Below are 53,347 nucleotides of genomic sequence, written 5' to 3' on the forward strand. Positions count from 1 at the left end.
GTTCATTTCTCTTGAATTGACAGGGTCTCTGGTCTCATTAGAATCCGTCAGGCTGCCGCCCCGTACCGGGCGGCGCTTTCTTTTTCTGGCCCAAGTGCGCCCCTCCAGGTGCGACCTTGGGTCTTCAAGCGGAGAATGATCCCGTGACGTCGCCATTGCTGCCGACCTATGCACGTGCCGATATATCCTTTGAAAAAGGGGAGGGGGCCTGGCTCTTCGGCCGAGATGGCGAGCGATATCTCGATTTCGGGGCGGGAATTGCCGTGAATGCCCTCGGTCATGCCCACCCGCATCTGGTGAAGGCGCTGACCGAGCAGGCGGCCAAGCTCTGGCATACCTCGAACCTCTATCAGATCCCCGAAGGCGAGCGCTTGGCCCAGCGACTGGTGGAAAATACCTTCGCGGATGTGGTGTTTTTCTCGAATTCCGGTGCCGAGGCCAACGAGGCGGCCATCAAGATGGCCCGCAAGTACCATTCGGCGAAGGGACATCCCGAACGTTTCCGTATCGTCACTTTCGAGGGTGCCTTCCATGGCCGGACCCTTGCCACCATCGCGGCAGGCGGTCAGGCCAAGTATCTGGAGGGCTTCGGCCCCAAGGTCGAGGGCTTCGACCAGGTGCCCTTCGGCGACCTCGACGCCCTCAAGGCCGTCATCGGGCCCGAGACGGCGGCGCTGATGATCGAACCGATCCAGGGCGAGGGCGGCATCCGCCCGGTGCCGAATGCCTTCATGCGGGCCTTGCGCGACCTTGCGGACGAGCACGGCCTTCTGCTGATTTTCGATGAAATCCAGACCGGCGTCGGCCGCACGGGCAAGCTCTTTGCCTATGAATGGACCGGCATCACGCCCGACATCATGTCGGTCGCCAAGGGTATCGGCGGCGGCTTCCCGCTCGGGGCCTGCCTTGCCACTGCCGAGGCTGCGAAGGGTATGACTTTGGGCACCCATGGCACCACCTTCGGCGGCAATCCGCTCGCCATGGCCGTCGGCAATGCGGTGCTCGACGTCATTCTGCAGCCCAGCTTCCTGCAGCACGTGGAGCGCGTGGGCCTGCTTCTGAAGCAGCGCCTGGCCGAGTTGATGGACCGCCATCCCGGCGTTATCGCCGAGGTGCGGGGGCAGGGACTCATGATGGGTCTGCGCACCCATGTGCCAAATACCGAATTCATCGCCGCCGCCCGCAAGCAGAAAATCATTCTGATCGGCGCCGGCGACAACGTCACCCGCCTGTTGCCGCCCCTGATCATCACGGATCAGGACGTCGCGGAGGCCATGAACCGCCTGGATGCCGCCTGCGCGGCCATTGAAGCCGAGCTGAAAACCGTTGCCCAGCGGGGAGCCGCCGAATGAAGACCCGTCACTTTCTCGATCTCAGCGACCTGTCCGGGGCCGAGATCCGCCATGTCCTGAATGTTGGTTCGACGATCAAGGCGAACCGCCGCCGTGGCGAGCGCGCGAAGGACCGGCCCCTCGAGGGCAAGGTCCTGGCCATGGTGTTCGACAAACCCTCCACCCGCACCCGCGTCTCCTTCGATGTCGGCATGCGCGAGCTTGGCGGCGAGACCCTGATGCTGACCGGCAAGGAGATGCAGCTTGGCCGCGGCGAAACCATTGCCGATACCGCCCGCGTGCTGTCCCGCTATGTCGACGCCATCATGATCCGCACCCTCGACCATGCGATGGTGACGGAGCTGGCCCAGAATGCGTCGATTCCTGTCATCAACGGTCTCACCAAGATGACCCATCCCTGCCAGATCATGGCCGACGTGATGACTTTCGAGGAGCATCGCGGGCCCATCCAGGGCCGGACGATCACCTGGACAGGCGACGCCAATAACGTGCTCGCCTCCTGGGTCCATGCCGCCGCGCGCCTCGATTTCAAGCTCAAGATCGCATCTCCGCCGGAACTTGCACCCCGTCCCGAGCTTTTGACATGGGCGAAGAAAGAAGGAGCGGAGATCGTCGTGACGACCGATGCTTTCGAGGCCGCCGAAGGGGCCGACGCCATTGTCACCGATTGCTGGGTATCCATGGGCGACGAGGACGAGTTCCGCCGCCATAACCTGCTCAAGTCCTATCAGGTGAACAGGAAGCTCATGGGTGTAGCCAACAAGGACGCCGTCTTCATGCATTGCCTGCCCGCCCATCGGGGCGAGGAGGTGACGGACGAGATCATGGACGGGCCGCAATCGGTCGTCTTCGACGAGGCCGAGAACCGCCTCCATGCGCAGAAAGGCATCCTGGCATGGTGCCTGGGAGCCGCCAGCGCATGACATCCGCACCTTTCGAAGGCGTCGATGACGTCGTCCTGCCATTCGCGGTCGAGCCGCTGGATGTGCGCGGACGCATCGTCCGTCTGGGCTCATCCATCGATACGATCCTGACGCGCCACGGCTATCCCGATGTCGTCGCCCGTGTCATCGGAGAGGCTGCGGCGCTCACTGTGATGCTCGGCTCTTCCCTCAAGTTCGAAGGGCGCTTCCAGCTTCAGACCAAGACTGATGGTCCCATCGAAATGGTGGTCGTCGATTTCGATGCGCCGGATCGCTTGCGGGCGACGGCGCGTTTCGACAAGGACAAGCTCGACGCCCTCGGTTCCGGGGCTGTCAGGACAGGCGATCTTCTCGGGTCCGGCCATCTCGCCATGACCATCGATCAGGGCTCCGACCGCAACCGCTATCAGGGCGTGGTTGCGTTGGAGGGACAGGGTTTCGAGGAGGCGGCGCACCAGTATTTCCGCCAATCCGAGCAGATCCCGACCCGGGTGCGTCTGGCTGTGGCGGAGCAGTTCGAGAACGGGCGGCACACCTACCGGGCCGGCGGAATGATGATCCAGTTCCTGCCTAATTCCCCCGAGAGGATGCGCCAGGGCGATTTCTCGCCGGGCGATATCCCGGAGGGTCATCCCTCCAACGATCTCGCCGTTCCGAACGAGGATGACGCCTGGGTCGAGGCCAAGGCCCTGATCGAAACGGTGGAGGATCACGAGCTGGTCGATCCCGCCGTCTCCAGCGAGCGGCTGCTCTACCGCCTCTTCCATGAACGCGGCGTGCGCGTTTTCGAGGGGCAGAGCGTGCATGAGGAATGCCGCTGCTCTGAGACCCGCGTCATGTCCATGATGCGTCGCTTCTCGCCCGAGGATCGCCGCGACATGGTGGGCGACAACGGGCGTATCGGCATCACCTGCGAGTTCTGCTCACGTTTCTACGACCTCGACCCTGCCGATGTGGAGGCCGAGATCGCCAAGGCCGAGTCGCAATCGGCTTAAGAGCTTGCGCAATGGGCGGCGAGGCGGCGCATGAAGGTGGCGCCCGCCTCGAGTTCCTCCAGGGTGATGTATTCGTCCGGCTGATGAGCCCGGTCGATCGAGCCCGGCCCACAGACTACGGTCGGAATTCCGGCGGCCTGGAAATGTCCGGCTTCCGTCCCGAACGGCACGGTCTGGGTCCTGTTCTTCCCCACAAGGCGCAAGGCCAGAGTTTCCGCCGCGGAGCCCGTGTCCGGCGCCAAGCCCGGCACCGCGACCTCGAGCTGCGTCTCGATGCGTCCGAAATCGCCGAAACGGTTCAGGCGCTTGAGGGCGATCTCTGTGGCGAAGCGGTCGAGACGGGTCGGGATTTCCTGCGGGTCGAGGCTCGGCAGGCCGCGGAACTCCCAATGGAAAGTGCAGGATTTCGCCATGATGTTGCGGGCGGTGCCGCCCACGATCGTGCCGACGTGAACGGTGGTATAAGGCGGATCGAAACGTCCGCTCGGATCGCCGCGCTCCATCATCTCGTCGGAGATGCGGTTGAGCTCGCAGACCAGTTCGGCGGCCGTCATCACGGCGCTCGCGCCGAGATAGGGCTTTGAGGAATGGGCCTCGAAGCCATGCACGGTGGTTGCGAACGTCACCACGCTCTTGTGCGCATCGGCCACTTCGAGGTTCGTCGGCTCACCGACGATGGCAGCCTTCGGCAGGGGCAATTCGTGCCCGAGGCGGCGGATGGTGTCGATAACGCCGAGACAGGTGGTCTCCTCGTCATAGGATAGCATGATGTTGATCGGGGTCTTGAGATCCGCTGCCTGGAATTCGGGGATGAGAGCAAGGGCCAGCGCATCGAAGGCCTTCATGTCCACCGCGCCGCGGCCATAGGCGCGACCGTTCTCGACCCGCAAGGTGAAAGGATCCGACGTCCAGGTCTGGCCCTTTACCGGAACCACGTCCGTATGCCCGGAGAGAACGACGCCGCCTCTGTCCTGCGGCCCGACCGTCGCGTAGATCGCCGCCTTGTCCCCGGCCTCGTTCGGCACGCGGATATAGGGAACGTCCCAGCTTTTCAGGTAGGTTTCGACGAAATCGATCAGCGCAAGGTTCGATTTCGAGCTCTCCGTATCGAACGAGACGAGCTTCGCGAGCATTTCAAGCGGCGTCAGCCGCTGGCCTTTGGAAGACATTAAAACCTCAATGAACCACGCGCTTGGTGTAGGGGCTGTCGAGAGAGAAGGCTGGGATTTCTGCGTTGAAGGTCTCGCCGCTGCCCGTTTCCATGACGTAGCAGCCCTGCATGGTGCCGCTCGGCGTCGTCAGGGGGCAGCCGCTGGTATAGCTGTAGCTCTCGCCGGGGCCGAGAACGGGTTGCTCGCCGACGACACCCGGGCCGCGCACTTCCTGCATCTGGCCGCGCTCGTCGATGATCTTCCAATAGCGTGCGCGAAGCTGAACCCGCTCCAGGCCCGTATTGATGATCTCCACCGTATAGGCAAAGAAATACCGGCCTTCGGGAGGCGAGGATTCCTCCGGCATGTAGCGGGGCGTCACGGTGACGCTGATGCCGCGGGTTACGGCCTTGTACATCGGTCTCTCTCAAAGGCGTTGCGAAGAACTCCGGAGGAACTCCGGTGGAATGCGGCACCAACGCCGTGGTAAGCCCGCCCTCGATCCCCGTCAATTGAGAGGAACAGGAGAGGATCCCATGCTCGACGGATGGATACGCCGGATCGTCGACCCGCCCCTGGACCGGATCGGGCAACGGCTTGCCCGCAGGGGTGTCTCCGCCGATCTGGTTGCTGGCCTTGGCTTCGCAGCCGGCCTTGCCGCCGCCTTCATGATTGTTCTGCAGGTCGATGGCCTGGCGCTGTTCCTGTTCGCGCTCAACCGGATCCTCAATGGTCTGGACGGGGCGATCGCCCGCGCCTCCCGCCGCACGGATCGGGGAGGCTTCATCGACATCGTCTGCGATTTCGCCATCTATGGCGCCGTTCCGCTCGCCTTTGCCCTGCGCGAGCCGGAAACCTTTGCCGTTCCGGCGGCGGTCCTGCTCCTCTCGTTCTATATCAACGGCACGAGCTTCCTGGCTTTCTCCGCTGTGGCGGCCAAGCGCGGGCTGGAAAGCTCCCTGCGCGGGGTCAAGTCCATCTATTTCACGGTCGGGCTGATGGAGGGGACGGAGACGATTCTGTTCTTCGTCCTCATGATCCTGAAGCCGCAATGGTTTCCCGTTCTCGCATATGCCTTTGCCAGCCTCACTTTCATGAGCGCTCTCGCCCGGATCGTGCTCGCCTGGCGGGCCTTTAGCGACGAGGAGGATGGAATTTCTTGAGAATTCCGGAACATCCCTTAGAGATATTGACGGGTTTCAGCAGGGGAGTGGGCACAAGGCCCGTCGGAAGAACATATGGTTGCGTTGCAGGACGGGATTCAATCGGCCGATGCTATCGAGCGCCTTGCGAAAGCGGGCATCATCAAGCCGGAGACACCTTTCGCCTCCGATCAGGTGCAGCCGGCGAGTCTCGATCTGAGGCTGGGGAAGCGCGTCTGGCGTGTTCGCGCCAGTTTCCTGCCGGGCCGCAATCACACGGTTCGCGACCGGCTGGCCCAGTTGAGTTTCCACGAAATCGACCTGAGTGCCGGGGCCATCCTCGAAACCGGCTGCGTCTATATCGCCGAACTGCAGGAGGGCCTCGCCCTCCCGCCTGATCTTTCCGCCGCCGCCAATCCGAAGAGTTCCACCGGCCGCATCGACGTATTCACCCGCGTCATCACGGACCGAAGCCAGGAATTCGACACGATCGGCGCAGGCTATCAGGGCCCGCTTTATGCGGAGATCTCCCCCCGCACCTTCCCGGTCCTGGTGAGAACCGGCACGCGCCTGTCGCAGTTGCGTCTGCGCAAGGGCGAAGTGCGCCTGAGCGATGCCGATCTTCACGAACTTCACAAGCGCGAGCGGATCGTGACCTCCGCCGAACCGTCGATCCAGGACGGCGTCGCGGTAAGCGTCGATCTCGCGGGCTTCGGTCCGGACAATCTCATCGGCTACCGCGCCAAGCGGCATACGGGCCTCGTCGATGTGGACAAGCCCGGCTCGTGCCGGGTCGCGGATTTCTGGGAGCCGCTTTATGCGGATGCCAGCCGGACCCTCATCCTCGATCCCGGCCAGTTCTATATCCTGGCCTCGAAAGAGGCCGTACATGTGCCGCCCGACTATGCCGCCGAGATGGTGCCCTTCGACCCGTTGGTCGGCGAATTCCGTGTTCACTATGCCGGCTTCTTCGATCCCGGTTTCGGCCATGCGGCGGCTGGCGGGGAGGGGGCCCGCGCGGTGCTCGAAGTGCGCTCCCGCGACGTGCCCTTCATCCTGGAGGACGGCCAGATCGTCGGTCGCCTCGTCTATGAGCGCATGGCGGAGCGGCCGCAGGTTCTCTACGGCTCCGGCGCGGGCTCCAACTATCAGGCGCAGAGCCTGAAGCTCTCCAAGCATTTCCGATAAGAGTTCGGGGTGAGGAATTCGGCAAAGCGTTAATTCCTCGTCCACGGAGACCGCACAAGCCAAGTTACTGAGAGAAAGGCGCCGATCCAGGAGCCGAGCGCCGCGAAGACCACGTAGATGGCATGCTCCGTGTAGCTGATGACGGCGAAGGCCGAGAGCAGATACCAGATCCCGCTCCAGTTCGCCGCCCGAACGCGATGCTTTGCAACGACCGCGGCGTTGAAGAACACGTAAGCCGCATCGGTGGTCGCCGTGGCGAGCACGACGCCGATAGCAATCCACGGATCGATATCGAAGCTCATCCATGCGCTCCTGCGATATGCGGTGCATCGCCGGCGCCGCAGAGAAGGCGGAGAGGTGGATATGCGCCGGTATGGATAGAAGTCGATGGACAGGGGCCTGGGGGCTTTGTTAAGTTCCTGCGGACGATGACCGGCCTGAGGAACCTCGGAGCACGGCTCATGCGGGCGTAGTTCAGAGGTAGAACGTCAGCTTCCCAAGCTGAATGTCGTGGGTTCGATTCCCATCGCCCGCTCCAATTTTTTCTCTCGGAAGAACAAACCCTTAAAGGGCATTCGTTGTATTAGGGCTGAGCATTTGCTGCGGCGGATACAACATTCATACAACGCAGGGCTTCCATACCCTTCCAAATCGCGAACTCCTGATGCCCCACGAATCTTGTTAGACCTATTGCTCAGGGGCAAATGAGTGACACATCCAAGCCTTGCAGGCGATGCCATATTCCCGGGAAAACAAGCACTCCTCTAGGGAATCCTGCCGCAAGGACATGGCTAGGACCCCGATAAGTTGGAATGAGCGGACCCAAATTGGGCGACTGAAGGGCAGAATTGCCCGTACGTTTTCAGGTAGGCAGGTTGCAGCGGGTCATCTGCCATCTTGAATGGGTATGAAGTACTCCTGTCCGCACATCTCTCCCGAGCGGCCGCGGTGCTCCCGGGTGGAGTGTGTAAAGCCTGCCAAGCTTCTATACCGGATTCCGAAATCATTGTCTTCGGTTGCCGGCGAAGGGCTATGCGGTACACCGTGCCTGTGAGATTCAAGGTCCTATTTCGTCATAGGCTGCCTGTCAGAGGCACGACGCCTTAGCCCATCGGCAGCCTGCTGATCTGCCCCTTCGCCCAGTTTCGGAGCATGAGGGCAATTTCAAGCTGATTGCCCGCTCCCTTGCGATCATCGAAGTTTTGGGAAGGCGAAAGGATTCGATCCTATTCATTCCTGTCCCCGGGAATGCCCGCCCCACCCGGGAATACGTGCCCGGGCACAACTCCCAAAATCCTCCCGAGTCCTTCCCAAAGGCCCGGACTACGAGCCACGCCCGGGCTAAGGATCTGGACCATCACTGAGCGTGGGATCGGGCTCTTCCGGATCCTTTGCCAATCCAGGAGGACATCATGGAGCTGATCGTATTTTCAAGCAGGAAGGGAGGGGCTGCTCGCACAACTTGCAGCGTCCAGCTCGCGGCCGGAGCCCACAAGCTAGGATGGCGACCACTTCACATTCAGGTGCTCCCTTCAGGGCGCTTCCCCGTGTTGAACCGCGTCAAACAGATCCCCTTCGAAACCGCTCTAGTGATGGGAGACGACATCAACGCCGTAGCAGCCCAGATCCGCTTTCATGCGTCGATAAGGCCAAAGTGCCGCCCCATTATTGTTGACACGCCCGTTCAGACGTTCCGCGAAACCATGACCATGCTCGGCGGCATGGAGGCGCGGATCCTTCTGCCAATGCGGAGCAGCGAGCTCGAGGTTGACGCGGCAATCATGGATTATCAGGAATACGAGGACACACTGGCGCGGCAAGCTGCGGATCAGCAGCGTCCAACCGGTTGGCGCGCCCCGGTGTCGGTCCTGCCTGTCGGCTGGCCGTCAAGTTTCGAGAAAGAGGATTTCGCAGCCTTCCTGGCCCGCCGCGGATTGGTGCTGGACGATGCACGACGGCTCTCCGTCGTGGTGCCGGGAACCCCTTACCTCGACCATCTCGATCTGTGGTCGAGCAGGATCGGCTCCGGTTCCTGCTTCCATATGGAAGTGGGAGAACTGGACGCGGCCACAATGGTCGCGGGGGCGGTCCTCGGCGGGAGCGGCACCTTAACAGGGATTGCGGAAGAGGACTGGTGAGGCATCACCTCTGGACCGTGTGACTTCGTTTTCAAGTTGGGCCACGGCTGTTGTTCATCCAGTCACCCCAGCGAACTCTCTTAAGGCCTCGCCATTCGGGCGAGAGCCAGTTCCACAAAACACCGCTTGTCCATAACCAGTGGGTCGCCCGCGCGGCCTGCGTGCACGTTCGCTCGACCAGATGGCACGACCGGGACATGCACAGCCGAGCTTATGAGGATTGCAATGTTCGTGATGACAAAGGAGCGGGGTTTGGACCGCACCACCGTTTCCCAGGAGATCGACCGGCTCAAGCGGCTGGCCGAAGACATAAGGGCGATCGCGGAAGGGGAGAGCCCAACGGGCGACGATCTCAAGAACGCTCCCATTCTCAATCATTGGGTACGGGCGGTCAGGCCCGTTCCGTGCCTCGTCGGGTATGTCCCCGATCATCCGCGGCCGCCGGGCACTGGCCGCCCCGTCATGACCTCCGATCTCTGGGTCCTCGCCGAGCATCAGGGATGGGCCAGGACGCTCTCACGCTGGTACCTGCTTGGCCGGCCGCAGTCCACGGCCGGTTCGGCCTCCTGACGAGGACCGGCCATGGAATCGGGCGAGTCGTTCCAGGACGCGCAGCGCCATGCAGAGCGGGCGCGCAGGCACTTCCAACGCCGCAGGAAGGCGGCCTTGGCTGGGCTCCATCTCCCCACCGAACACGAACTGCTCGCCGGGATGCCGTTTCTCGGAGACGCTATCCAACAGGATATGCAGGCGTTCGCCGAGAGATTGTTGCCGCGGCTTCGCCGGAAGGCTGATCACGCCCACTTCGCTGCGGTCATTCATCACCTCGAGCAACTTACCGTCAGCGCCGGTGCGGACGAGGTCAAGGCACTCATGGCCATCCTCGGTGAGGCCGCGAGCACCTTGCCATCCTGTGCCTGGTCCTGGCGGCTGCGGTGCCGGATCTATCTCGCGCACCTGGGTGATCAGCGTGCTGCCCTCGATCTGGCCCGTGACGCGGTCGGGGTGGCGATCAGCCTCGACCGCGACATGGATCAGTGGGACACGGCCGTCGGGATGATCCAGGCCGCACTCGGTTGGATCTCGTTTGCGATATCCGATCCCGAGTTCTCCTTCCTGGGCACCGAGGCTTACCCGCCGCGTTCCGGAAGGCCGGGAGCAATGGCCGCTAGCTTAGGGCTCCGATTGATCGGAATAGTCGAGCATCAGGCGTCACTTGCTCGATCCGACAGTCCGCAGGTCGCAAACGCAAAGGTGCAGCAACCGGCAACGGCAAGGCCCGCGGGCGCGGCGATCCCGCAGGATGTCGATGGAGCTTCCTTGCCGTCGGCCGTGGTGTTCCGTCAGGTCGGGAACGCCAATACGGGGGAAGGAAAGAAAGTCGCCAAGGAGCTCGAGGAGCTCACGGGAAAGGCACTTCCACTGGTGCTCATGCCTGACCTTGGAGCCGCCCGGGCAGCCTTGAGGGCGGAGTTCCCCTACGCGGGCGACATCATTGATCGCATTCTCCTGGACATTCCCGTCCGGCCGCATGTCCAGCTCCGCCCGACCATCCTGGTGGGATCTCCTGGCTGTGGGAAGTCTCGCTTTGCGCGCCGCCTCCTGACAGTCCTCGCCATCCCGCATGACGTCATCCCGTGTGGGGGACTTTCCGATGGGGCCTTCGCGGGCACGGGCCGTCGCTGGTCCACCGGCGAGCCATCGCTCCCGGCTGCTCTTATCACCCGGCACAGGATCGCAGGACCCGGCGCGGTTCTGGACGAGATCGAGAAGGTCGGAACGTCCCGGCACAACGGCCAAGTGCATGACGCGCTTCTCGCGTTCCTGGAGAGGGAGACGGCGAGCCGCTTCCATGATCCGTACGTGCAGGCGCCATGCGATCTCTCGCACGTGACGTGGCTCATGACTGCCAACTCCCTCGAGGGACTGCCGAGCCCGCTGCGGGACCGGTGCCGTATCATTCCGTTTCCCGAGCCTGGACACGAGCATCTCCCGGCCCTCAGCCGCCAGATCATTGCGGATCTCCTGGCCGAACAGGGGCTCGATCACCGCTGGGCGAGTCCGCTCGACGCGATCGAAATGGAAGCCATCGCCAGAGCGTGGCCGGGAGGATCCTTGCGCAAGTTGCGAAGGATGATCGAGGTCGCTGTCGCAGCAAGGTGCGTGAAGCACTGATGGCGCCCAGAATGCAGTTTAAGAAGGTCGGGATGCACGACGTATTGTGTGGTGAAGAGCCGCTGCACGAACTCCTGCGGCTGGAAGCGCAACCGCGGGCCGCATGCCTTGCAAAGGGGCTCGGTGTCGCCGACGCCAATGTCGGTTCTCACGGAGCCAATCATCTTTTCATGTTGGATCTTCGGGAGATGTCGAAATGGCGCACAGGCTAGTCGCCCAGAGTTTCCTACGGTATCCCGTGTCGACCATCCTGGGAAATGAGGGTCAGATCCGTGTCCTGCGCGAACTGAGCCGACATGAGCGTGGGCTCTCCATCAGGACACTCTCGAACCAGACAGCGCTGACACGTCAGGAAGTGAAAGATATCCTCGCCACGCTGGTGGCGAACGGGGCCGTTTCCATGGTCAGGGGCGGGAGAGTAATGCTGTTCCGCATGGGCGATCATCCGATCATGCGAGCCGTTCGGGAGCTTTTTGCAACTGAGGAGCGGATTTACACCGAGGTCATGGATTGCTTGCGGGCCTGCATGAGCGCGCACCAAGGGGTGCTGGCGGCCTGGGTCTACGGCAGCGCTGCCAGAGGTCAGGGTAGATCGGGTAACGACATCAATGTCATAATCGTCGTGGCTGATGCCGACGTGGAGGCGATCGCTGGGGATGTGAGACATATCCTGGCGGAAAGTTCTCACCGGCTGCCCTGCGCCCCTTCACTTGTCGCGCTCGGGGCAAGCGACGTGATCAGGCTCTCCGCTGGCGACCCTTGGTGGTCCGACCTCGTGAAGGATGCTGTTCCCCTCAAGGGAGATCGCCCTGAGATCTACGCGAGAAGGCTACGACAAGCTCAACCAAGCCCGAAGGCCAAGACGTTCGGGGAGGCACTCAATGAGATCGGCTTCGTTCCACTGACCCCGCCCAGGCGGATCACCCTCCGACGAATGGGACGCGCCAGGCGACTCACGCGCTGGCGAAAGCCTGAGGAGCAGAACTAAGCTGTCACCGCGCCCAAGTCGCGGGTTCCTGATTTGAGGAGAATGACCTTGGCAGAGAAGCCGAAGTCCCAGCCCGGTGACGAACCCCGTCCGGCCACGAAGATTAAGACCTTTGGGGAGGCGCTGGACGAGATAGGCTTTGTTCCGCTTCACCCGCCCAGGCAGACCATCATCCGGGAAGACCATGCGCAAGAGCCACTCACGTGCTGGAAAAAGCCCGGGAAGCAGGCCCTAAAGCGGGATTGGCTTGGAGGCGGGGGCTATGCCTTATGCCCGCGTCGATAGCATCTGTGAACCGATGAGGAGCCCGACCCTCTTTCCCTTGCGAGCATGCCTTAGGCGAGGATCCAAAATGCGATGGAAACACGGCGGCTTGGGCAATCAAGATTTAGTTCAGCCCTCTAAGCCGGGTTAGGGTCAGGTGCCACGCCGATGCACAGTCCGTCGAAGCCACATGCTCACGAGACTTTGCGGGACGAACGTTGCGATCCCGTTCAGGGGCAGGTGCAGGTGCGGGTCCGCGAGGCCGCCGATCCTCAGATTGTAGGCTTCTCTATCAAATGCGCGGGATACGCGGTCGGGACGGTCGAATAGACGGTTCGGTTCAATGCCGCGGCGACTCCCTCCGCGGCTCGGATAGGCGAACCAGATAGCCCGACAGCCCTCCCTGAGGGACCGGCGGAATTGGGAGACACGGGTTGGGTCTGAAATATTGGCCGGTGCGTAGAGCTTAACGCCATGCCAAGATCGTCCGCCCCCTTCCAGCCTGTACTACAGCATCGGCCGTGAAGTCGAACTCACATCCGATGCAGTCAGTCTATGGTCTTGAGCATCTTTCCACGCAAAGCCGGTTCCCACTTTTGCGTTCGATGCTCTATGCGGCGACATCGCTCATCTGACACTCTCAGGGCCATATGTTTGGTCTTAGCCCGCTAAGGTCATAGAAGGGCACAAAGAACGATTAGGCATCTGCGCAAGCCTAAGTCGTTTCACGTCGGCAGTACCCCTTTCGGATCATTATCCGGCAGAAGGGTCCGGCTTAGGCTGTAACCAAGCGCGAATCGCCGCGCTGTTCTGGGCGTGCGTCGAGAACGAGGGGCAACACCATGAGCAGTGATGAGGGCTTCATTAAGGCGTATGAGCCTTCCTCATCCTGTCGAGCATATCCATGACAGGGCCAGCACTGAGGCCATAAACGACGACCGACAGCAGTACGATGACGCCCACGATCCGCCATAGACGTTCGGGATCACCCGCATGGCCTTCATTGATGGCATAGGCTGTGTAGTAGAGCGAGCCGAGGCCCCTGATGCCGAAGAAGCCGACGGCGAGCCGCACGGGCATCGGATGTCGTGAGCGAGCAAAGCCAAGGAGCACGGAGGCCGGGCGGAGGACGAAAAGGACGATCAGGGCGAAGACCACCTCGCGAAAATCAAGGGAAGCAATAAGGCCTTCGGCAAGCGCGCCACCGAACAGAGCGAGGATCAGGATCGAGACCAGTTGCTCGACCTGCTCGGCCGAACTGTGAATATCGCGGGTGTAATTGAGGTTCTTCGTTGTGTTGCGGATGGTCGACGCTGCCGTGAAGACGGCGACGAGGCCGTAAGCGTGGATGAGCTCTGCGGCGCCATAAACGAGCAGCGCAACTCCGGCAGATGCCAAGCCATTCTCGGACTGTGAGAGCCGAAACTGCTTAGGGATGCGCTGGTTGATCGCCGTAATCCCACGGCCGACCACCAGACCGACAGCGACCGCAGCGCCGATCTTCCAAAGCAGGTCGACCAGACCCCAGTTCTCGATCAATTCCGCTTGCAATGGATGGCCCATGAGGAGGAGGCCAAGGATCACGAAGGGATAGGCGAGCCCATCGTTCAGCCCTGCTTCGGACGTCAGCGCGAAGCGAACCTCCCCCTCTTCACCCACGCCGGGTGGGCCGACCTGCACATTCGAGGCCAGGACCGGATCGGTCGGGGCCAGGATTCCTGCAAGCAAGACCGCCTCGGTGGCAGGGAGATCGAGGATCCACACCCCGCACGCGGCAATCCCTGCGATCGCCAGCGGCATGCCAAGGCCGAGCAGACGCCAAGTGCTCGACCAGCGGTTCAGGCCGAAACGCCTGTCGACCTTCAACCCTGCGCCCATGACGGCGATCACGAGGACGAACTCGAGCAGTACCTCCGTGGCCATGCTGTAGGTTGCAAAGAACCGGTCCGAGGGCATGGGGAGGAAGAACACATAGCCGAAAGCAACGGCGAGGATCGGCAGGCTCAAGGGGGATCTCTGAAGGAGAACAGGCAGCCAGACGACGGCCAGGACGATGAAGCCGAGGGAGAGAAAGCCAAAGAGCTGAATCTGCTGCATCGTGCGAGGCGTCGATCTGTTCGGAGCGCGGGATCAGTCCCAAACCTGGAAACCACTTAACGCGTCCGATGTTCTCAAAGCAGGAGCAGACTCCTTGAGAGAATTTGAATGGATGCCCCCAACACGGACGACTTTCGGATCGAACACCAAGGCGACCAGATCGCGGTGATTTTCACGCCGGACGGCCGATCCTACACGTTCCGCATCGAAGGCGATCGATTGTCCGACCCGGTGGTTTCGCCCGCTCAGGTCAAGGTGGCGGATTATGCGAAGGACGAGGTCCGCAAGGCAGCAACTGAGCTGGCGCGGCTCGCGCTTAAGGGAGCCCCGTCCGGCGAGGCGTCCCCGTCCCAGCCGCGATAAACGGTTCGCAGAAACTGAAGGAGCCTCCGATGCGAACCTACAAGGTGACGGGCATGACCTGCGCCGGCTGCGAGAAGGCGGTCACCCGGGCCATCCAGAAGCAGCTCGGCGACGACACCGCCGTCGAGGCCGATGCAGAAAGAGGCGAGGTGCGGGTCAGCGAATCCACCGACCCGCAGATCGTGAGCTTCGCCATCGAGGGGGCCGGCTACTCGGTTGAGAAGGTCGAGTAAGGACCGGCGCCGAGGAAGCTGCTCCGGTGGCGTCTCAGAGGCTCGACTTGGCCCCCGCTTGCCACTCCTTCTCCACTTGCTCGCGCGATTTCGCGAGATGAACCACCTGGCCAATGTCGATGATCCAGATCATTGGAACCGAGGTCCTGTCGGGCTCGGGAGACGATGTCACTCCGTCCAGGAACAGCATGTGCCCCATGATCTCGCGAACGGCACCGAGCCGTTGACCGTCGGATGTCAGGACATCCATGCCTTCGTGAATTTTGTCGAGGTTGAGCATCGCGGATCTCCGGCAGTTTATTGGACGGCATGCCTGCTCAACCACCGAAGGATGGGACGGGTTCAATCATCACGGTCCTCATGTGAGGCCGCATGGCGCTCGCTGTGCCATGTCGAGGGGCGGCTAAAGGGTCAACAGGAGTGCAGCATAGGCCGCCAGGCCCGCCGCGAACGCCCAGAAGCGGCTTTGCCGCTCGCTCGGCACCTCCTCCTTAAGCACGTTCAGAATGACGCCTCCAGCCAGGAAGGCCGTGAGAACGGCGATGGCCGCCTCCGAGATCTCCGTGGCATAGCCAATGCCCAAGCCCAGTAGCACGGCTGCCGCAAGCACCCACCGGCCGGTGTGGCGATAAGGGGCCTTGTGGTCCTCGTTGAGCCCATAATCGGTCACCAGGAAGTGCAGGGCCATCGCGACGACGAAGAACAGCAGCGCCGGGAGCGTCATGACCTCCCGGTGAAGCAGCAGATAGCCGATCAGCGCATTGTAGATCGCGAAGGATCCCATATGGATCCAGAACACTTCGCGACTGGTGCTAGCCTGCGCCGCCTCGCTGTCCCGGCCGGACTGCACCATCTTGCCTTCCCGCCTGGAGCGCGATGACTTGGCCAAGCGGTCAAGGCCGTAGAATACGGCAAGGCCTGCAAGGGCAATGAGATAGACGTGCCGCTCGGCGAAGGTCTCGCTCTTCGCCACTGCACGGCTGACCTGTTCCTGGCCCTCAGCGAGCTCGGGCAGAAGGTGGACAAAGACATAGGCCACCGACACGCCGCCGGCGAGGGACAGCCAGATGCTGCGCGGGGTGCCTTCGAGGAAGCGCAGTGACGGCGTGATCACATGAACGAGGGCCAGAAGGGCTGCTGCCATGAGAGCAACGAGCGCAAGAGAACCCATGGGAGAATTGCTCCTTTCCCTAGCTCCCAAGCCTGTTCGCGCATGGGAGGGTATGACGGGGTCCCAGGATGCTACTTCGGCTCCAAGGCCGATGGCTTGGTATCCGTTGCAAGCACCATGTATGGTTTGCCGAGAAGAAGAGGCGCCGCCGGCAAGGCCATCGTCTTGGCTCCGATCCCGAAGCCAAGACCGCCCACCTCGAGGCGGATGGGCGGCACTCCCGATGAGGAGCGGGTCTCGAAGCCTCTGAACTGACCCAGGGTTTCGCCATGGGTATTAAGAAGGGGGCTCCCTTCCGCGTCCCCAATGGCCGACCCGCCGGGCAGGGGCGGAATAGATCGATCCAGTCGAGCTTTCTCCAGAGCTTCTGCTCCGTCTGCGAGGATCTGACGCGTCTCCGCCGGTCGGCCGTTCTGAAGCGCCGCGCGGCCGGCGCGGATTGCCTCAAGGGCCGCCGTGAAGGCGTGTCTAGCCTGAGGGTCAACGCCGACGGCGGAGGTCATTGCCTTTGCCAGATGCCGAGCTTGGTCGAGCGCCCGGGTCGCTGCATAGCGGTCTCCGCTCCCGAGCTTGCCGGCACTGGTGCGCATCTCGGAAGCGAGCCCATCCTGAAAGACGGCGATGCCTATGTCACGAGGAGCGCTCGATGCTTGGCCGAGGGGCGGAGGCGTCTGCGCCAAGACCGGAAAGGTACTCTCCACGAATATTAGGGCAACGCCAACAAACCTCCTCAGCAAGCTCATCCTCCTGATCCGTGCGGAACGGGCTGTTGCCCGGGCCGGCCCTGCGGCTGTGTCCCGTCTACCTTCTGCTGGTCCATTTTCTCGAGCATGTGCTCGTGGCCCTGGCCGTGCTTCCAGCCGATGGTGACCAGAACCCAGTTCATCGGATAGGTGACGATGAAGCCGACCAGCAAGCCCAAGGCTCCGAAAGTCCAGAAGGCATAGGTGTCAGGCAGGGGTTGCTCGCCAACCACGGCGGGCGTGACGAAACGCATCACCAGCCCCATGCCGACCATGACGGTGATCATTGAGAAGAACTCGGCCCGCCCGCCCTTCCAGAGCGACATCAGCCAGCCGTTATTGTGCATCCGCATGGCCCAGGTTTGGAAGATGAACCAGCCAAAGGCGAAGCCTACCGCATACTCGAACCAGAACTCCTGCCAGAAAGTGAAGCCCCACAGCCGCGCCCCCACCATCGCGGTCATGATGCCGAGGCCATCTCCGCCGACACAGTGAGCCGCCGACGCGACGACCTTGCGCCAGCGCGGTTTCGAGTACTCCGTGAAGCGGCGCATCTTGTCCTCCCGGCCGTTGTACCGAGCGATATCGGAGGGGCGCGATGTGACGAGGTAGAGCCCTATCCCGATGATCGAGAAGAAGAGGATGAGAATCGGCCAGCACACCTTCAGCGGTGGATTCAAGGCACTATTGGCCGTCAGGCTGTCGTAGACCACCCAAATGGCGCCGAGCACGCCGACCACGTACCAAGGAATCGCGAACCAGGGCTCGGCCATCCAGGTGAGGGCATTGGCGAGAAAGGACATCATGAGGCTCCAGATCGGGGCGTGACGTGATCCCATCCTGGGTCAAATCTCTTCGATACGACCCGTCTCAAGGACATTTTCTAGGGCCTCCCGCTCGGTCGACGGGCGAATGCTCCGCTCGCGCGGACTGCTGCGGATGGTATCCTTTACCTTCGGCGTGGCTACCGGAACGAGCAGGGCAACGTGCCCATTCTCGTCGACGGGACCAAGGCCGCCCTCGGCGAAGTGGCCCTGCGAACGTCTCGCCAGATCGGACGTTAATCTCAGCACAGCGGAGTTGTTCCGAGTTGTCTCAGTAGTGTCATGCCTTGGTACGCTGCCGCACCCGAAGAGGACCATCTCGGGAGTGGGCGCCATCCACAACGACACGATCAGTGGCCGGAACGCTATGATTCCGACCACCTCATCGGCCAAGCGGCCAGTAAATCCGACGAGGATCCTGCCTATACGCTGACCATGACTGTCGCTCTCCCGATTTCGCCGTCTATAGCCAAGGTGGACCTGGTCAGATCATCGTTGGCCCTCCAGCGTGGTCCAACCATCGTCACAAGGGGAGAGAACTTGACGCTATGCATGTCCGGCACAAGCCCGGACGAGTATACCCTTGGCTGAAACCCGTTAGGCTCAGTTGGAGCCGTACTCTATGTCCTGAGGTCATCGTGGCGATCCTTCCTCCTCACCACGTCCGCGTTTGGCGCTCCCTGCCGCACTGGCGGAGCCGGCTAGTGTTCTGGAGCGGCGGCGCGACTGTTGGGGTGATTGCGGCCCTGTTCGCGATGCTGGCGGATGAGGCACAGGCCGGGTTCCGGTTGCTGGTTGCGGCATCTCCCTATGGGCCGCTTCTGCTCACTCCCGCCGGCTTCGCCCTGTCAGTCGCTGTCGCCCGGCGCTTCTTTCCCGGCTCGCAGGGCAGCGGTATCCCGCAAACCATCGCGGCCCGGCACCTCACGGACGATGCGGCCCGCCAGCGCCTCGTTTCCGTCCGCATCGCCCTCGGCAAGGTGCTGCTCACGCTATTCGGCCTGCTCTGCGGCGCGTCGGTCGGGCGCGAAGGGCCGACCGTGCAGGTCGGAGCCTCCATTCTCCATGCTGCCGGACGAGCGTCGGGCCGGCACTACCAGGGCGTCATCCTGGCCGGCAGCGCCGCCGGCGTGGCGGCTGCCTTCAACACCCCGCTGGCCGGGATCGTGTTCGCCATTGAAGAAATGAGCCGCTCGTTCGAGCAGAAGACCAGCGGTCTCGTCCTGACCACTGTGATCATCGCCGGTATGGCGTCGCTGGCTCTGCTCGGGAACTATACCTATTTCGGCTACAGTGGCGCGACTATCGTCTCGCTCAAGGATTGGCTCGCGGTTCCACTTTGCGGCCTCGGCGGCGGACTGCTGGGCGGCGTGTTCAGCCGTATCGTGGTTGCAGCCGCCCGGAGCAAGGGACGCGTACAGTCCCTCTCCAGGGGCTATCCCGTCGCCTTCGCCGCGTGCTGCGGGTTTCTCATCGCGCTTCTCGGCCTCGCCTCCGGGAACACCATCTACGGCACCGGCTATCATGAGGCGCGGCAATTGCTGGCGGGGGCATCTGACGTGCCAGCCAGCTTCGGGCTTCTGAAGATGGGCGCCACAATCCTGTCCTCGATCAGCGGCATTCCCGGTGGGATCTTTGCACCCTCGCTCGCGGTCGGGGCCGGCATCGGGGCAAACCTCTCGGACCTGCTTCCTGGGGTGCCGGTCGGCACCTTGGTGCTTCTCGGCATGGTCGGTTATTTCGCCGGCGTGGTGCAGGCGCCAATCACATCCTTCGTGATCGTGATGGAGATGACCGACAATCACGCCATGGCGATTCCGCTCATGGCGACCGCGCTCCTCGGCTACGGCGCGTCACGCTTCATTGGCACGGAGCCGATCTATCACGCCCTTTCCCAGAGCTTCTTGCCTAACCCTTCGGGGGCCTCGTCACGTGGAACCAAACCAGACGATCATTGACAAACGTCACGGTTTTCAAAACAGGTCGTGAGTTCGCCGATGGCCTTGTGCCAAGCATCGATCCCCGCCTGTCGCTTCTCCGAGCCTGCGGTATGCATAAGCGCATAGGAATCCTTGATGGCCGTAAGGAGCTTTCGAAGCCCGCCGATCGTGTGTCCTGCCTCACCATAGGCAGTGATAGCACTCGGCGGCATGTGGGCGACTTCAAGGAAGCACATGTCGCGCGGCATGCAGACCACATTGGCGGTCTCGGCGACACCAAGCCCGTCATCGAGCTTCTGGAAGATGTCGTAATGTCCATCGCCGTTCGTCACGACGAGGAAGAACCCGTTGAAGTCCTGCTCGATCACGCCGACAACTGCGGGGCGATCCGCTGAGGCCGCGAGTGGCTGGGTAGGCACGGTCAGGAACAGCGAAGTGGCGATGTAAACGCCCGCTGTCATCCCATACACCCAGTGTCTCATGATGCGTACCCTCCTAGGGTCTCGATGGATGGCATGCCGCGCTAGCGCACGAGCCGACGGTACTCGCTGCTGATCAGGCTGTAGCAGCGGCAGGATAGAGCCTGTAGCTGGTTGGGGGCGTCGATCCGGACAAGCCCCCGGTCGTGCTGGAGCACGGTCTCCTTCTCGAGAACTTGCAGGCACTCTGTCACACTGGCCCGCCGTACGCCCAGCAAGCGTCCGAGCGTCTGGTGGGTCAGAGGGAGCTCGTCCCGCTCAAGCCCGTCCCGTGCGAGAAGTAACCAGCGCCCAAGCCGTTGTCTCAGCGAATGTTGCGCATCGCACACATGGGCTTGGCTGGCCTGAAGCAGAATGAATTCGGTATAGCGGAGCATGATCCGGGCGAGTGGGGCGCTCGCGTCGACGAGGTTCCGAAATGCCGTCCGTGTCATCCGATAGGCGTAACCGCCCACAAGCACGGTTCGGCGCAGGGGAGGGGCGTCCGTGTCCTGGAGCAGGATAGGAAGACCCGTCATCCCTTCCGAGCCGATCAGCCAGACCTCAACCCACTTGTCAGGCGCTGCCTTAGCCGAGACCGAGACGAGGCCTTCTTCAATGAAATAGACGTACTCCATCGGCGTCCCCGAATGATGGAGGATTTGCCGATTCTTCAACTCCACTGGCTTTAGCTCGGGCCCGACAAGCTCCAAGACTTCGGTAGGAAGGGACCGGAGCAGGCGGTTCCGCGGGGGAAGCAGCCCAGGCCTCAGGGCTTCAGGAAACTGTTTTGCAGCGGGTTCTCCCATGCGGCCTCCGAGCCTTCTGAGCTCTTGGCAAGATACTAGGGCAAAAGAGTCGGTACGCCAGCGGACAAGGCCTTTTCGCAGGCCTGAGGAACACCGTAGCCGCGTAGAGATTGGGCAGAGGGGAGCATCAAGATTGCCGCCAGGAAGGTCCTGCGCGTTCCAGGCACCCCGGGTAGTGCGGCTCTTTCTGCATCATTTCGATCAGCCGTTGAGGTTGCGCTCATGTCCATGCCCCAGCATCAGGTCCGGTGCAGCCTCATAGATACTTTGGGTGCCCTGCTTCTCATTCTGGCAGGGACTGCTCTGCCCGGGGGATCGCCCCTGGCACAGCCCCAGCCCGGAGGCCCAGGCGTCTCGGCCGATCTCCAATCCCTGTCCCAGGATGATCGGCAGTGGCCGATGGCGATGAAGAACTACGCCGCACACCGGTTCAGCAGCCTCGACCAGATTAACACCGGCAACGTTGGACAACTTAGGCTCGCCTGGACCTTCTCGGTCGGCGCCGACCGTGGGCAGGAAGCCGCTCCGCTCGTCGTCGACGGCACGATGTATGTGGTGGCACCCTATGCGGGTCCTTATCCGAACCGCGTCTTCGCCCTTGATGCTACGACCGGCGAGCTGAAATGGTGGTATGCCCCGAAGCCGAATCTCGCGGCGCAGGGCGTCGCCTGCTGCGACGTCGTCAATCGCGGCCTCGCCTACGACAATGGCAAGATCTTCCTCAACACCCTCGACCTCCACACCGTCGCCCTTGATGCGGCGACCGGAAAGGAGTTGTGGGTGGCCACGCTCGGAGACATCAATCTCGGCGAGACGGTAACGATGGCCCCGCTCGTGGCCAAGGGAAAGGTTCTGGTCGGCAACAGCGGCGGCGAGATGGGCGTTCGCGGCTGGTTGACAGCCCTCGACGAGAACACCGGAAAGGTCGTCTGGCGTGCTTATGGGACGGGTCCAGATTCGGAGGTGCTGATCGGCCCCGACTTCCAGCCACATTACGACTGGATGAAGGGCAAGGACCTCGGCGTGAAGACCTGGCCGACCGATGGGTGGAAGACGGGCGGGGCAACCGTCTGGGGATGGCTGTCCTACGATCCCGAGCTCAACCTTGTCTATTACGGAACGGGCAATCCAGGCCCGTGGAATTCCAATCAGCGGCCCGGCGACAATCTCTGGGCCGCGACCGTGTTCGCGCGCGATGTCGACACGGGAGCCGCGAAATGGGCCTACCAGACCGCCCCTCACGATCTCTGGGACCATGACAGCGTCAATGAGGCTGTTCTCATCGACCTCGAGATCGACGGCAAAATGCGCAAGACGCTGATCCATCCCGGCCGGACCGGCTACATGTTCGTGCTGGATCGGACGAACGGCGAGGTGATCTCAGCGGAGCCTTACGACACGGTGACGGTCTACAAGGGCGTCGACATGAAGACTGGGCGTCTCGAGCCGAACCACGAGAAGGAGCCGACCCTCGGAAAGATTGTCGAGGATGTCTGCCCCGCGCCGCCCGGCGCGAAGGACTGGCAGCCGAGCGCCTGGTCGCCGCGCACGAAACTTCTGTACGTGCCGCATCAGCACCTGTGCGCAACCTTCAAGACGGGCGAGGCTGGTTACATCGCAGGTACGCCCTATGTGGGCGCGACGGTGGACATGTATGCCGGGCCGGGCGGTCATCGCGGCGAGTTCATGGCATGGGATCCGGTCAAGAAGACCAAGGTCTGGGCCATCACGGAAAAGTTTCCGGTCTGGAGCGGAGCACTGGTGACGGCGGGCGACATCGCCTTCTACGGAACCATGGACCGGTGGTTCAAGGCGGTGGACGCCAAGAGCGGCAAGGTGCTCTGGCAGTTCCGTGCCGGCTCCGGCTTCATCGGCCAGCCCGTCACCTATATGGGCAACGACGGCGTGCAGTACGTGGCGATCATGTCCGGTGTCGGCGGATGGCCCGGCGTCGTCGCAAATGCAGAGATCGATCCAAGGGTGAGGAACGGAGCGCTCGGCTTCGTGGGCGCCATGCAGGATCTTCCCGCCCATACAGTCGGCGGGAGCTCCCTGCTCGTCTTCGCGCTACCGCCGAAAAGCGGTGCGGACGCTTCAGGCGGCAGTTCCCCCGGTGGACAGCCGACCGGGGTTCCCGCGCCGGACAGCCCCGCTCCTGCGACTCCTGCTCCTTCGCCGGCGCCAGCAGTCCCCATGCCCCAAAATGGGCCCGCGCAGTGATGGCCGTTTTTAGGGAGGTCGGGATGGTCAGCCCATTGATAAAGAGACACCCCCAAATGGGAGGGATCGTACGAGCACTCCCTTTGGCTATCGTAGGGCTGGCCTTATGGTCCGCGAGCGTTTGGGCCCAGCAGCCGACGCCTCCCCCCCCGCAGGCACCCCCACCTGCGGTCGGGCTGCCGACTGAACCCAATCCGGCTGAGGCCCCCGAACCGAAGCCCCCTCAGCCGTCATCTCCTCAGCAGGGCCAGGGCACGCTCGGCATGGGCGTGCCGACGCAATCCTACACTGGGGCGAGCGGTGCGGCGAAACTCCTCGGCACGCCGGTCTCGCGCCTCTTCCCGGGGAACGTGCCGGTCAAGCCCAGCCTTGAAAGCCCTGTGGGCGACAGCCGGGAGGCGGCCCAGCGCGGCATGCAGTACTTCCAAGCCTTCAACTGCGTCGGCTGTCATGCGCCCAACGGCTCGGGCGGCATGGGGCCGTCGTTGAGCAACAGCGCTTTCATCTACGGCTCGGAGCCGGCGCAGATCTACCTGACGATCTACCAGGGGCGTCCGCGCGGCATGCCGGCTTGGGGCGGGATGCTGCCCGAGCCTGCCATCTGGGATCTCGTGGCCTATGTCCGCAGCATCAGCCGGGAGCCTTCCCAGCAATGGGGCAAGACCGTCTCGGCCCAGATGCCGCAGATCGAGCAGGTGCCGGCGGAATACGTGAGCACCCCAGATCCCTGGGGGCAAACCGAGGCGTTCAGCCATGGCCAGAAGCCCAACCGCGCGAAGTGAATTCCCCCGGGCGGCGGGTCGGCGGGTTGCGAGCCTTGCGCCCGCCCTGCTGTTTCCCGCTGCCGCGCGGGCCGATGTGCCGATGACCTATCTGCGCACCTTCGGCGGCTTCAAGGGTCAGCAGATCACGACCCTCACCTGGGCCCTGTTGATCCAGGCGATCGTGGTCGTGGTGATCGTCAGCCTGCTCGTGCTCGTCGGCATCATCCTGCGCCGCTCGCGTCAGCCCGCGACGGGACCCGACCGCCAGCCGGTCGAGGAGACCGGCAGCGGGTTGTCATGGATCTATATCGGCGTTGGCGTCTCCACCGTCGCGCTGATCGGATCCATGGTCTGGAACGGCTACACCATGGCGGCCATCGACCGCCCACAGCGCGATCCTGCGCTCACCATCGAGGTGAGGGGGCACCAATGGTGGTGGGAGGTGCGCTACATGAGCCAGGATTCGTCGCGCATCTTCGAGACCGCCAACGAGATCCACATTCCGGTGGGCCAGCCGGTGGAGTTCCGGGTCTCGACGGTCGACGTCATCCACTCGTTCTGGATCCCGGCGCTCGGCGACAAGATCGACCTCATTCCCAACCAGATCAACTCAAATTGGCTCGAGGCGAGCAGCCCCGGGATCTATCGCGGCCAGTGCTCGGAATATTGCGGTCAGCAACACGCGCATATGGGCCTCGTGGTTGTGGCCGACCAGCCGGCCGATTTCCAAGCGTGGTGGGATCGGCAGCTCCAGCCCGCTGCGGCGGCACAGGGGCCTGAGGGCGAGAACCTGTTCGTGCTTCGCTGCGGCGCCTGCCATGCCATCCGCGGCACACGGGCCGGCGGGCGGCTCGGCCCCAACCTCTCGCATCTCATGGGGCGCCAATCCATCGCTGCCGGAACGCTGCCGAACAACGTGGCCTATCTGTCGGGCTGGATCGCTAACCCGCAGACCGTCAAGCCAGGCAACCTGATGCCGAACCTCGATTTGTCGGGACCTGAGCTGGCAGGCATCCGCACCTATCTCGAAGCGCAGAAGTGAGGAGACGCATCGTGGCCGTCGGAACATACGAACGGGCTCCCACTCTCGAGAAGGCGGATTATGCCTCGCCGGTCGCTTCCGAACTGGAGAGGACATGGGAGACGAAGCCCGGTCTCGGCGGCTGGCTGTCCACGGTCGATCACAAGGAACTCGGCATCCGCTATATCGCGACCGCCTTCGCGTTTCTGATCCTGGGCGGCATCGAGGCGCTCGTCATGCGGGTTCAGCTCGCGCGGCCGAACCTGCATGTGCTGACGCCGGAGCAATACAATCAGCTCTTCTCGATGCACGGCATCACGATGATCTTCCTGTACGCTCAGCCGGTCCTGACCGGCTTCAGCGCCTTTCTGTTCCCGCTGCTGCTCGGCACCCGCGATCTCGCCTTCCCGCGGCTCAACGCCTTCTCCTACTGGGCTTACCTTGCCGCAGGCCTGTTCATGTATACGAGCTTCCTGGTGGCGGCCGCGCCGAATGACGGCTGGTTCAACTATCCGCCGTATTCGCTCAAGACTTACAATCCTGGGCCCAACATGGATTTCTATGCTCTCGGCATGATCCTGCTCGGGATCTCGACCACAGCGGGCGCCATCAACTTCCTCGTCACGGTCCTGCGCACCCGCGCCCCCGGCATGTCGATCAACCGTCTGCCGATCCTGACCTGGGGTACGACGACCACATCGGTGGGCATCCTCCTGTCCATGCCGGCCGTGACGCTCGCCTGCTTCATGCTCTGGGCCGACCGGCAGTTCGGCACGCACTTCTTCGACACCACCGCGCGCGGCCAGCCGCTGCTGTGGCAGCACCTGTTCTGGATCTTCGCGCACCCGTGGGTCTACATCATCGTGCTGCCGGCCATGGGGATCGTGTCGGATGCACTGCCGATCTTCTGCCGTCGCCCGCTGGTCGGCTATACCGTGGTCGTGCTCGGCACGGTCGCCACCATGGTGATGGGCTTCGGCGTATGGCTGCACCACATGTTCGCGACGGGCATTCCTTTCATTGCGCTGTCCTTCTTCAGCGGCGCATCCTTCGTGATCACGATCCCGAGCGCGGTTGCTGTCTTCGCGTGGGTGGCCACCATCTGGACGGGTCGTCCCGTCATCACCACGGCGTTCCTGTTCTTCGCCGGCTTCATCTCCATGTTCGTTATCGGCGGCGTGTCGGGTGTGATGACGGCCTCGGTTGCGGCGGACCGCCAGCTCACCGATACCTATTTCGTGGTAGCGCACATTCACTACGTGCTCATCGGCATCAATCTGTTTCCGGTGATCGGCGGGCTCTTCGTCTGGTTCCCGAAGATGACCGGGCGCATGCTGAGCGAGCGTCTCGGCAAATGGAGCTTCTGGATCATCCTGTCCGGCTTCAACCTGGCGTTTCTGCCCATGCACTGGACCGGGCTCGCCGGGATGCCGCGGCGCATCTATACTTATCAAGAGGGCATGGGCTGGGACACAGTGAACCTGGTGACCTCCATCGGCGCCTTCATCCTGGCCACCGGGATCCTGCTGGTCCTGGTCAACATCTTCGTGAGCGTGCGGAACGGCGCCGTCGCAGGCCCTAATCCGTGGGACGGCCCGACGCTCGAATGGGTGACGCCATCTCCACCGCCGCCCTATAACTTTGCCGTGATCCCGGCCGTAGCGAGCCGCCATCCGCTCTGGGAGGACAGGCTCAAGGAGGGCATGGGACATTCCTCCGTTCATCGCGGCCTTGTGCTCGACGACGGCAAGGAGATGCTCGCGACCACCTCCCTTGACGCCGAGCCGGACGCGATCCTGAAATTGCCTGAGGATTCCTACAGTCCGCTCGCGGTGACCATCGTGATGACCGCGGGCTTCGCCGGGCTTCTGCTGCATTGGTGGGTTTTCTCAGGCATCTGCGCCTGGCTCATGTTCATGGGCCTGTTGGTATGGCTGTGGCCCGAGCCGAAACTCGGTCAGTCGGCGAGGTGGAACCGATGAGCGATATTCCCATGGCCGATGTTCCAAGGTCCGGAGCCGCCGTGCGCCCCCGTCCGCTGCCGGTCGGCAGCATCGGCCACAAGGCCTCGGGCTGGTGGGGCATGCTTACCATCATCCTCACCGAGGGCTCGCTGTTCTCGTATCTGCTGTTCAGCTACTATTACTTTGCCGTGCAGTACGGGCGCGAATGGCTGCCGAGCGAGCTACCCAAATTCCGCCTGTCGCTTCCCAACACGATCATCCTGATCGTCAGCAGCGTCGTCGTGTGGTGGGCGGAGCGCGGCGCCAAGCGTGGCGCATGGGGGCAGCTCGTGCTCGGCCTCCTCGGCGGCTTCATTCTCGGCTGCGTGTTCGTGACGATCCAGCTCTTCGAGTGGAAGGACAAGCCGTTCACCTACGCATCGAGCGCCTACGGCTCGCTCTATTTCACTGTCACGGGGTTCCACATGGCGCATGTGGTCGCCGGGCTCGTGATGCTGCTGGTTCTGCTCGTCTGGTCGCTCATGCGCTACTTCGATGCCGAGCGCAATGCGCCGGTTTCGATCGGAGCGATCTATTGGCATTTTGTCGACGTGGTGTGGCTGACGGTGTTCTTCAGCCTCTACATCACGCCTTATCTGGGGTGAGCCATGGCGGACTCCATCATGAGAGGCTATGGGATCGAACATCCGGCTCCCCACGGCGGGAGCGTCGGCATGGGCCTGCTCTGGACTGGGTTGCTCGCCCCGCCAGTAGCGTGGAGTATTCAGCTTCTTGTCAATTTCGGTCTGGCGAGCCACGCCTGCTTCCCGCGCGATTACCTCTACGCCCAGGTCATTCCCGGATGGGGCTGGGTCATGCCGACTCTGGTGGCGGTCAACATCGCTGCGCTGGCAGTCGCCTGCATCGGAACCGCAATCTCCTACAGGAATTGGAGCCGCATCAGCCAGGAAGCTTCCGGCGGTCACGACCGGCTGCTCGAGGCGGGCGAGGGGAGAACGCGGTTTCTGGCTGTCTGGGGCATCTGGTCCGGTGTGTGGTTCGCCATCGCGATCGTTTTCGATACGATCGCCGTCTTTGCGGTGCCGCTATGTGGAAGTTGAGATTCTCGGCACTTGTCATGGGGTCCATCGCGGCCGTCGGACCCGCGTCGGCGCATGCGGGTGAAGCAGGGGAGCTTCATTGGAACTTCGAGGGCTGGGTTATCGTCTCGCTCACGCTTGCGGCTTCACTCTACTGCATCGGCTTGCGGCGCATGCGCATTCGAGGGAGCGGGCGGAGCATCGTCGGTCGCGTCGAGATCATCTCTTTCTCGGCTGGGATCGCCTCGCTCGTTCTCGCGCTGTTGTCTCCCCTCGATGTCCTTGGGGCCGAACTTTTCTCCGGTCACATGGTCCAGCATCTGGTGCTGATGTTGGTCGCCGCGCCGCTCTTCGTATGGGCGCGGCCACTGATCGTCTTCCTCTGGGCCCTGCCGCGCGGTGTGCGCAAGTCGATCGGGCGGCTCTGGGCAGGCGGCCGGCTGGGAGGCTTCTTCCGGGTTCTGACCGCACCGTTGTCCGTTTGGCTGGCCTTCTGCGGCTTGTTCGCCTTCTGGCATCTGCCACGGCCCTATGCGTGGGCGCTGGCGCACGAGCCCGTCCATATCGTGGAGCATCTCTGCTTCTTCATCAGCGCCTTTGCGTTCTGGTCGGTGGTGATCGAGCCCGGCGCGCGGCGCCGACTCGATTATGGCGCGACGCTGCTCTTCGTGGCGACAGCGGCGATCCTGAGCGCTCTGCCGGGTGCCCTGATGGTGCTGACTTCGCGCGCCTTCTATCCGGACCACGCAGAAGGCGCGGCGCATTGGGGGCTGACGCTCCTGGAGGATCAGCACCTTGCTGGGCTCATCATGTGGATTCCGGCGGGCTTCGTCTACATGGCAGCCATCGCGATCCTGTTCGTGCTGTGGCTGCGCGCTTCCGAAAGGCGGGCAGGCGCAAGTTTGCAGAAATATGCCGCCCTGAGCTCTACCCTGGTTCTGCTTCTCGTCGTAGCGGGCTGCGAGGAAGTAACGGGCGCGCAATCCCCGGGCAATGTCACACCCGTGCCGACAAGCTTCGGCGGCGACCCTGGCCGCGGTGCTGTCATGATCGCTCAGACCGGCTGCGGTTCCTGCCATACGATCCCGGGGATCACCGGCGCGAACGGCCTGGTCGGCCCACCGCTCACCCAGATGGGGCGCCGCATCTATGTCGCGGGTCTCCTGCGCAATACACCGGACAATATGATCACCTGGCTGCGCGATCCTCAGGCCATCGTCCCCGGCAACGCCATGCCGAACATGGGGTTGCAGGACCAGCAGGCACGGGACATCGCCGCATATCTTTACACGCTTCATTAAGGGGGCATGCCAAATGAATTTCGAGGCATTCAGGCGAGAGGTGGAGGCGCAGGAGGGCTCAGTGAACGCAATGGGCTCAGAGACGGTGCGTACCGAGCGCACTGGTGCCGTGCAGCCGAATAGGAGAAACTAGCTGTTTGTTCCCGCCGTCGATAAGGATATGACCATGTTTCTCAGGATCTTATGGTTGATCCTAGGCCTGACTATTGTCATCCCAGCGGAGGCTCAGGAACATCATCAAATCAAGGTCGGTCTGCTCAGATTCGGAACCGTCGCTTGGGAGATCGATACCATCCGGTATCAGGGATTGGACCGAAGGCAGGATATCACAGTCGTTCCTGTCGAGTTTGCCTCCAACGAGGCCGCCAAAGTGGCGCTTCTGGCAGGCACGGTAGATATCATCGTCACCGACTGGCCGTGGGTGGCGCGACAGCGTAGCGAAGGACAGGCATTCAGCTTCGTGCCTTACTCAAAGGCAGTAGGTACGCTCATGATCCCGGGTGGTTCGAGCGTCCGAAGTCTTGCAGACCTTCGCGGGAAGCGGATCGGGGTTGCCGGTGGCCCTCTCGACAAGAGCTGGCTGCTCCTCCGGGCCTATGCTCAGAAGGAGCTCGGTATCAACTTGGAGGAGGAGGCCGGGCTCGTTTTCGGTGCCCCGCCGCTCCTGGGCGAGGAGTTGACGCGCGGGCGCATCGATGCCGTCCTCACCTATTGGCACTATGCTGCCCGTCTCGAAGCCGACGGGGCCAAGCCGCTACTGACGGTCGCGGAGATGATCCGCCGCCTGGGCATCGAACAGGACGTGCCCATGCTCGGCTATGCGTTTCGCGAGGAGTGGGCTCAGAACGAGGGCACTCTTCTCAAGCGCTTCATCGTCGCGTCCAAGGACGCCAAGGCTCTGCTTGCCTTGTCGAAGGAGGAATGGGCTCGTTTGGCTCCGCAGATCGGCACCGATAGTCCGGCCGTGCTGACCGCACTTCAAGCAGGATTTCGTGCTGGCATTCCGGAACACTGGACCCCTGTGGAGCAGCAGGCGGCGAGCGATCTTTATGCTATTCTGGTTGAAGTGGGGGGACATAAGCTCGTCGGCGAGGCCAAGGTTCTCGATGCGGGGACCTTTTGGCCGGATGTCCTCTATTGAGGTGACGATGCGTGCTGCTGAGGCCGAAGGCCGTGGACGATGGCAAGCGATTGCCTCTGTCCTGCTTTTCCTGTGTCTGTGGCAGGTTGGGGCAGGGTGGGCTGAGAGCAGGCTTTTTCCTGGCCCTGTCGTAGTTCTTCAAAGCTTGATCCATGAAATCCGCGACGGGGCGTTGCTCTACCATCTCGGTGTCACGCTGGCGCGGGTCGTCATCAGCTTCGTCATCGCCATAGTGGTCGGCACGGCTCTGGGCCTCGCGCTTGGTCGCCTGGTGTGGCTCGACCGATGGCTCAATCCCTGGATTGTCATCCTCCTCAACGTACCGGCGGTCGTGGTTATCATCCTGACCTATATCTGGCTTGGTTTGACCGAGACTGCTCTGCTCGTGGCGGTCGCCCTCAACAAGATTCCAAACGTGGCCGTGACACTCCGCGAGGGTGCGAGAGCGCTCGATTCGGATTACCAGGAGGTCGCGCAAGTCTATCGCTACGGACCCTGGCTGACGCTACGCGAGGTAATCATACCGCAACTATCGCCCTATCTTCTGGTCGCGGCGCGCAATGGACTTGCGCTCATTTGGAAGATCGTTCTGGTGGTGGAACTCCTGGGAAGATCCAATGGAGTTGGGTTTCAGCTCCAGAGCTATTTCCAGCTCTTCGACGTATCGCGGGTCACAGCCTATGCGGCAGCCTTTATCGCCTGCGTCATGCTGATCGAAACGGCGTTTTTTGCGCCGCTCGAACGCCGGGTGGGGCGGTGGCGGCGATGACGATGCGCATCACCATCAAGCGGAAAGTCTACCCGGCCCAAGGAGGTGCGCCAGCCTGGACGCTGTTCGAAAACCTTTGCTTTGAGCTTGCCGACGGAGAAGTCTGCGCCATTGTCGGCCCTTCGGGCGTGGGCAAGTCGAGCCTCCTGCAAATCGTATCGGGTCTGGACCAGGATTTCGACGGATCGGTAACCAGTCGGCCGCAGGCTGTGGGTTACCTCTTCCAATCGCCCCGCCTTCTGCCATGGCGCACGGCACGTCAGAACCTGGAGTTGGTACTCCGGGAGCAGCAGGAAGGAGCAGCGGAGTGGCTGGCGCAGGTCGGCCTTTCTGGGTCGGAGGATGTGTATCCGCAGCGCCTGTCCCTGGGTATGGCCCGCCGGGTGGCTCTCGCCCGGTCCCTGGCCGTCCGCCCCAAACTTCTCCTGCTCGACGAGCCGTTTGCATCCCTGGATGAGGAAACCTCCACGATCATGCAGGCGCTGGTGGCAAGCCATGTGAAGAAACTGCGACCGACGACATTGCTCGTTACCCATCACTGGCACGAGGCTGCCGCGCTCGCTCACCGCGTGATCACATTGGGCGGCTCGCCAGCGGGGATCGTGGACGATCGGCCCATTCGACAGGCGAGGGCAGCCGAATGAGGTTGGTGCTAATCTTATTTGCGGTTCTGCTCGCTGTTCCTGCGCTTGCCGAGGAGGGTGCGATCACGATTGCGATCGTCATGCAGGAGCGTGATTCTATCCAGCCCGTCTCACCTCTCGATCGTGAGATCAAGGATGAGGGCCTTGCGGGCGCTCGCCTGGGGATCGCCGACAATGCAACCACTGGCCGCTTCATCGGACAGCGCTTCACGCTCATCGAGCGGATGATCCCGAAGGATGAAGATCCCGTCCAGACCATCCGCGCACTTGCAACGGAGGGTATCCGTTTCGTGGTCGCCGACTTGGACGCTCCCGTGCTCCTCACGGCGGCGTCGGATGAACAGGCGCACGCAATGCTTTTCATCAACGCGCGTGCTCCGGATGATGACCTGCGCAACGACTCATGCCGCTCCAACATCCTGCATACGATTCCGAGTCGTGCCATGCTGGCTGATGCTCTGGCGCAATACCTGATGAGCAAACGCTGGAGGCGCTGGTTTCTCGTAACAGGAAGTCGGGCAGGAGACAGGGCGCTGTCCGATGCCTACCGCCGGTCTGCGAAACGATTTGGCGCGGAAATCGTGGCGGAAAAGGACTGGACCTACAAGCCGGGCCACGCCCGCACCGATACTGGACACGTGACCTTGCAGAGCGAGATCCCGGCCCTCACGCAAGTGGCGGATCATGACGTTCTCGTCGTTGCCGACGAATTCAACGAGTTCGGTGATTTCCTGCCGGACCGTACGGCGCGGCCACGTCCCGTGGTGGGAACACAGGGGCTCGTTACGACGGGTTGGAGCCCCGTGTCGGAACAATGGGGGGCCACGCAGTTGCAGGACCGGTTCGAGAAGTTGGCGGGTCGGCGCATGGGTGCCGTGGATTATGCCGCTTGGGCGGCGGTCCGTTCCATCGGAGAGGCGGCCATCCGCTCTCGCAGCAGCGATCCGGCCGCTGTCATGGCTTATCTGCGCAGCCCCGATTTTTCTCTTGCAGGCTTCAAGGGGCAGGGGCAGAGCTTCCGTTCCTGGGATGGGCAGATGCGCCAGCCAATCCTGATTGCAGGGCCTCGGCTCCTCGTTTCCGTCTCGCCGCAGGCGGGATACCTGCACCGGAGCTCGGAGCTCGATACCTTGGGAACTGATCGTGAGGAGAGCCGATGCAGGTTTTGATCCTGGCTGTTCTTTTTCTATTCACGATGCATGCCGCTTGGGCCGAGACGGTGTATGTTTCGAACGAGCAGGACAACACTGTATCAGTGATCGATGGCGTGGCGTTGAAGCTCGTGGAAACGATCCCGGTCGGGCGAAGGCCACGTGGGATCGGGCTGAGTGCCGACAAGCAGAAGCTCTATGTGGCTGTCGGAGACGACGATCGCATCGACGTTTTGGACCTGAAGACCAGGAAAGTCGAGGGGGCGCTGCCATCCGGTGAGGATCCGGAGCAGTTTGTCCTCCATCCTGACGGACGCCGTCTCTTCGTGGCGAACGAGAACGACAATCTCGTCTCCGTCCTCGATATTTCAGAGAGGCGCATCGTGTCCGAGGTCGAGGTTGGCGTTGAGCCGGAGGGTATGGGAGTGAGTCCGGACGGGCGCTTCGTAGTCAACACGTCCGAGACCACGAGCATGCTCCATGTGATCGATGCAGATAAACTTGAACTCGTCGACAACGTGCTCGTGGGGACCCGGCCACGGGTGGCGCAGGTCTCCGCCGATAGCAATCAGATATGGGTATCGTCCGAGTTGAGGGGGACCGTTGAGGTCTTTGATGCGGCGACGCGCAAGCCCTTGGCCGCAATCGGCTTCGAGGTGCCCGGTGTTCCGCGCGAACTCATCCAGGCAGTTGGAATTCAGCTCACGCCAGACGGGTCGCGCGCCTATGTGGCGCTTGGGCCCGCCAACCGCGTCGCCGAGGTCGATGCCAAGTCCTTCAAGGTCCTGCGCACTTACCTCGTGGGGCAGAGAGTCTGGCATATCGCGCTTTCGCCGGACGGGAAACGTCTCTACACAGCCAACGGCAATTCAAGCGATGTCTCGGTCATCGACCTCAATAATCAGGAGGTCGTGAAGACCATCGGCGTTGGGCGATCCCCCTGGGGGCTCGCTGTCGCGCCATGACCGCTCTCGTCATTGAAAACCTGAGCCACGGTTTTGGCACGCGGCAGGTTCTCTCCCATGCCGATCTCGTGGTGGAACCTGGCTCGTTCGCCGTTCTTCTTGGGCCGAATGGGGCTGGCAAGACGACACTCGTCTCCCTTGTGACCGGCCTCTATAATGCCCATCAGGGAGACATCCGTATCTTCGGTCACTCGATCCGCCGTAACCCCCTGCCGGCGTTGGCCGAGCTTGGTGTCGTGTTCCAGATGCCGACTCTCGATCTGGATATGAGTGTCGAGCAGAACATGCTCTACCACGGCTCTCTGCACGGTCTCTCTCGACGAGAAGCCAAGGAGCGGGCGGATGAGGAACTGGAGCGGCTTGGTGTCCGTAATCGGCGGGCAGACAAGGTGCGTGCACTTTCAGGAGGGCTGCGCCGGCGTGTGGAAATCGCCCGGGCTCTTCTGCACCGGCCGAAGTTCCTGATCGTCGACGAGGCGACGGCAGGGCTTGACGTCTCGAGCCGTCAATTGCTTCTCAATCATGTACGTTCCCTCTGCCGCGAAGGTTTAAGCGTGCTGTGGGCCACCCATATGCTCGATGAAGTTGCCCCTTCAGACTAATTGATCGTCCTGGACAAGGGGCGCGTGCGCTGGACCGGTGAGGCGAGGGATCTTGCCTCCGAAGGGACGCTTGAGCATGCGTTCCTGACCCTTACAGGCAGCGTATCATGAAGATGCGCTATGCTTTCCGTGCACTGTCCGGAATCATGCACCGGGAAATGCTGCGGTTCGTGGGGCAGCAGGGGCGATTCGCTGCGGCCATTGTGCGGCCTCTCGTATGGCTCGGTATCTTCGCCGTTGGCTTCCGCTCGGTTCTGGGGCTGTCGATCATCCCACCCTACCAGACCTATATCCTTTACGAGGTCTATATCGTGCCGGGCCTCGTCGGGATGATGCTGCTGTTCCATGGCATGCAGAATTCCCTCTCCATGGTGTACGATCGGGAAATGGGATCGATGAGGGTGCTCCTGACCGCACCGCTGCCGCGGTGGTGGCTGTTGGGAGCCCGACTTCTCGCCAACACCGTCACGGTGCTGCCCATCGTCTACCTGTTCCTGCTGCTAGCCCGCTTTTGGGATGTCCGGCCGCCCGTTCTCGGCTATGGAGCAGTCGCCCCGGCGCTCATCCTTGCAGGGCTGATGCTCGGAGCGTTTGGACTCGCCCTCTCGTCCCTTATCCGCCAGCTCGAGAATTTTGCCGGCGTGATGAATTTCGTGATCTTTCCCATGTTCTTCGCGTCGACGGCGCTATACCCGCTCTGGCGTTTCGATGAGGTCAGCCCGACATTAGCAGTCATAGCTTGGGCGAACCCGTTCTCCCATGCGGTCGAGCTGATCCGCTTCGCGCTCTATTGCCAGTTCGACCCGGTGGCATTCGGGGTCTGCGTTCTGGCTCTGATCGTCTTTTTCGGCCTTGCCATCTGGGGGTATGATCCCGGTCGTGGGCTTTGGGCCCGCCGGGTAACGGAGTGAGCCTTGAGAGCTGGTAGGGGGCCAGGACTCCCTTTCCCGATTGTAAGTACTGACGGTAGCAAGCTTTCTTTGCAGTTGGGCGACACTTCCAGGAACTTCTATGAAGCTGAACGGTTGGAGTCGGGACGCTGGTAGGGCGGAGCAGTTTCGCGTTCCGGAGACCTATCTTGGGTAAAACTGGCCTTTCCCGCATTCCGGCACCTTTGCGGAGTCTCCCGCCTGCGTTCTCGATTGTGTCTCGACCTATGAAGCGACGCATTATGTGTTTACGCTTCCTTCGCTGGGTCGCTCTCGCAGGTCTCTTGCTCACTGATGCTGTCTACGCCCGTGACCTTCGGGTCTGCGCCGATCCCAACAACCTCCCGTTTTCCAACGAAGCCGGGGAGGGGCTCGAGAACAAGATCGTTTCTCTGATCGCCGAGGAACTCGGCGCGGAGGTTCGTTATACTTGGTGGGCACAGCGCCGCGGCTTCCTGCGCAATACTCTTAAAGCTGGAATCTGTGACCTGGTGCCGAGCCTGCCGGCCAACTTTGAAGGCGTGCGCACAACGGCGCCGTACTACCGCTCGTCGTACGTATTCGTGACAAGGGCAGACGGGCCGACGATCACTTCCTTCAACGATCCTGTTCTCCGGCAGTTGAAGATTGGCGTTCACCTAATCGGCGACGACGGCTCCAACACGCCTCCCGCCCATGCCCTCTCCCGCCGTGGCATGGTCGAGAACGTACGCGGTTACATGATCTACGGCGACTACAGCGAGCCCAATCCGCCAGCCCGCATCATCGAGGCGCTGGCGAAGGGAGAGATCGATGTGGCCATCGTTTGGGGCCCTCTCGGGGGCTACTTCGCCCAGCGCGAGGGCATTGCGCTCAGAGTGACACCCGTGCGGCCGATCTTCGACGGCCCGAAGCTTCCAATGGTGTTCGATATTTCCATGGCAGTGCGCAAGGAGGACGAGACATTACGTCAGGAGGTCGACGCGGCGCTTGCCCGGCGACGTGCGGACGTGGATGCTATTCTCAGGGACTACCGTCTGCCTCGTCTCGATAACGGCGAGATGCAGGCAGGGCGAACGCCATGAGAGAGTTCCTGATCCTGCCCTCGCTGTGACAGCTCCTGTCGCCGACTAACGAACGGGAGTGATGCGAATATGGCGCTAGTCCCGTCACTCCCGAGAGAGAGTAAAAGATCGCACTGCTTGCCCGACTTGCTTTCTAAAGGATGCTACCATGCTGGAGATCCTATCCACCTCCGAACACGTGGTGGCGCTGCGGGTGAGCGGTCATGTCGACAGGGCCGACATCGAACGCGGCATCACGGCAGTCGAGGATGCCCTGGCCCGGCAGGAACACATCGCGCTCTATGTGGAGATCGGAATGTCGGGCATGACGCCGGGCGCGTTCGCCCGCGATCTCGGCTACGGGCTTCAGCACCTGCGTGAGCTGCGCCGCTTCGCGCGCATGGCGGTGGTGACCGAGCAGGAGTGGGTGCGCCGGATCGTCCAGGTGCAGGGCCGCGTCCTTCCCCAGATTGAGATCCGCATCTTCACGCCGGGCGAGCGGGACGAGGCTCTGACGTGGGTGGCCCAGCCGATCACGAGCGGCGAGCCCGAGATTGCACAGGCACCGCCTGCGGTCCGCCTCATCGAGACGACCAGGCCGGACGTGATCGCCTTCGAGGTGAGCGGACGCATCCGGCGGGACGACATGCATCTCCTGATCAGGGCCTTCGAGCAGGCATTGGGCGCCCACGAGCGGCTACGCGTGCTCGTCCGGATCATGGACTTCAACGGCGTCACCCTCGAGGCCCTGCGCGAGGAGGGGCTCGCCTCGGTCAAGATGCGGGGCTGGCGCCAGGTCGAGCGCTACGCCCTGGTCGGCGGCCCGGCGTGGATGGCGACGATGACAGGCTGGGCCACGCCTGTGGCTCGCATCGAGACCCGCCATTTCGAGCTTGCCCAGGAGGGCGAGGCCTGGCGCTGGCTGGGAGCCGAGCCACGGGTCACAGACCCTGCGTGAGGCGGGGCCGCCCGGAAAACGGCTTGAGGGGAAACCAAACCAATTGACGACCCGGGCATTACCCCCGGGTCGCTTTCATGAGTTCTCCCGTGCCCTCTGCTTTCGATCTGATCGCTGTCCTTCTCGTCCTCACCGCCGTCTTCGGCTGGCTCAACCACGTCATCATCCGGCTGCCTCACACCATCGGCTTGCTCGTCATGGCCTTGGGCGCCTCCCTCGTCTTGATTGGCATCGAGGTCGCGCTGCCCGACGTCGCCCTGTACGAGAGCCTCACAGCCATGCTCCGGCAGATCGACTTCCGGGAGACGGTGCTCAACGGCATGTTGGCCTTCCTGCTGTTCGCCGGGGCGCTCCACGTCGACCTCGGCATCCTGCGCAAGCGGGCCTGGAGCGTCGGCCTGATCGCTACGCTCGGGGTCGTGATCTCGACGGCGGTGGTCGGGGTCGGCTTGTGGGGGCTGTCCGGTCTGCTGGGGGCCACCATTCCGCTGCCGTGGGCATTGGTGTTCGGTGCCCTCATCAGCCCGACCGACCCTGTCGCGGTACTCAGCATGCTCAAGACCGTCGACGTGCCCAAGGCGCTCGAGGTCGACATGGCCGGCGAATCCCTGTTCAACGACGGCGTGGGCGTGGTGGTCTTCACGGTGCTGTTGGCACTGGCGTCCGGCAGCGGCGAGGCAAGCACCGCTCATGTGGCCAAGCTGTTCTTCGTCGAGGCGCTCGGCGGGGCGGCGCTCGGGTGGGGCACGGGCTATCTTGCGTACCGCGCCATGCGCCGGATCGACGACTACCCGATGGAGACGCTGATCTCGCTCGCGCTCGTGACCGGAACCTACGCCTTGGCGGCGAAGCTGCACATGAGCGGGCCCATCGCGGTGGTGGTGGCCGGCATCCTGGTCGGCAACCGCGGCCCGGTGGACGCGATGAGCGATCTCACGCAGCGCTATGTCTTCGGCTTCTGGACGCTGGTGGACGAGATCCTCAACTCGGTCCTGTTCCTGCTGATCGGGCTTGAGGTGCTGGTGCTGCGCTTCGATCCGTCCTTTGCCGGGCTGGCGGCGGTGAGCATCCCGCTGGTTCTCCTCGGCCGCTTCCTCGCGGTGGCAGGCCCGGTGCTTATGCTCCGGGCACGGCAGGAGTTCGTGCGGGGCACGATCCCGGTGCTCACTTGGGGTGGACTACGGGGCGGCATCTCGATTGCGCTCGCATTGTCGCTGCCCGAGGTGGCCGAGAAGCCGTCGTTGCTCGCGGCCACCTACGCGGTGGTGGTGTTCACGATCGTGGTGCAGGGGCTGAGCCTGCGTGCGGTCGTGGGACGGACCATCTGACCACCCGCGCTATGGGGCCGCTCCCTCCGCATCGACGGTCACAATGATGTTCCCGTTCCCAGCCCTCGATGTAGCGGATCCATGCCCGTGACAGATGATTGGGACGAAGAGCCGGGGATGGCGAGACGCTGGCGCCTCGCCATCCCTTGTTTCCGGCCGCGTGCGAGCCGGAGATCCTTTAGCGCATGGCGTTGATCTGAACCTGCTGGTTCTTGTCCAGTTCGCGGAAGTTTCGATTGCTGTTGTCGAAAGGCTGCATGGAGCGAATCTGGTCCTCGGTCACGCCTTGGATCACGAGCCGGTCGCCCTGCATGGCAACCCGTTCCGTCGGGATAGCGACCTTGCGCTCGCCGATGCCGAGGAAGCCGCCGGCGCCGATCACGATGTACTGCTTCCCATCGCTCCCCTGCACGACCCGTTCGATGTCACCGAGCTCATTCCCGCGGGCATTGTAGAGGTTCATATCGGTGACGCGGGAGACGGCGATCGCCTGTCCGCTTGGGAGCGCTCCGGTGGCCTGCGGGCTGGAGACAGCAGCTTGCTGCTGCTGTTGCTGCGGCGTAGCAGCAGCCTGCTCGCCCTCGCCCATCCGCTCAATGCGCACCTGCGGTTGGCCTTGGGGCTGGTTCACGACCACGCGCGGTTCGGCCCGCTCATAGTGCACCGTCGGCTGACCTTGCGCCTGCTGCATCTGCACCTTCGGCTCGGCATTCGCCTGCTGCTGGACCTCCACCTTCGGCTGCGCGCGCTCGACCTGGACCTGTGGCTGTTGCTGTGGTTGCTGGATCTGGACCTGAGGTTGCGGCTGACGGACCTGCACCTGCGGCTGCGCCATCGCCACGTTCACGTCCGGCTGGGGCATCCGCACGGTGATCTCCGGCTGGGGAATGTCGACCGTTACTGTCGGCTGTGGCTGCCGCACGGTGATCTCCGGCTGCGCCTGGTTGACCGTGACTTGCGGCTGCGGCTGCTGGACCATCACCTGCGGTGAGGCCTGATCGACCCGCACGGTCGGGGCAGGCTGCTGCACCACGATACGAGACGGATTCTGCCCGCCTTGGTTCTGTGCGGTCTGCTGGTTGCCCTGGGTCGCGCCGACCTGGGCCGGCGGCAGTGCGGTCTGGATCTGCTCAACCGACTGCAAGTGTTCACGCAGGGTTGGGAGCGTCTGCTGGGCGAACTGCTTGAGCTGGGGGTTGTCCTCGTTCTGCGCGTACTGGTCGAACAGGTTCACGGCATCGCGGTGGGCGGTGACCTGCATCTGAACATAGGCGCGGTCGAAGCCGGCTCCCGACGCATTCTGGAGCGTCTGCATCATCTGCTCGTGCGGTTGATCGAGGCTGGCCGGGACGGTCACGCCCTGAATGCCCTGCGCGGTCGACTTCAGCTTGTCCGTGGCAGCGGTATGATCCTGCACCATCCGCTGGGCGAACTGGCGGACGCGGTCGTTCTGCGATTTCTGCTGAGCAAGCTGGCTCGACTGGATCTCGAACATATTGCTCACTGCGGCCTTGTTGACGAAATCGGCCGCGGCCGGAGCCTGGGCGTCGGGCTGGGCCGGGCGGCTCTGTGCGCTTTGCGGTGCTGATGGGGGTGTCTGAGCCAGCGAGGCCATTGGCACGAGGGCTGTCGAGGCCACAATGGCCATCAGGCGAAGCTTTATCACTTGTCTCCTATCACTCGGAGTGGGAAGACCCTGGCGGAGGGGCGGGCGTGCGCCCGTCTCACGGTTCAGGGGAGGAACGGCTCACGGGCGGTTCCTGCTGCTCAGTCGGCTCGCTGCACGAGCGGGCCGGATGTCTGGTTAGCGCCCCGGGCGGAGGATGGTTCCCAGCAATTTTTCGGAGTTCCCGATCCTGTGATGATCCGCGCCCGGCCAGGCTTGAGCCGGGCAGGGCGTCGATCAATTGCGTCGCCGGCTTGGCCGAGGCGCTTCCTCGGGCTGCCGGTGATCGCCTCCGTCGACGATGACCTTGTTCAGGTGGCGCGCGGCCGGCGGGCTGTCGCGGGCGGGCCATCCCTCGCGCTGGCGCTCCCGGTCCCCATCGATCTCTTCGGTCTGGTCGTGCAGCAGCACCACGTTGGTCGGGAACGGCATGTCGATGCCGGCCTCGCCCAGCGCCTGCTTGATCGCCGCGATCACGCGGCCGCGGGCCTGCACCACGTCGGCCTGCTGCGGCTCGGTCCACCAGCGAACCCGGATGTTCACGCTCGAGCCGGCCAGTTCCCACGGGATCGCTTCCGGTGCCGGATCGGCCTCCACTCCCGGCAGCCCCTCCAGAGCCTGACAGATCACATTGCAGGCTTTCCCGACATCATCGCCGTAGCCAATGCCGACGTCGTACCCGCTCCGGCGACGCTCGAAGGCGGTGTTGACGGTCACGGACTCCGTGTAGACGCTGCTGTTGGGGATGATGACCCGTTTACCATCGTAGGTGCGGATCAGGGTAGCCCGGGCCTCGATCGACTCCACCGTGCCTTCGTGCCTCCCGACCACGATCTGGTCGCCCTGCCGGAACGGCTGGCGCAGCAAGAGCAAGAGACCAGCGAGCCAGTTCTGGAGGATGTCCTTGAAGGCGAAGCCGATGGCAATCGAGCCGACGCCCAAGGTGGCGAGCACGTCGGCGGGCTTGACCGAGGGAAACACGATGGTGGCAACCACCAGCAGGCCGAGCGCGATAATCGACCAGCGTGCGAAGCCGGCGAGCAGGGCGGCAAGGTCCGGGCGGCCGCGGCGGATGAAGAACCGAAACACGGCGGTTCGGGCCGCCCACGCCACGCCCAGGAAGAGCAGGAAGACCACTAGCGCGATGCCGAGGTTGGGCAGGATCCACCAGAAGCCCTGAATGAAGCTCTCGATCCGATCCAGAGTGATGCCTGCATCTGTTTCCACAGCGTCGTCCCGGCTCTGTCCTCACGATCTGGCGGAACGTGTGGCGGGCACACCTGTTCCGACGAATGGCCGCTCCGCCGTAGCAAGTTCGTGAACGGGGAGCGGCTACGGCTTGCGGACCGTGGCCAGGGTCGGCTCCTCCGCATCGTGACCCGCGTTCTTGATGACGGTGATCGTGCCGTCGGTCTCCAGGACGACGGCGGTGACCTGGGCAGCGTCCACCACTTCGCTGGAGCGCAGCGCCGCCATGACCTCCTCGCGTGTGATCCGCTGATGCCGCATTGCGGTCTCGAGGAGCCGTCCCCGGTGCATGATCAGGGTGGGCTCGCTCTTCACCAGAGACTGGAAGCCCCGCGAGCGCACCGACAGCCACGTGATGGCAAATTGCAGGAAGACCAGGAGTGCCAGCGCCAGGATACCCTCGGCCAGGGCGACCGACTTGCTCAGCAACACGGTGGCGAGGGTGGAGCCGAGCGCGACTGTGACCACGAGGTCAAATGCGTTCAGCTTGGTCAGTGTGCGCTTGCCGGAGATCCGCAGGATTGCCACGAGGGCGACATAGGCCAGCGTACCGACGACAAGGACACGCCCCAGCCCGACCCAGGAGTCAAAGAACATGGACGTTGTCCTCCTTCGCGCCGCTCGTTGCCGCGATCCTCGCCCGCTCGATCCGGACCAGCACGGCCTTGCGGTCATATGGGGTGAGCTGGGCCTCCTCTGCTGTCTCGGCCAGCCTGCCGAGATGCCGGACCACCGCATCCCGCGCCTCTCCAGGGTGGATGACGGACGCGAGCTGGCCCAGGATGTCCACCATGCGGATCAGGACGGCCGGGATGTCGCGGGCCGCCTGCCGGATGGCGTCGAACGCGGCGTCAACGAGGCCTTGCACGTCCGAGCGCCGGGCGATGACCCGCGCCGTCCCGTCTGCATCTCGGAGCACACCCGGCTGAAGTGGGCACCGCAAAATCTCCTCCAGCGCCGCGCCGAGTCGATCGACCACGGCGATGGCCGTGTAGGGGTCGTTGATGCCGGGCGACAGAGCCCGCAGGGCGATCTCGACGAGCTGGCGCAGGCCGAACTCCAGGTCCTGTGCCGGGCTGCGTTCCTCGCCGATCACGAAGGCGCTCCAGATGGCCTCCTGGACATCGTGACCCGGCGGGCGTGCGGCATGGACGGTTACGTGCTCCCCGCCTTTCAGGACGAAATCGCCAGCCCGCACCTTCACCTTGAGAAGGGCGTTATCCTGGCAGGCCTTGGCGACGAGCCTGTCGTAGTCGATTACCTGGATGTAGCCGCTCCGGTCCAGGGACACGATGCAGGCTCTTGGCAGTGTGACCTCCGGTACAGTCCCATCGGCTGTGGTATCATCCGGCAGCATGTCGCGGATGGCTCGGTGCAGGTCGTCGGCCACCTGCGCGATGATGTTGTCAGCAACAATCGCGCGGGCGACCTTGTGCACGTAGAACAGCAACGCGAACAGGCACACGACGGTGAGCGCGCTCCCGATCGTCACAGCGACGTGCGGCACGCCATTGGGGCCGAGGGTCTCGTCGAGGCTGCGCAGCACGACGAGCACATACAGGATGGTGCCGAGGAAGAGCCCGAGCACGGTCTGGATCTGCCGGTCGCCCATAAAGGTCGGGATCAGGCGCGGCCCGAGCTGGTTGGCTGCGAGCGTCAGGATCACAAAGGTGACGGAGATCACGAGCGAGAACATGGTCATCAAGCCAGACAGAAGGCTCGACAGCAGATCGCGGGCGCTGCCGGCATCGCCGCTGTAAAGCCACCAGAGCTTGCCGGCGTCCCAGCCGTCAGGGAGGGACGGCGCGGATGCGAGGACCCAATAGGCAAGCACCAGCGCCAGGACGCTGAGGATCAGGGGAAGGATCCAGAGCTGCCCGCGCAGGAGGATGATGACATTCCGGATGCGCTCCATGGGCTGACAACCCCGGTTGCGTCGGCAGGATCCATCATGTCCAGGGCGGTCCAGGGGCGCACGAGGGCTTAGGGTGAGCTGGATTCCCGTCGATCACAGGTCCGCTTCCACATCGATACGGAGCTTCTCGCGCCCTTTGCGGGACCGGATCTGGCGCGTCCCGACCGCGTGCCCCCTCAGGAGCAGCCGGTCCTCTCGCCGGATCAGGTCGAACCACCGTGTCGCGCCGGTCAGGAGATCCTCGGAGCCATGCGCCGCAATCACTTTGATCTCGATGGCGACCAGGTTCTCCAAGACATCTGAAGCGACGGCGCCTCGCGGCCCCGCATCTCTTTGAAGCGCTGGCTCGACAAGGCTCTGAAAGGATCCAATGTCGACGAACCGTCCGGCCTGCAATGGGCCTTGCCGGGTCTTCAGATCCAGATCCGAGCGGCCTTCCAGCACCTCGGTCACCGGGCGGTTCCAGCGCCCCTCGCTTGTCTCGACGGTCACGATGAGGCTCTCGATATAGATCGCCTCAGCGCTCATGTTGCTGATCAGGCACCGGGCCTCGAGCCCGGACCCGGCGCCGCGGTTGATCAGGATGTTCGACCTCTTCTGCCGGCGATAGCTGCTGACGAACACCTGCAAGTAGGCGATCCAGACAAACAGCATCGCGATGCTGGCCAGCGCACTGATGACTTGATGGTTGCCCGCGATCCAGTTCCACATCGTTCCTTCGCCTGCGGTTGGCTTGCCAAAACACCCGCTGCGAGCTTTCGCTGCCGCGGTCCCAAGCGGTAAATCCGCTCTGTCCACCACGCACGCCTTCTCATGACCCGGCGGATCCGGCAAAGGGACCCATCAATGTGCGGGCGGATCAGGCTCATGTTCTGGGGCGCCGTGGAGGAGTTGCGTCGCCGGTGATTGGACGAGCAGGAGATAACGCTCGAACTGGACGAGGACGTCCGCGATGATCTGGTCACGGTTCATGCCCATGATGTCGTAGCCGCGGCTGCCGCTGGAAAAGTAGGTGCGGGCCTCGCAGCGGTATTCTGGCTTGCCGGCAGCAAGTGGGGTGAAGTTGGCTATCGGTTGGGCGCTGCGGCTGACGCCGTAGATGAAGTCGCGAACGCCCTCTGCCGGCGAGCGCAGGGCGATGGCGCCGCCTTCCTCCTAGACCACGGAGGAGGGGCGGCCGCGCGCGCTCAGCTCCCTCGCGACCTGCTCGAGCGCCGGCCGCGCCTGGAAGGCAATGAACCGATCCACCTCGGCCTCGGTCGGGGCATGGAGGATGAGGGCGAGGCGGCGCTGCCAGGTAGGCCCTGCGGCCGGCTGGGCGGGAGGTATGTGCTGCCTGGTGGCGTGAGCCTGCTGCTGGGCAAGGTCGGCGCGCATGCCGGCCAGCAGCGACCAGACGAGCGCCAGCATCACGAAGGTGAAGGGCAGGGCGCTGGCTACCGTGGCCGATTGCAAGGCGCCAAGACCGCCGGCCAGGAGCAGGCTGGCCGCCACGACGCCCTCAAGCACGCACCAGAAGACGCGCTGGGCAGTCGTGGTCTCGGTCTCCCCACCTGCCGCGATGGAGTCGACGACCAGCGAGCCGGAATCCGCGGAGGTGATGAAGAAGATCCCGACCAAGAGCACGGCCAGGGTGGAGGTGACGCCCGTGAACGGCAGGTACTCGAAGAACTTGAAGAGGCCGACCGACATGTCATCGGCAATGGCAGCACCGAGCGCACCGTGGGTCACGCCGGTGTCCACGAACATCGCGGTGTTGCCGAACACGGTCATCCAGAAAAAGGTGAAGCCGGCCGGGATGAACAGCACGGCAACGACGAACTCGCGCACGGTGCGGCCGCGTGAGATGCGGGCGATGAACATGCCGACAAAGGGCGACCAGGAAATCCACCAGGCCCAGTAGAACAGCGTCCAGGCATCGATCCAGGGCGTCGGCTCGTAGGCATAGATGTTGAAGGTGCGCAGCAGCAGCGTGTCGAGATAGAGGCCCAGGTTCTGCACGAAATCGCGCAAGAGCTGCGCCGTCGGCCCGACCACCAGGACGAAGACCATCAGCAATATCGCCACGACCAGGTTGGCTTCGGAGAGGATGCGGACCCCCTTATCGATGCCGGTGACCACCGAAACCGTGGCCAGGGCCATGATGACCGCGATCAGGGGGAGTTGGATTTCGGGGCCGATGGGGATGCCCAGGAGATAGTTGAGTCCGGCGTTGATCTGGGAGACGCCCACGCCGAGCGAGGTGGCGATGCCGAACATGGTGCCGACAATGGCGAAGATGTCGACAGCATGGCCGATGGGGCCGTTGATGCGCTCCTTGAGAAGCGGATAGAGGCCGGAGCGGATCGTCAGGGGGAGATTGTAGCGGTAGCCGAAATACGCCAGCGACAGACCGACCACAGCATAGATGGCCCAGGCATGAATGCCCCAGTGGAAGAAGGTGACGGTCATGGCCTCGCGCATCGCCGCAACGGAGCGCGGCTGGGCCGTTGGCGGTGCCATGAAGTGGGTCATCGGCTCGCCTACGGCATAGAACATGAGGCCGATGCCCATGCCGGCCGCAAACAGCATGGCGATCCAGGAGCTGAACCTGAAGTCGGGAGTGGATTCGTCCGGTCCGAGCTTCAGCCGGCCGGAGCGGCCCAGGCAGAGAAGCAGCACGGTGGCGAGGAAGATGCCGACGGCGAGGAGATAGAGCCAGCCGAAGGCATTGAGAATGGCGGCCTGCAAGTCCTTGAAGACCTCGCCGGCGCGATCCGGGAGAACGACCCCGACGGCAAGGAAAAGGCCGATGACGGCGACGGCCCCGAAGAACACCGGAGGGTTGATGATGAAGCGCTTGAACATGCGGCCCCTTTGGATGCTCGGTCGCCGGCCACGGCCTGTACGTGAGCGGGGAGCGTCTCCTTCCGGAACTCCCGCGTACCTGATCCAGGATAGAAAACGTCGCAGGGAGAAGAGTTCCTTCCCATGGGCCCCATGCCGGTCGGGAGGGATGGAATCGGATCGGGCATCGCTTGGGCAAGCATCAGGGCGCGGGGCTTCCCTATTGGCCACCGATCGCCGCCGTCTCGAAATGGCTGAAACGAGTTCAAACGAAGGCCGAAGTGGTTCCGCTGGCAGTCCGAGCGATAGTCGCAGAATTCCTTTGGCTGCGATAGGTTATCTTATGGTCATTTCTGTGCTTCCACGGCCGAATCCCGCGCAAGCCTAGGCAATTCGCGGAAAATGTCCTACAGGTGATCCCCTCTTCAACCGAGGGACAAGTGGGAATGAATGAAGAAATAGTTTTCCAGTTTTCGACAACGACTACACTTTTACTGTTGCTTGGCTTCTATGGCCTAACCTTCATTATGTCACTATTCATCGGCCGGAAGAATGAAAACGTCGATGGGTACATGGTCTCGAACAATGCCGTCGGCTTCGGCATCTCCGCCGCGAGCATGACCGCCACCTGGATCTGGGCCGCCTCGTTCTACGCCAGTGCCACCTCCGGCTTCCAGTACGGCCTCTCAGGCCCCATTCACTACGGCTTCTGGGGCGCCCTGATGATCCTGTTCATCTACCCGTTCGGACGCCGCTTCCGGGAGCTGGCGCCCAAGGCCCATACCCTTGCCGAGATCGTGCACGCGCGACATGGCTCGTCGAGCCAGTTGATCCTGGCCGTCTCCAATCTCCTCGGCAGCGGCATCAGCCTGATGGTGAACTTCACCGCTGCGGGCGCCCTCGTGGCGGTGCTGACGCCCCTGAGCTTCATTCAGGGCGTGCTCATCGCCGGCCTCGGCGTGCTCTCCTACACCCTGTGGTCCGGCTTCCGGGCCTCGATCCTGACCGACTTCGCCCAGCTCGTGGCCATGATCCTGGCGGCCGTGATCATCATCCCGCTGATCTTCCTCAATCTCGGAGGCACGCCTTTCCTGGCCGAGAACCTGGATCGCCTGAGCGCGGAACAGGCGAACTTCTTCTCGACCGAGGCCATCCTCAACCAGGGCGCTCCCTATTTCGTGGCCGTCCTGGCCTACGCCATCGGCAACCAGACCATCGCCCAGCGTCTGTTCGCGGTGCGCGAGGACCTGATCAAGCCGACCTTCGTGACCGCGACAATCGGCTATGGCGGCATCGTGATCGGGCTCGGCATGCTTGGGCTCCTGGCCCTGCTCAGCGGCTTGCAGCCCATGGACGGGGACATGAACAACATCATCCCCCAGATGGCTTCCGGCTACCTGCCGCCGTTCGCCATCGGACTGTTCTTCATCATGGTGATCGGCTCGCTGTCGTCGACGGCGGATTCCGACCTCTCGGCCCTCTCGGCCATCATGATGACGGACATCTACGGCAAGAACATCGCGCGCGGGAATCCGAACCCCAAGACCATGCTGATGCTGGGACGGCTGACCATGGTGGTCGCAACGATGGTTGGCGTGATCTTCGCCAGCCTGAACCTCGACATCCTGGTCATGCTCGTGTTCGTCGGGGCGCTCTGGGGCGCGATCGTGTTCCCCGTCATCGCGAGCTTCTACTGGGACCGGGTCACAAACTCCGCTTTCACGGGCGCGGTGGTGAGCGCGCTGGTGCTGTTCACGATCGTCCGGTTCGAGCTGGTTCCGATCGAGAGTGCGACCGCGATCTTCTTCGAGGGCATCGCATCCATAGGTGCGGGCGTCGTCATCGGGTTGATGGCCTTCGCGTTCTTCTCCCGGAGGGTGGCGGTCGTCGTCGGGATCGCGACGGCAGTCATCCTCATTCCCTTCTGCGTCGGGTTCCTGCGGGACTACGTCGTGCTTCTGAGCTCGCTGACGGCCTACGGCGTCAGCACGATCGTCTGCGTCGCAGTCAGCCTGCTCGGTAAGGAGCGGTTCGACTTCGCGCAACTGGCGGAGCGCGTGACGTCGTTCCAGCAGGACAGGACCCGCCGGTCGCAGGCGGCGCAGCCCGTTTCGTTCGCCAAGCGGGACATGGCACCGGCCAAGGTTTGAGAAGGAGAGTGGAATGAACAGCTATCTGTTGAGCGCCTACATCCTGGTCTGGCCGGCGATCTCGGCCGTGGTCCTCTACGTGCTCTGCCGCGGGGTCGTAAAGGACGTCCGCGATGCCTCCCGCGAGGGCAGGGAACTGGTGTGATGCCGATTGTGCGAGGCGGCTCCGAAGCCGCCTTGCGCAATCCCACGGTCACGAAAACTTGACCATGCAGCCCCCGTCCGTTCCTCCGGGCGGGGACCGTTTTTGTTGAACGTGCTCACGATCCATGAAACCAAGCCTCCGACCGCAACCCGATCAGGAGCCGACATGCACGCCACCGCCCCGCGCCCCCGCTCAGCCCTGCGCGCCTTTCTCGACAACGAGGCCTCCGGCGGTATCGTCCTCATGGGTGCGGCGGCCCTGGCGCTGGTCGTCGCCAACTCGCCCGCGAGCGGCGCGTACTTCGCGGCGCTGCACCACTACGTGCTCGGCCTGTCGGTGCTGCACTGGGTCAACGACGCCCTCATGGCGGTGTTCTTCCTGATGGTGGGGCTGGAGATCAAGCGCGAGATGCTCGACGGCCAACTCTCGACCTGGCCGCGGCGGGCGCTGCCCGGGATCGCGGCGCTGGGCGGCATGATCGTGCCGGCCCTGATCTATCTCGCCTTCAACGGCGGCCTCGACGGCCACCCCCGCGGGTGGGCGATCCCGTCGGCCACCGACATTGCCTTTGCGCTCGGCGTGTTGTCGCTGCTCGGGCCGCGGGTGCCGATCTCGCTCAAGGTCTTTCTCACGGCGCTGGCCATCCTCGACGACCTCGGGGCGGTGCTGATCATCGCCGTGTTCTATACGGGAGACCTCAACCTCTACGCCCTTGGTGGCGCGGCTTTCGTGCTGGTGCTCCTGTCCGGGCTCAACCGGGCCGGCTTCTCCGACCTGAAGCCCTATCTCCTGCTCGGCGCGGTGCTCTGGTTCCTGGTGTTCCTGTCCGGCATCCATGCGACGCTCGCAGGCGTGGCCTTGGCGCTCACGATCCCGCTGCGGGCCTCGCCCGGCAAGCCGGAGGACGCGGCCTCGCCGCTGCACCGGCTCGAGCATGCGCTCCAGCCCTGGGTGGCGTTCCTGATCGTGCCGGTCTTCGGCTTCGCCAACGCCGGCGTGTCCTTCGCGGGGATGTCGTTCGCATCCCTCCTCAATCCGGTGCCGCTGGGCGTTGCGCTCGGGCTGTTCGTGGGCAAGCAGGTGGGGATCTTCGCGTTCTCGTGGCTGACGATCCGCATCGCCTGGGCCGACCTGCCGGCGAACGCCACCTGGACGCAGTTCTACGGCGTGGCGCTGCTGTGCGGCATCGGCTTCACCATGAGCCTGTTCATCGGGCTGCTGGCCTTCCCGGGCTCGCCGGAGTTGCAGGACGCCACCAAGCTCGGCGTGCTCCTCGGATCCGGGCTGTCGGCCCTGACGGGCGCTGCCCTGCTGGGCATGACGATGCCGGAGGCGAGGCCCACCAAGTCCCGGTGACGGGAGGGGCCGGATCACCGGCCCCGTTCCCTTGGTCCTTTAGAGGTTCATCGCGATGGACAGCGAGCCCATGGCGATGAACACCAGGATCATCGCGGGATAGACGGCGAAGGCCAGCTTGGGTTTCAGGAACGGGCGGGCGTCCTCGCCATTGCGGGGACGTCCCAGGAGGAGCATCGCTGCCGCGATCCCCAGCATTGCAAGCCCAGGCGTGACGCTCACCGTTGTCTCCCGTAGCCTCCCCAACGGGGCCATCGGGGACGGTCAGGGAAGTCGCGAGGTTTCTCAAGCCCTGCTGCGTTCAACAAACCAGGAGCAACTCTGCTCCTGTTCCTCATGGCCTTGAGATCCATCCCCACCCCGTGCTTGCACAAGGCCGCATTTCCAGGGCGCCAGGAGATGAGCCTATCCCCTCGGGTGACCATGGCATCGGCTGGCGGGCAGTACACGATCATGCCTGCTCACTCTTCGCACTGGCTCCGCGAACAGGTCGCTCTCCAAATAGGACTCCTGGTGAAGTTGATGATCCGGAACGCCTCATAGTGGCACATCCTGGCCGTTGGCCGAACTTCTGCTTTGAACACGAACCTCAGACATTCCCGTCAGTGAACGATCTTCATTGGATGACCCAAGGCGGACCTTGTATGCTCTTTAGGCTCCCAACTTGGAGCAACAGCAACGATCGCCGGTTAGGACAGTTTACCTTTTACACTCCTTCGACCAAGTCGCCTGCTACCCCTCATAGAACCGAGACTTCTAAACGGTCAGCACAATGCGATACGGCAGTTGATGCCCTGTCACCCGGTTCACCATGCGGCCGGGGTGGACTTCGCAATCACCCAGCGGGATCTGCCATCCTCGTGCGGCAACCACCTTCAGCAGGTTCCTACCCGTCTCGGTCGTGTCCCGACGTAGGACGAAATCCGTCAGGACTGCGTCGCCTGCCCCGAGCAGGCTGGCATGTGCCGCCACCTCGAAGCTGCCGATCGTCCGCCAACCGAAACCGGTATGAGCCTCCGCGAGTGTTGCGACGACAGTCCGGTTCCCGATGCTTCGCAGCCACGCTGCGAGGGCATCCGGCACGACGGCCTCGTCAGCCATTGTCACCCAGGCCGGCAATGTCTCCGCGGCGGCTGCCAGCGAAACGATCTTGAGAAAGGTACGGCGCTGCAAGCTGAGATGCCCAGACATGATCACGTCTCCTCCACCGTGCAGCCCTCGCGGAAGTCACCTGTCGCAACTGCGTGACCTCCGCAAGGGGAGAGGCACCCTCGCTATCGCTTGTTGGGCGGGGGCATCTGCTGGACTGGGTCTGCAATATATTTGAACGAGGAGTTCTTGATCCAGGGCGCCGGCTGGTCGTTGTCGGGCTGACTGTCAGAGGACAGGTTGAAATAGAGATCGACTGTCTGGTCGGGTTGGAAGTCACCGAAGAGCGGGTCGTCGAGTTTGTTCATCGCCTTGAGTGCATCCATGAACATCTGCGAGTGCGACACCTCGCGCGTGGCCAGGAACGTCAGCGCATCACGCGAGCCGTCGTCCGAGGCCCGCTTGAGCAGGGCCTCGTAGGTCGCCAAGGCTCCGGCCTCCGCAGAAATGTCGGCCCGCAGGTCCCGCACCGAACTCGCACCTTCGCTGACATATTGGCCCGTCCAAGCCGAACCCTGACTGTCTAAGAGGTGCGCGCCCTTGCCGCGAATGGAAAAGAGGGTGCTCTCGAAGGCCTTGGCCTGTTGGCTGCCCTTCGTATGCGCTTCGATCAGGTGTCCCACGACCTCGAGGTGGCTGAACTCCTCGACCGCGATGTCGAGCAGCATGTCCCGCAGTGCCGCGTCGTCGGTGTGCTGAGCCTGGGTGAAGTACTGAAGGGCGGCGGTCAACTCGCCAGTGGCGCCGCCGAACTGCTCAAGGAGATACTGTCCGAAGACAGGATCCGGCTCCTTCACGTTGACGGGATGCATAAGCTCTTTCTTGTGGATGAACATGACAGCGCTCCGCCTTTTGAGACGCGCGATTGAGTGAGACGCAAGGTACTGGGGTGCCGAGCCGCCTCCAGGCAGGGCCGCGGCGTTCATGTTCCGATCCGTCGTCAGGGCTTGACTGGGCGAGGACTGGCGGTTCGAAGGAGCGGGGCGAGCCTTCATTCGGCATTCGCGCTGTGTGTGAATGTTGGACCCACAGGCTCATTCGCTCGTCCACGCCTGACCTTCGCAACGTGCCGGGCCAGTTTCGCGAGCGTTTGCCCCCCATACTCTACGGCGCCGAAGCCGATCGCCCATTCCCGGCGGAGGGCCGGGCCTCGATACGGAGAAACAGCATTCGGTTGGTATAGCGAGTGCCGTCGGGAGCGACCATGTCGAACCGCCAGACCCCGCCCGGCCTGAGGTCGATCTCTTTGCTTTCGATCATCATGCCGTCGGGCCCGAACCATTGTCCGATCTGATCCGGGTCCGTCCAAGCGGAGCAAACGACGCTCCGGGGAGCATCGATGACCCGGCTCAAGATGATCTCACGATCGACGGGCCAGTCCTGCCAGGGGGAACCGGAGTTTTGGAATGGAGCGCTCAAAGTCTTAATCCTTCCTCTTCATGCGTTCGATATGGGCTTCCATGCGATCGAGGCGTTTCTCCCAGGCGGAGATGTGCTGGTGTAGCCACGCTTCGGTCGCCTGGAGGGCGTGCGGCTCAAGCTTGCAGGTTCGAACGCGTCCGATTTTCTCGGAGCTGACGAGCCGGCTCTGCTCGAGAACACGCACATGCTTGAGCAGCGACGGCAGAGCTATTTCGAAGGGCTCAGACAGTTCGCTGACGGATTTCGGTCCATCACACAGACGACTGATGATCGCCCGCCTGATTGGATCTGCGAGGGCGGAGAAAGCGCTGTCTAAATCGGTTGAAAACTTAGCCATGTCGGAAAGTATTGACCGCCGCGTGACGGCGGTCAAGAAATACTTTCACTGTTGGCTAACTTTTGGCTCTCGGGACACCTGATCTCCACCCCATGTCTGACCTTCCCGCTGGAGCGTCTGGTCCGCTCGACGGTTCATCAGGCCGGATCAATGTGTGCGGCCTCATCATGGGTCTGGAGCCCACCTGTCATTGTGAGCTTCAGTTCTTTGCGCTCGGACGTTGCCAAGAAAGAGCCGGCCGACATGATCAGTATCCCCAAGATATCCAGCCCTCCCACGGTCTCGGCGAACACCGCCACG

The 53,347-nt window shown here is 63.1% G+C and carries 53 protein-coding genes, 1 tRNA gene and 1 pseudogene; 34 read left to right on the top strand and 21 right to left on the bottom strand.

Features of this window, described 5'->3' with window-relative positions:
- The first annotated feature begins 143 nt into the window (after positions 1–143).
- From AB4Y97_RS15075 to AB4Y97_RS15085, 3 genes are read left to right on the top strand one after another with little or no spacing between them, the layout of a single operon-like run.
- The gene (locus AB4Y97_RS15075) at positions 144–1,352 is read left to right on the top strand and encodes an aspartate aminotransferase family protein (protein ID WP_441999861.1); all 1,209 of its coding nucleotides are present in this window, start codon (positions 144–146) and stop codon (positions 1,350–1,352) included.
- Positions 1,349–2,275, top strand: a complete 927-nt coding sequence (gene argF, locus AB4Y97_RS15080) for an ornithine carbamoyltransferase (RefSeq protein WP_441999862.1) — start codon at positions 1,349–1,351, stop codon at positions 2,273–2,275. The genes AB4Y97_RS15075 and argF overlap by 4 nt, the downstream gene beginning before the upstream one ends.
- Entirely contained in the window at positions 2,272–3,270 is a 999-nt protein-coding gene (locus AB4Y97_RS15085) for an Hsp33 family molecular chaperone (protein WP_441999863.1), read from the top strand. Before argF ends, AB4Y97_RS15085 begins: the two co-directional genes overlap by 4 nt.
- On the opposite strand, the gene argE is transcribed toward AB4Y97_RS15085, so the two are convergent.
- Both argE and apaG read right to left on the bottom strand, forming a co-directional pair.
- The gene (gene argE / locus AB4Y97_RS15090; RefSeq protein ID WP_441999864.1) at positions 3,267–4,439 is read right to left on the bottom strand and encodes an acetylornithine deacetylase; all 1,173 of its coding nucleotides are present in this window, start codon (positions 4,437–4,439) and stop codon (positions 3,267–3,269) included. The two genes, AB4Y97_RS15085 and argE, sit on opposite strands and share 4 nt — an antisense overlap.
- Before the next feature lie 7 nt (positions 4,440–4,446).
- On the bottom strand, positions 4,447–4,839 hold the full coding sequence (apaG, locus tag AB4Y97_RS15095; protein WP_441999865.1) for a Co2+/Mg2+ efflux protein ApaG: 393 nt from the start codon (positions 4,837–4,839) through the stop codon (positions 4,447–4,449).
- Positions 4,840–4,957: 118 nt separating this feature from the next.
- Between apaG and AB4Y97_RS15100 the strand changes: the two genes are divergently transcribed.
- Positions 4,958–5,584, top strand: a complete 627-nt coding sequence (locus tag AB4Y97_RS15100; RefSeq protein ID WP_441999866.1) for a CDP-alcohol phosphatidyltransferase family protein — start codon at positions 4,958–4,960, stop codon at positions 5,582–5,584.
- A gap of 75 nt (positions 5,585–5,659) precedes the next feature.
- Positions 5,660–6,751 (top strand): 2'-deoxycytidine 5'-triphosphate deaminase, encoded by a 1,092-nt coding sequence (locus AB4Y97_RS15105; protein ID WP_441999867.1) that lies wholly within the window; start codon positions 5,660–5,662, stop codon positions 6,749–6,751.
- Between the two features lie 29 nt (positions 6,752–6,780).
- Here AB4Y97_RS15105 and AB4Y97_RS15110 read toward each other — a convergent pair whose 3' ends face one another.
- The gene (locus AB4Y97_RS15110) at positions 6,781–7,053 is read right to left on the bottom strand and encodes a hypothetical protein (RefSeq protein WP_441999868.1); all 273 of its coding nucleotides are present in this window, start codon (positions 7,051–7,053) and stop codon (positions 6,781–6,783) included.
- A 161-nt stretch (positions 7,054–7,214) separates the two neighbouring features.
- Between AB4Y97_RS15110 and AB4Y97_RS15115 the strand changes: the two genes are divergently transcribed.
- The 6 genes from AB4Y97_RS15115 (at position 7,215) to AB4Y97_RS15140 (ending at position 12,052) form a co-directional block, all read left to right on the top strand.
- A tRNA-Gly gene (locus tag AB4Y97_RS15115) sits at positions 7,215–7,289 on the top strand.
- Between the two features lie 874 nt (positions 7,290–8,163).
- The gene (locus tag AB4Y97_RS15120) at positions 8,164–8,889 is read left to right on the top strand and encodes a hypothetical protein (RefSeq protein ID WP_441999869.1); all 726 of its coding nucleotides are present in this window, start codon (positions 8,164–8,166) and stop codon (positions 8,887–8,889) included.
- 225 nt (positions 8,890–9,114) lie between these two features.
- The gene (locus AB4Y97_RS15125) at positions 9,115–9,459 is read left to right on the top strand and encodes a DUF6634 family protein (RefSeq protein ID WP_441999870.1); all 345 of its coding nucleotides are present in this window, start codon (positions 9,115–9,117) and stop codon (positions 9,457–9,459) included.
- Positions 9,460–9,471: 12 nt separating this feature from the next.
- Entirely contained in the window at positions 9,472–11,064 is a 1,593-nt protein-coding gene (locus AB4Y97_RS15130; RefSeq protein ID WP_441999871.1) for an AAA family ATPase, read from the top strand.
- An 11-nt stretch (positions 11,065–11,075) separates the two neighbouring features.
- Entirely contained in the window at positions 11,076–11,276 is a 201-nt protein-coding gene (locus tag AB4Y97_RS15135) for a hypothetical protein (RefSeq protein ID WP_441999872.1), read from the top strand.
- On the top strand, positions 11,261–12,052 hold the full coding sequence (locus AB4Y97_RS15140) for a hypothetical protein (protein WP_441999873.1): 792 nt from the start codon (positions 11,261–11,263) through the stop codon (positions 12,050–12,052). The genes AB4Y97_RS15135 and AB4Y97_RS15140 overlap by 16 nt, the downstream gene beginning before the upstream one ends.
- A 1,128-nt stretch (positions 12,053–13,180) precedes the next feature.
- Here AB4Y97_RS15140 and AB4Y97_RS15145 read toward each other — a convergent pair.
- On the bottom strand, positions 13,181–14,413 hold the full coding sequence (locus AB4Y97_RS15145) for a cation:proton antiporter (protein ID WP_441999874.1): 1,233 nt from the start codon (positions 14,411–14,413) through the stop codon (positions 13,181–13,183).
- Positions 14,414–14,521: 108 nt separating this feature from the next.
- On the opposite strand from AB4Y97_RS15145, the gene AB4Y97_RS15150 reads away from it, so the two are divergent.
- Positions 14,522–14,776 (top strand): hypothetical protein, encoded by a 255-nt coding sequence (locus AB4Y97_RS15150; RefSeq protein ID WP_441999875.1) that lies wholly within the window; start codon positions 14,522–14,524, stop codon positions 14,774–14,776.
- A gap of 29 nt (positions 14,777–14,805) precedes the next feature.
- Positions 14,806–15,009, top strand: coding sequence for a heavy-metal-associated domain-containing protein (locus AB4Y97_RS15155; protein ID WP_441999876.1), 204 nt, complete (start codon positions 14,806–14,808; stop codon positions 15,007–15,009).
- 34 nt (positions 15,010–15,043) lie between these two features.
- On the opposite strand, the gene AB4Y97_RS15160 is transcribed toward AB4Y97_RS15155, so the two are convergent.
- The 4 genes from AB4Y97_RS15160 to AB4Y97_RS15175 form a co-directional block, all read right to left on the bottom strand.
- Positions 15,044–15,289, bottom strand: a complete 246-nt coding sequence (locus AB4Y97_RS15160) for a DUF2171 domain-containing protein (RefSeq protein ID WP_441999877.1) — start codon at positions 15,287–15,289, stop codon at positions 15,044–15,046.
- 123 nt (positions 15,290–15,412) lie between these two features.
- Positions 15,413–16,180: a hypothetical protein gene (locus AB4Y97_RS15165; RefSeq protein WP_441999878.1), complete on the bottom strand. Its 768-nt coding sequence runs from the start codon at positions 16,178–16,180 to the stop codon at positions 15,413–15,415.
- Positions 16,181–16,251: 71 nt separating this feature from the next.
- Positions 16,252–16,917 carry a hypothetical protein gene (locus tag AB4Y97_RS15170; protein ID WP_441999879.1) on the bottom strand — a complete coding sequence of 222 codons (666 nt, stop codon included), beginning with the start codon at positions 16,915–16,917 and terminating at the stop codon, positions 16,252–16,254.
- Between the two features lie 2 nt (positions 16,918–16,919).
- Complete coding sequence (locus tag AB4Y97_RS15175) at positions 16,920–17,729, bottom strand: DUF4396 domain-containing protein (protein ID WP_441999880.1); 810 nt, start codon at positions 17,727–17,729, stop codon at positions 16,920–16,922.
- 656 nt (positions 17,730–18,385) lie between these two features.
- On the opposite strand from AB4Y97_RS15175, the gene AB4Y97_RS15180 reads away from it, so the two are divergent.
- Positions 18,386–19,705 carry a chloride channel protein gene (locus AB4Y97_RS15180; RefSeq protein WP_441999881.1) on the top strand — a complete coding sequence of 440 codons (1,320 nt, stop codon included), beginning with the start codon at positions 18,386–18,388 and terminating at the stop codon, positions 19,703–19,705.
- Here AB4Y97_RS15180 and AB4Y97_RS15185 read toward each other — a convergent pair.
- Together AB4Y97_RS15185 and AB4Y97_RS15190 are read right to left on the bottom strand one after the other, a co-directional pair.
- Positions 19,699–20,169, bottom strand: a complete 471-nt coding sequence (locus AB4Y97_RS15185) for a hypothetical protein (RefSeq protein WP_441999882.1) — start codon at positions 20,167–20,169, stop codon at positions 19,699–19,701. The genes AB4Y97_RS15180 and AB4Y97_RS15185 overlap by 7 nt on opposite strands.
- A gap of 41 nt (positions 20,170–20,210) precedes the next feature.
- Positions 20,211–20,783 (bottom strand): Crp/Fnr family transcriptional regulator, encoded by a 573-nt coding sequence (locus AB4Y97_RS15190; protein WP_441999883.1) that lies wholly within the window; start codon positions 20,781–20,783, stop codon positions 20,211–20,213.
- Between the two features lie 393 nt (positions 20,784–21,176).
- Between AB4Y97_RS15190 and AB4Y97_RS15195 the strand changes: the two genes are divergently transcribed.
- From AB4Y97_RS15195 to AB4Y97_RS15275, 17 genes are all read left to right on the top strand, one after another.
- A complete protein-coding gene (locus AB4Y97_RS15195; protein ID WP_441999884.1) occupies positions 21,177–23,174 on the top strand; it encodes a PQQ-dependent dehydrogenase, methanol/ethanol family in 1,998 nt (665 codons plus the stop codon).
- Positions 23,175–23,437: 263 nt separating this feature from the next.
- Positions 23,438–23,956 carry a c-type cytochrome gene (locus AB4Y97_RS15200; protein ID WP_441999885.1) on the top strand — a complete coding sequence of 173 codons (519 nt, stop codon included), beginning with the start codon at positions 23,438–23,440 and terminating at the stop codon, positions 23,954–23,956.
- Complete coding sequence (gene coxB, locus AB4Y97_RS15205; RefSeq protein WP_441999886.1) at positions 23,928–24,980, top strand: cytochrome c oxidase subunit II; 1,053 nt, start codon at positions 23,928–23,930, stop codon at positions 24,978–24,980. The genes AB4Y97_RS15200 and coxB overlap by 29 nt, the downstream gene beginning before the upstream one ends.
- An 11-nt stretch (positions 24,981–24,991) precedes the next feature.
- Positions 24,992–26,941 (top strand): cytochrome c oxidase subunit I, encoded by a 1,950-nt coding sequence (gene ctaD, locus AB4Y97_RS15210; protein WP_441999887.1) that lies wholly within the window; start codon positions 24,992–24,994, stop codon positions 26,939–26,941.
- A complete protein-coding gene (locus AB4Y97_RS15215) occupies positions 26,938–27,567 on the top strand; it encodes a cytochrome c oxidase subunit 3 (protein ID WP_441999888.1) in 630 nt (209 codons plus the stop codon). The genes ctaD and AB4Y97_RS15215 overlap by 4 nt, the downstream gene beginning before the upstream one ends.
- A gap of 3 nt (positions 27,568–27,570) precedes the next feature.
- Positions 27,571–28,023 carry a hypothetical protein gene (locus tag AB4Y97_RS15220; RefSeq protein ID WP_441999889.1) on the top strand — a complete coding sequence of 151 codons (453 nt, stop codon included), beginning with the start codon at positions 27,571–27,573 and terminating at the stop codon, positions 28,021–28,023.
- Positions 28,011–29,303 carry a cytochrome c oxidase assembly protein gene (locus AB4Y97_RS15225; RefSeq protein ID WP_441999890.1) on the top strand — a complete coding sequence of 431 codons (1,293 nt, stop codon included), beginning with the start codon at positions 28,011–28,013 and terminating at the stop codon, positions 29,301–29,303. Before AB4Y97_RS15220 ends, AB4Y97_RS15225 begins: the two co-directional genes overlap by 13 nt.
- 166 nt (positions 29,304–29,469) lie before the next feature.
- The gene (locus AB4Y97_RS15230; RefSeq protein WP_441999891.1) at positions 29,470–30,444 is read left to right on the top strand and encodes an ABC transporter substrate-binding protein; all 975 of its coding nucleotides are present in this window, start codon (positions 29,470–29,472) and stop codon (positions 30,442–30,444) included.
- A gap of 7 nt (positions 30,445–30,451) precedes the next feature.
- Positions 30,452–31,213: an ABC transporter permease gene (locus AB4Y97_RS15235; RefSeq protein WP_441999892.1), complete on the top strand. Its 762-nt coding sequence runs from the start codon at positions 30,452–30,454 to the stop codon at positions 31,211–31,213.
- Positions 31,210–31,857 (top strand): ABC transporter ATP-binding protein, encoded by a 648-nt coding sequence (locus AB4Y97_RS15240; protein WP_441999893.1) that lies wholly within the window; start codon positions 31,210–31,212, stop codon positions 31,855–31,857. The genes AB4Y97_RS15235 and AB4Y97_RS15240 overlap by 4 nt, the downstream gene beginning before the upstream one ends.
- Complete coding sequence (locus AB4Y97_RS15245) at positions 31,854–33,026, top strand: ABC transporter substrate-binding protein (protein ID WP_441999894.1); 1,173 nt, start codon at positions 31,854–31,856, stop codon at positions 33,024–33,026. The genes AB4Y97_RS15240 and AB4Y97_RS15245 overlap by 4 nt, the downstream gene beginning before the upstream one ends.
- A complete protein-coding gene (locus AB4Y97_RS15250; protein ID WP_441999895.1) occupies positions 33,014–33,973 on the top strand; it encodes a PQQ-dependent catabolism-associated beta-propeller protein in 960 nt (319 codons plus the stop codon). Before AB4Y97_RS15245 ends, AB4Y97_RS15250 begins: the two co-directional genes overlap by 13 nt.
- The gene (locus AB4Y97_RS15255) at positions 33,970–34,575 is read left to right on the top strand and encodes an ATP-binding cassette domain-containing protein (protein ID WP_441999896.1); all 606 of its coding nucleotides are present in this window, start codon (positions 33,970–33,972) and stop codon (positions 34,573–34,575) included. The genes AB4Y97_RS15250 and AB4Y97_RS15255 overlap by 4 nt, the downstream gene beginning before the upstream one ends.
- A gap of 107 nt (positions 34,576–34,682) precedes the next feature.
- On the top strand, positions 34,683–35,486 hold the full coding sequence (locus AB4Y97_RS15260) for an ABC transporter permease (RefSeq protein WP_441999897.1): 804 nt from the start codon (positions 34,683–34,685) through the stop codon (positions 35,484–35,486).
- 260 nt (positions 35,487–35,746) lie between these two features.
- Entirely contained in the window at positions 35,747–36,568 is an 822-nt protein-coding gene (locus AB4Y97_RS15265) for a substrate-binding domain-containing protein (protein ID WP_441999898.1), read from the top strand.
- 148 nt (positions 36,569–36,716) lie between these two features.
- Positions 36,717–37,505 (top strand): STAS/SEC14 domain-containing protein, encoded by a 789-nt coding sequence (locus AB4Y97_RS15270; RefSeq protein WP_441999899.1) that lies wholly within the window; start codon positions 36,717–36,719, stop codon positions 37,503–37,505.
- Between the two features lie 89 nt (positions 37,506–37,594).
- The gene (locus tag AB4Y97_RS15275) at positions 37,595–38,833 is read left to right on the top strand and encodes a cation:proton antiporter (protein ID WP_441999900.1); all 1,239 of its coding nucleotides are present in this window, start codon (positions 37,595–37,597) and stop codon (positions 38,831–38,833) included.
- Positions 38,834–39,011: 178 nt separating this feature from the next.
- On the opposite strand, the gene AB4Y97_RS15280 is transcribed toward AB4Y97_RS15275, so the two are convergent.
- The 6 genes and pseudogenes from AB4Y97_RS15280 to AB4Y97_RS15305 all read right to left on the bottom strand — a co-directional run bounded on the left by AB4Y97_RS15280 (position 39,012) and on the right by AB4Y97_RS15305 (position 46,509).
- Positions 39,012–40,481: a DUF4142 domain-containing protein gene (locus AB4Y97_RS15280; RefSeq protein ID WP_441999901.1), complete on the bottom strand. Its 1,470-nt coding sequence runs from the start codon at positions 40,479–40,481 to the stop codon at positions 39,012–39,014.
- Positions 40,482–40,736: 255 nt separating this feature from the next.
- A complete protein-coding gene (locus AB4Y97_RS15285) occupies positions 40,737–41,726 on the bottom strand; it encodes a mechanosensitive ion channel family protein (protein WP_441999902.1) in 990 nt (329 codons plus the stop codon).
- 105 nt (positions 41,727–41,831) lie between these two features.
- A complete protein-coding gene (locus AB4Y97_RS15290; protein WP_441999903.1) occupies positions 41,832–42,344 on the bottom strand; it encodes a DUF421 domain-containing protein in 513 nt (170 codons plus the stop codon).
- Positions 42,334–43,662, bottom strand: a complete 1,329-nt coding sequence (locus tag AB4Y97_RS15295; RefSeq protein ID WP_441999904.1) for a DUF2254 domain-containing protein — start codon at positions 43,660–43,662, stop codon at positions 42,334–42,336. The genes AB4Y97_RS15290 and AB4Y97_RS15295 overlap by 11 nt, the downstream gene beginning before the upstream one ends.
- 93 nt (positions 43,663–43,755) lie before the next feature.
- The gene (locus AB4Y97_RS15300; RefSeq protein ID WP_441999905.1) at positions 43,756–44,373 is read right to left on the bottom strand and encodes a hypothetical protein; all 618 of its coding nucleotides are present in this window, start codon (positions 44,371–44,373) and stop codon (positions 43,756–43,758) included.
- Between the two features lie 132 nt (positions 44,374–44,505).
- Positions 44,506–46,509, bottom strand: a pseudogene (locus tag AB4Y97_RS15305) (BCCT family transporter).
- Between the two features lie 551 nt (positions 46,510–47,060).
- Between AB4Y97_RS15305 and AB4Y97_RS15310 the strand changes: the two are divergent.
- The 3 genes from AB4Y97_RS15310 to nhaA all read left to right on the top strand — a co-directional run bounded on the left by AB4Y97_RS15310 (position 47,061) and on the right by nhaA (position 50,139).
- Positions 47,061–48,638, top strand: coding sequence for a sodium:solute symporter family protein (locus AB4Y97_RS15310; protein WP_441999906.1), 1,578 nt, complete (start codon positions 47,061–47,063; stop codon positions 48,636–48,638).
- Positions 48,639–48,651: 13 nt separating this feature from the next.
- Positions 48,652–48,783: a putative transporter small subunit gene (locus tag AB4Y97_RS15315; protein WP_441999907.1), complete on the top strand. Its 132-nt coding sequence runs from the start codon at positions 48,652–48,654 to the stop codon at positions 48,781–48,783.
- Positions 48,784–48,948: 165 nt separating this feature from the next.
- Positions 48,949–50,139, top strand: coding sequence for a Na+/H+ antiporter NhaA (gene nhaA, locus AB4Y97_RS15320; RefSeq protein WP_441999908.1), 1,191 nt, complete (start codon positions 48,949–48,951; stop codon positions 50,137–50,139).
- Positions 50,140–50,178: 39 nt separating this feature from the next.
- On the opposite strand, the gene AB4Y97_RS15325 is transcribed toward nhaA, so the two are convergent.
- The 5 genes from AB4Y97_RS15325 to AB4Y97_RS15345 form a co-directional block, all read right to left on the bottom strand.
- A complete protein-coding gene (locus AB4Y97_RS15325) occupies positions 50,179–50,361 on the bottom strand; it encodes a hypothetical protein (RefSeq protein ID WP_441999909.1) in 183 nt (60 codons plus the stop codon).
- A gap of 534 nt (positions 50,362–50,895) precedes the next feature.
- The gene (locus AB4Y97_RS15330) at positions 50,896–51,330 is read right to left on the bottom strand and encodes a hypothetical protein (protein WP_441999910.1); all 435 of its coding nucleotides are present in this window, start codon (positions 51,328–51,330) and stop codon (positions 50,896–50,898) included.
- 83 nt (positions 51,331–51,413) lie between these two features.
- The gene (locus tag AB4Y97_RS15335) at positions 51,414–52,124 is read right to left on the bottom strand and encodes a manganese catalase family protein (protein ID WP_441999911.1); all 711 of its coding nucleotides are present in this window, start codon (positions 52,122–52,124) and stop codon (positions 51,414–51,416) included.
- Positions 52,125–52,392: 268 nt separating this feature from the next.
- Entirely contained in the window at positions 52,393–52,707 is a 315-nt protein-coding gene (locus AB4Y97_RS15340; RefSeq protein ID WP_441999912.1) for an SRPBCC domain-containing protein, read from the bottom strand.
- A 4-nt stretch (positions 52,708–52,711) separates the two neighbouring features.
- Positions 52,712–53,083, bottom strand: coding sequence for an ArsR/SmtB family transcription factor (locus AB4Y97_RS15345; RefSeq protein ID WP_441999913.1), 372 nt, complete (start codon positions 53,081–53,083; stop codon positions 52,712–52,714).
- Between the last annotated feature and the right edge of the window lie 264 nt (positions 53,084–53,347).

Source organism: Microvirga sp. 2TAF3 (genome assembly GCF_052114965.1).
In the GTDB taxonomy this organism is placed as follows: Bacteria; Pseudomonadota; Alphaproteobacteria; order Rhizobiales; family Beijerinckiaceae; genus Microvirga.

What these genes read in the sequence shown, in the direction of transcription:
- AB4Y97_RS15185 (WP_441999882.1), bottom strand. Translation starts at nt 20,169, where the DNA reads ATGAGACACTGGGTGTATGGGATGACAGCGGGCGTTTACATCGCCACT.
- AB4Y97_RS15315 (WP_441999907.1), top strand. Translation starts at nt 48,652, where the DNA reads ATGAACAGCTATCTGTTGAGCGCCTACATCCTGGTCTGGCCGGCGATC.
- AB4Y97_RS15270 (WP_441999899.1), top strand. Translation starts at nt 36,717, where the DNA reads ATGCTGGAGATCCTATCCACCTCCGAACACGTGGTGGCGCTGCGGGTG.
- AB4Y97_RS15235 (WP_441999892.1), top strand. Translation starts at nt 30,452, where the DNA reads ATGCGTGCTGCTGAGGCCGAAGGCCGTGGACGATGGCAAGCGATTGCC.
- AB4Y97_RS15300 (WP_441999905.1), bottom strand. Translation starts at nt 44,373, where the DNA reads ATGTGGAACTGGATCGCGGGCAACCATCAAGTCATCAGTGCGCTGGCC.
- AB4Y97_RS15310 (WP_441999906.1), top strand. Translation starts at nt 47,061, where the DNA reads ATGGTCTCGAACAATGCCGTCGGCTTCGGCATCTCCGCCGCGAGCATG.
- AB4Y97_RS15160 (WP_441999877.1), bottom strand. Translation starts at nt 15,289, where the DNA reads ATGCTCAACCTCGACAAAATTCACGAAGGCATGGATGTCCTGACATCC.
- AB4Y97_RS15130 (WP_441999871.1), top strand. Translation starts at nt 9,472, where the DNA reads ATGGAATCGGGCGAGTCGTTCCAGGACGCGCAGCGCCATGCAGAGCGG.
- AB4Y97_RS15120 (WP_441999869.1), top strand. Translation starts at nt 8,164, where the DNA reads ATGGAGCTGATCGTATTTTCAAGCAGGAAGGGAGGGGCTGCTCGCACA.
- AB4Y97_RS15145 (WP_441999874.1), bottom strand. Translation starts at nt 14,413, where the DNA reads ATGCAGCAGATTCAGCTCTTTGGCTTTCTCTCCCTCGGCTTCATCGTC.
- AB4Y97_RS15250 (WP_441999895.1), top strand. Translation starts at nt 33,014, where the DNA reads ATGCAGGTTTTGATCCTGGCTGTTCTTTTTCTATTCACGATGCATGCC.
- apaG (WP_441999865.1), bottom strand. Translation starts at nt 4,839, where the DNA reads ATGTACAAGGCCGTAACCCGCGGCATCAGCGTCACCGTGACGCCCCGC.
- argE (WP_441999864.1), bottom strand. Translation starts at nt 4,439, where the DNA reads ATGTCTTCCAAAGGCCAGCGGCTGACGCCGCTTGAAATGCTCGCGAAG.
- AB4Y97_RS15220 (WP_441999889.1), top strand. Translation starts at nt 27,571, where the DNA reads ATGGCGGACTCCATCATGAGAGGCTATGGGATCGAACATCCGGCTCCC.
- AB4Y97_RS15225 (WP_441999890.1), top strand. Translation starts at nt 28,011, where the DNA reads ATGTGGAAGTTGAGATTCTCGGCACTTGTCATGGGGTCCATCGCGGCC.
- AB4Y97_RS15125 (WP_441999870.1), top strand. Translation starts at nt 9,115, where the DNA reads ATGTTCGTGATGACAAAGGAGCGGGGTTTGGACCGCACCACCGTTTCC.
- AB4Y97_RS15195 (WP_441999884.1), top strand. Translation starts at nt 21,177, where the DNA reads ATGTCCATGCCCCAGCATCAGGTCCGGTGCAGCCTCATAGATACTTTG.
- AB4Y97_RS15265 (WP_441999898.1), top strand. Translation starts at nt 35,747, where the DNA reads ATGTGTTTACGCTTCCTTCGCTGGGTCGCTCTCGCAGGTCTCTTGCTC.
- AB4Y97_RS15330 (WP_441999910.1), bottom strand. Translation starts at nt 51,330, where the DNA reads ATGTCTGGGCATCTCAGCTTGCAGCGCCGTACCTTTCTCAAGATCGTT.
- coxB (WP_441999886.1), top strand. Translation starts at nt 23,928, where the DNA reads ATGGCCAGAAGCCCAACCGCGCGAAGTGAATTCCCCCGGGCGGCGGGT.
- AB4Y97_RS15110 (WP_441999868.1), bottom strand. Translation starts at nt 7,053, where the DNA reads ATGAGCTTCGATATCGATCCGTGGATTGCTATCGGCGTCGTGCTCGCC.
- AB4Y97_RS15135 (WP_441999872.1), top strand. Translation starts at nt 11,076, where the DNA reads ATGCAGTTTAAGAAGGTCGGGATGCACGACGTATTGTGTGGTGAAGAG.
- AB4Y97_RS15100 (WP_441999866.1), top strand. Translation starts at nt 4,958, where the DNA reads ATGCTCGACGGATGGATACGCCGGATCGTCGACCCGCCCCTGGACCGG.
- AB4Y97_RS15155 (WP_441999876.1), top strand. Translation starts at nt 14,806, where the DNA reads ATGCGAACCTACAAGGTGACGGGCATGACCTGCGCCGGCTGCGAGAAG.
- AB4Y97_RS15215 (WP_441999888.1), top strand. Translation starts at nt 26,938, where the DNA reads ATGAGCGATATTCCCATGGCCGATGTTCCAAGGTCCGGAGCCGCCGTG.
- AB4Y97_RS15255 (WP_441999896.1), top strand. Translation starts at nt 33,970, where the DNA reads ATGACCGCTCTCGTCATTGAAAACCTGAGCCACGGTTTTGGCACGCGG.
- AB4Y97_RS15165 (WP_441999878.1), bottom strand. Translation starts at nt 16,180, where the DNA reads ATGGGTTCTCTTGCGCTCGTTGCTCTCATGGCAGCAGCCCTTCTGGCC.
- AB4Y97_RS15190 (WP_441999883.1), bottom strand. Translation starts at nt 20,783, where the DNA reads ATGGAGTACGTCTATTTCATTGAAGAAGGCCTCGTCTCGGTCTCGGCT.
- AB4Y97_RS15335 (WP_441999911.1), bottom strand. Translation starts at nt 52,124, where the DNA reads ATGTTCATCCACAAGAAAGAGCTTATGCATCCCGTCAACGTGAAGGAG.
- AB4Y97_RS15260 (WP_441999897.1), top strand. Translation starts at nt 34,683, where the DNA reads ATGAAGATGCGCTATGCTTTCCGTGCACTGTCCGGAATCATGCACCGG.
- AB4Y97_RS15200 (WP_441999885.1), top strand. Translation starts at nt 23,438, where the DNA reads ATGGGCGTGCCGACGCAATCCTACACTGGGGCGAGCGGTGCGGCGAAA.
- AB4Y97_RS15105 (WP_441999867.1), top strand. Translation starts at nt 5,660, where the DNA reads ATGGTTGCGTTGCAGGACGGGATTCAATCGGCCGATGCTATCGAGCGC.
- AB4Y97_RS15295 (WP_441999904.1), bottom strand. Translation starts at nt 43,662, where the DNA reads ATGGAGCGCATCCGGAATGTCATCATCCTCCTGCGCGGGCAGCTCTGG.
- argF (WP_441999862.1), top strand. Translation starts at nt 1,349, where the DNA reads ATGAAGACCCGTCACTTTCTCGATCTCAGCGACCTGTCCGGGGCCGAG.
- AB4Y97_RS15280 (WP_441999901.1), bottom strand. Translation starts at nt 40,481, where the DNA reads ATGGCCATTGTGGCCTCGACAGCCCTCGTGCCAATGGCCTCGCTGGCT.
- AB4Y97_RS15290 (WP_441999903.1), bottom strand. Translation starts at nt 42,344, where the DNA reads ATGTTCTTTGACTCCTGGGTCGGGCTGGGGCGTGTCCTTGTCGTCGGT.
- AB4Y97_RS15230 (WP_441999891.1), top strand. Translation starts at nt 29,470, where the DNA reads ATGTTTCTCAGGATCTTATGGTTGATCCTAGGCCTGACTATTGTCATC.
- nhaA (WP_441999908.1), top strand. Translation starts at nt 48,949, where the DNA reads ATGCACGCCACCGCCCCGCGCCCCCGCTCAGCCCTGCGCGCCTTTCTC.
- AB4Y97_RS15240 (WP_441999893.1), top strand. Translation starts at nt 31,210, where the DNA reads ATGACGATGCGCATCACCATCAAGCGGAAAGTCTACCCGGCCCAAGGA.
- AB4Y97_RS15150 (WP_441999875.1), top strand. Translation starts at nt 14,522, where the DNA reads ATGGATGCCCCCAACACGGACGACTTTCGGATCGAACACCAAGGCGAC.
- AB4Y97_RS15245 (WP_441999894.1), top strand. Translation starts at nt 31,854, where the DNA reads ATGAGGTTGGTGCTAATCTTATTTGCGGTTCTGCTCGCTGTTCCTGCG.
- AB4Y97_RS15140 (WP_441999873.1), top strand. Translation starts at nt 11,261, where the DNA reads ATGGCGCACAGGCTAGTCGCCCAGAGTTTCCTACGGTATCCCGTGTCG.
- AB4Y97_RS15175 (WP_441999880.1), bottom strand. Translation starts at nt 17,729, where the DNA reads ATGATGTCCTTTCTCGCCAATGCCCTCACCTGGATGGCCGAGCCCTGG.
- AB4Y97_RS15085 (WP_441999863.1), top strand. Translation starts at nt 2,272, where the DNA reads ATGACATCCGCACCTTTCGAAGGCGTCGATGACGTCGTCCTGCCATTC.